Source organism: Actinomadura sp. NBRC 104412 (genome assembly GCF_030269515.1).
Lineage (GTDB): Bacteria > Actinomycetota > Actinomycetes > Streptosporangiales > Streptosporangiaceae > Spirillospora.
Window position 1 is genome coordinate 114,958 of sequence record NZ_BSTM01000010.1, and the last position, 57,441, is coordinate 172,398.

General features: G+C 72.4%; 46 protein-coding genes (1 of these 46 only partly in view). 25 read left to right on the top strand and 21 right to left on the bottom strand.

Annotated elements, in window-relative coordinates; all coding sequences use genetic code 11:
* Positions 1-11: 11 nt before the first annotated feature.
* From QSK21_RS15195 to QSK21_RS15215, 5 genes are read right to left on the bottom strand one after another with little or no spacing between them, the layout of a single operon-like run.
* Positions 12-671, bottom strand: coding sequence for a class I SAM-dependent methyltransferase (locus QSK21_RS15195; protein ID WP_285696404.1), 660 nt, complete (start codon positions 669-671; stop codon positions 12-14).
* 17 nt (positions 672-688) lie between these two features.
* Positions 689-2,770, bottom strand: a complete 2,082-nt coding sequence (locus QSK21_RS15200; protein WP_285696405.1) for a xanthine dehydrogenase family protein molybdopterin-binding subunit — start codon at positions 2,768-2,770, stop codon at positions 689-691.
* Positions 2,767-3,228, bottom strand: a complete 462-nt coding sequence (locus QSK21_RS15205) for a (2Fe-2S)-binding protein (RefSeq protein WP_285696406.1) — start codon at positions 3,226-3,228, stop codon at positions 2,767-2,769. Before QSK21_RS15205 ends, QSK21_RS15200 begins: the two co-directional genes overlap by 4 nt.
* Entirely contained in the window at positions 3,225-4,004 is a 780-nt protein-coding gene (locus QSK21_RS15210) for a GntR family transcriptional regulator (protein WP_285696407.1), read from the bottom strand. The genes QSK21_RS15205 and QSK21_RS15210 overlap by 4 nt, the downstream gene beginning before the upstream one ends.
* Complete coding sequence (locus tag QSK21_RS15215; RefSeq protein WP_285696554.1) at positions 4,001-4,576, bottom strand: VOC family protein; 576 nt, start codon at positions 4,574-4,576, stop codon at positions 4,001-4,003. The genes QSK21_RS15210 and QSK21_RS15215 overlap by 4 nt, the downstream gene beginning before the upstream one ends.
* A gap of 165 nt (positions 4,577-4,741) precedes the next feature.
* On the opposite strand from QSK21_RS15215, the gene QSK21_RS15220 reads away from it, so the two are divergent.
* Complete coding sequence (locus QSK21_RS15220) at positions 4,742-6,913, top strand: alpha-ketoacid dehydrogenase subunit alpha/beta (RefSeq protein ID WP_285696408.1); 2,172 nt, start codon at positions 4,742-4,744, stop codon at positions 6,911-6,913.
* 1 nt (position 6,914) lies between these two features.
* Positions 6,915-7,697, top strand: a complete 783-nt coding sequence (locus QSK21_RS15225) for a 2-oxo acid dehydrogenase subunit E2 (protein WP_285696410.1) — start codon at positions 6,915-6,917, stop codon at positions 7,695-7,697.
* Positions 7,698-7,756: 59 nt separating this feature from the next.
* Here QSK21_RS15225 and QSK21_RS15230 read toward each other — a convergent pair whose 3' ends face one another.
* From QSK21_RS15230 to QSK21_RS15240, 3 genes are read right to left on the bottom strand one after another with little or no spacing between them, the layout of a single operon-like run.
* Positions 7,757-9,190: an SLC13 family permease gene (locus QSK21_RS15230; protein WP_285696413.1), complete on the bottom strand. Its 1,434-nt coding sequence runs from the start codon at positions 9,188-9,190 to the stop codon at positions 7,757-7,759.
* A 42-nt stretch (positions 9,191-9,232) separates the two neighbouring features.
* The gene (locus QSK21_RS15235; RefSeq protein ID WP_285696414.1) at positions 9,233-12,142 is read right to left on the bottom strand and encodes an FAD-binding and (Fe-S)-binding domain-containing protein; all 2,910 of its coding nucleotides are present in this window, start codon (positions 12,140-12,142) and stop codon (positions 9,233-9,235) included.
* Entirely contained in the window at positions 12,139-13,299 is a 1,161-nt protein-coding gene (locus QSK21_RS15240) for a pyridoxal-phosphate-dependent aminotransferase family protein (protein WP_285696416.1), read from the bottom strand. The genes QSK21_RS15235 and QSK21_RS15240 overlap by 4 nt, the downstream gene beginning before the upstream one ends.
* A 138-nt stretch (positions 13,300-13,437) precedes the next feature.
* On the opposite strand from QSK21_RS15240, the gene QSK21_RS15245 reads away from it, so the two are divergent.
* Positions 13,438-14,181, top strand: a complete 744-nt coding sequence (locus QSK21_RS15245; protein ID WP_285696419.1) for an IclR family transcriptional regulator — start codon at positions 13,438-13,440, stop codon at positions 14,179-14,181.
* Between the two features lie 117 nt (positions 14,182-14,298).
* Positions 14,299-15,273 (top strand): substrate-binding periplasmic protein, encoded by a 975-nt coding sequence (locus QSK21_RS15250; protein WP_285696420.1) that lies wholly within the window; start codon positions 14,299-14,301, stop codon positions 15,271-15,273.
* 33 nt (positions 15,274-15,306) lie between these two features.
* On the opposite strand, the gene QSK21_RS15255 is transcribed toward QSK21_RS15250, so the two are convergent.
* Genes QSK21_RS15255 through QSK21_RS15275 form a run of 5 tightly spaced genes read right to left on the bottom strand, consistent with a single transcriptional unit; the run spans position 15,307 to position 22,263 of the window.
* The gene (locus QSK21_RS15255; protein ID WP_285696421.1) at positions 15,307-16,170 is read right to left on the bottom strand and encodes a glutamate ABC transporter substrate-binding protein; all 864 of its coding nucleotides are present in this window, start codon (positions 16,168-16,170) and stop codon (positions 15,307-15,309) included.
* A gap of 1 nt (position 16,171) precedes the next feature.
* Entirely contained in the window at positions 16,172-17,707 is a 1,536-nt protein-coding gene (locus QSK21_RS15260; RefSeq protein WP_285696422.1) for a GlnX family signal transduction membrane protein, read from the bottom strand.
* A 2-nt stretch (positions 17,708-17,709) separates the two neighbouring features.
* Positions 17,710-19,062 carry a vWA domain-containing protein gene (locus QSK21_RS15265; protein ID WP_285696424.1) on the bottom strand — a complete coding sequence of 451 codons (1,353 nt, stop codon included), beginning with the start codon at positions 19,060-19,062 and terminating at the stop codon, positions 17,710-17,712.
* Positions 19,063-19,069: 7 nt separating this feature from the next.
* Complete coding sequence (locus tag QSK21_RS15270) at positions 19,070-21,193, bottom strand: serine/threonine protein kinase (protein ID WP_285696426.1); 2,124 nt, start codon at positions 21,191-21,193, stop codon at positions 19,070-19,072.
* A complete protein-coding gene (locus tag QSK21_RS15275) occupies positions 21,190-22,263 on the bottom strand; it encodes a nucleotidyl cyclase domain-containing protein (RefSeq protein WP_285696428.1) in 1,074 nt (357 codons plus the stop codon). Before QSK21_RS15275 ends, QSK21_RS15270 begins: the two co-directional genes overlap by 4 nt.
* 180 nt (positions 22,264-22,443) lie before the next feature.
* Between QSK21_RS15275 and polA the strand changes: the two genes are divergently transcribed.
* Entirely contained in the window at positions 22,444-25,116 is a 2,673-nt protein-coding gene (gene polA / locus QSK21_RS15280; RefSeq protein WP_285696429.1) for a DNA polymerase I, read from the top strand.
* A gap of 7 nt (positions 25,117-25,123) precedes the next feature.
* Here polA and QSK21_RS15285 read toward each other — a convergent pair whose 3' ends face one another.
* Together QSK21_RS15285 and QSK21_RS15290 are read right to left on the bottom strand one after the other, a co-directional pair.
* Entirely contained in the window at positions 25,124-25,756 is a 633-nt protein-coding gene (locus QSK21_RS15285; RefSeq protein ID WP_285696431.1) for a nucleoside/nucleotide kinase family protein, read from the bottom strand.
* A gap of 79 nt (positions 25,757-25,835) precedes the next feature.
* Complete coding sequence (locus QSK21_RS15290) at positions 25,836-27,398, bottom strand: alkaline phosphatase family protein (protein ID WP_285696432.1); 1,563 nt, start codon at positions 27,396-27,398, stop codon at positions 25,836-25,838.
* Positions 27,399-27,794: 396 nt separating this feature from the next.
* Between QSK21_RS15290 and fdhA the strand changes: the two genes are divergently transcribed.
* The 4 genes from fdhA to QSK21_RS15310 all read left to right on the top strand — a co-directional run bounded on the left by fdhA (position 27,795) and on the right by QSK21_RS15310 (position 32,552).
* A complete protein-coding gene (gene fdhA, locus QSK21_RS15295) occupies positions 27,795-29,006 on the top strand; it encodes a formaldehyde dehydrogenase, glutathione-independent (RefSeq protein WP_285696433.1) in 1,212 nt (403 codons plus the stop codon).
* 82 nt (positions 29,007-29,088) lie between these two features.
* Complete coding sequence (locus QSK21_RS15300) at positions 29,089-29,508, top strand: hypothetical protein (RefSeq protein ID WP_285696434.1); 420 nt, start codon at positions 29,089-29,091, stop codon at positions 29,506-29,508.
* A gap of 89 nt (positions 29,509-29,597) precedes the next feature.
* Positions 29,598-31,229 (top strand): ABC transporter permease, encoded by a 1,632-nt coding sequence (locus QSK21_RS15305; protein ID WP_285696435.1) that lies wholly within the window; start codon positions 29,598-29,600, stop codon positions 31,227-31,229.
* Positions 31,230-31,334: 105 nt separating this feature from the next.
* A complete protein-coding gene (locus QSK21_RS15310; RefSeq protein ID WP_285696436.1) occupies positions 31,335-32,552 on the top strand; it encodes a zinc-dependent alcohol dehydrogenase in 1,218 nt (405 codons plus the stop codon).
* A 32-nt stretch (positions 32,553-32,584) separates the two neighbouring features.
* Here the strand turns inward: QSK21_RS15310 and QSK21_RS15315 are convergent, their stop codons facing one another.
* Complete coding sequence (locus tag QSK21_RS15315) at positions 32,585-33,331, bottom strand: SDR family NAD(P)-dependent oxidoreductase (RefSeq protein ID WP_285696437.1); 747 nt, start codon at positions 33,329-33,331, stop codon at positions 32,585-32,587.
* A gap of 700 nt (positions 33,332-34,031) precedes the next feature.
* On the opposite strand from QSK21_RS15315, the gene QSK21_RS15320 reads away from it, so the two are divergent.
* The 3 genes from QSK21_RS15320 (at position 34,032) to QSK21_RS15330 (ending at position 37,834) form a co-directional block, all read left to right on the top strand.
* Positions 34,032-35,258 (top strand): DegT/DnrJ/EryC1/StrS family aminotransferase, encoded by a 1,227-nt coding sequence (locus QSK21_RS15320; RefSeq protein WP_285696439.1) that lies wholly within the window; start codon positions 34,032-34,034, stop codon positions 35,256-35,258.
* A 142-nt stretch (positions 35,259-35,400) separates the two neighbouring features.
* On the top strand, positions 35,401-36,405 hold the full coding sequence (locus QSK21_RS15325; RefSeq protein ID WP_285696441.1) for an NAD-dependent epimerase/dehydratase family protein: 1,005 nt from the start codon (positions 35,401-35,403) through the stop codon (positions 36,403-36,405).
* Positions 36,406-36,559: 154 nt separating this feature from the next.
* Positions 36,560-37,834, top strand: coding sequence for an MFS transporter (locus QSK21_RS15330; RefSeq protein ID WP_285696443.1), 1,275 nt, complete (start codon positions 36,560-36,562; stop codon positions 37,832-37,834).
* Between the two features lie 25 nt (positions 37,835-37,859).
* Here QSK21_RS15330 and QSK21_RS15335 read toward each other — a convergent pair whose 3' ends face one another.
* Positions 37,860-38,864 (bottom strand): amidohydrolase family protein, encoded by a 1,005-nt coding sequence (locus QSK21_RS15335; protein WP_285696444.1) that lies wholly within the window; start codon positions 38,862-38,864, stop codon positions 37,860-37,862.
* Between the two features lie 13 nt (positions 38,865-38,877).
* Positions 38,878-39,984 carry a zinc-dependent alcohol dehydrogenase gene (locus QSK21_RS15340; protein ID WP_285696445.1) on the bottom strand — a complete coding sequence of 369 codons (1,107 nt, stop codon included), beginning with the start codon at positions 39,982-39,984 and terminating at the stop codon, positions 38,878-38,880.
* A 381-nt stretch (positions 39,985-40,365) separates the two neighbouring features.
* On the opposite strand from QSK21_RS15340, the gene QSK21_RS15345 reads away from it, so the two are divergent.
* The 11 genes from QSK21_RS15345 (at position 40,366) to QSK21_RS15395 (ending at position 53,483) form a co-directional block, all read left to right on the top strand.
* Entirely contained in the window at positions 40,366-41,949 is a 1,584-nt protein-coding gene (locus QSK21_RS15345) for an ABC transporter substrate-binding protein (RefSeq protein ID WP_285696446.1), read from the top strand.
* 40 nt (positions 41,950-41,989) lie between these two features.
* Positions 41,990-43,012, top strand: a complete 1,023-nt coding sequence (locus tag QSK21_RS15350) for an ABC transporter permease (protein ID WP_285696447.1) — start codon at positions 41,990-41,992, stop codon at positions 43,010-43,012.
* A complete protein-coding gene (locus tag QSK21_RS15355) occupies positions 42,999-43,868 on the top strand; it encodes an ABC transporter permease (protein ID WP_285696450.1) in 870 nt (289 codons plus the stop codon). Before QSK21_RS15350 ends, QSK21_RS15355 begins: the two co-directional genes overlap by 14 nt.
* A 16-nt stretch (positions 43,869-43,884) precedes the next feature.
* A complete protein-coding gene (locus QSK21_RS15360; protein ID WP_285696451.1) occupies positions 43,885-45,039 on the top strand; it encodes an ABC transporter ATP-binding protein in 1,155 nt (384 codons plus the stop codon).
* A complete protein-coding gene (locus QSK21_RS15365; protein WP_285696453.1) occupies positions 45,036-46,163 on the top strand; it encodes an ABC transporter ATP-binding protein in 1,128 nt (375 codons plus the stop codon). Before QSK21_RS15360 ends, QSK21_RS15365 begins: the two co-directional genes overlap by 4 nt.
* A 91-nt stretch (positions 46,164-46,254) precedes the next feature.
* Positions 46,255-47,364 (top strand): NDMA-dependent alcohol dehydrogenase, encoded by a 1,110-nt coding sequence (locus QSK21_RS15370; RefSeq protein ID WP_285696455.1) that lies wholly within the window; start codon positions 46,255-46,257, stop codon positions 47,362-47,364.
* Positions 47,365-47,665: 301 nt separating this feature from the next.
* Positions 47,666-49,141 (top strand): aldehyde dehydrogenase family protein, encoded by a 1,476-nt coding sequence (locus QSK21_RS15375; protein ID WP_285696457.1) that lies wholly within the window; start codon positions 47,666-47,668, stop codon positions 49,139-49,141.
* Positions 49,125-50,144: an LLM class F420-dependent oxidoreductase gene (locus tag QSK21_RS15380; RefSeq protein ID WP_285696458.1), complete on the top strand. Its 1,020-nt coding sequence runs from the start codon at positions 49,125-49,127 to the stop codon at positions 50,142-50,144. The genes QSK21_RS15375 and QSK21_RS15380 overlap by 17 nt, the downstream gene beginning before the upstream one ends.
* Before the next feature lie 31 nt (positions 50,145-50,175).
* Entirely contained in the window at positions 50,176-51,297 is a 1,122-nt protein-coding gene (locus tag QSK21_RS15385; RefSeq protein ID WP_285696461.1) for an NDMA-dependent alcohol dehydrogenase, read from the top strand.
* A 34-nt stretch (positions 51,298-51,331) separates the two neighbouring features.
* Entirely contained in the window at positions 51,332-52,624 is a 1,293-nt protein-coding gene (locus QSK21_RS15390) for a phenylacetate--CoA ligase family protein (RefSeq protein WP_285696462.1), read from the top strand.
* A 25-nt stretch (positions 52,625-52,649) separates the two neighbouring features.
* A complete protein-coding gene (locus QSK21_RS15395) occupies positions 52,650-53,483 on the top strand; it encodes an SDR family NAD(P)-dependent oxidoreductase (RefSeq protein ID WP_285696464.1) in 834 nt (277 codons plus the stop codon).
* Between the two features lie 199 nt (positions 53,484-53,682).
* On the opposite strand, the gene QSK21_RS15400 is transcribed toward QSK21_RS15395, so the two are convergent.
* Positions 53,683-54,606: an IclR family transcriptional regulator gene (locus QSK21_RS15400; RefSeq protein ID WP_285696465.1), complete on the bottom strand. Its 924-nt coding sequence runs from the start codon at positions 54,604-54,606 to the stop codon at positions 53,683-53,685.
* A 315-nt stretch (positions 54,607-54,921) separates the two neighbouring features.
* On the opposite strand from QSK21_RS15400, the gene QSK21_RS15405 reads away from it, so the two are divergent.
* Together QSK21_RS15405 and QSK21_RS15410 are read left to right on the top strand one after the other, a co-directional pair.
* A complete protein-coding gene (locus QSK21_RS15405; protein ID WP_285696466.1) occupies positions 54,922-55,467 on the top strand; it encodes a UGSC family (seleno)protein in 546 nt (181 codons plus the stop codon).
* The gene (locus QSK21_RS15410; RefSeq protein WP_285696468.1) at positions 55,464-56,546 is read left to right on the top strand and encodes a hypothetical protein; all 1,083 of its coding nucleotides are present in this window, start codon (positions 55,464-55,466) and stop codon (positions 56,544-56,546) included. The genes QSK21_RS15405 and QSK21_RS15410 overlap by 4 nt, the downstream gene beginning before the upstream one ends.
* On the opposite strand, the gene QSK21_RS15415 is transcribed toward QSK21_RS15410, so the two are convergent.
* Together QSK21_RS15415 and QSK21_RS15420 are read right to left on the bottom strand one after the other, a co-directional pair.
* A complete protein-coding gene (locus QSK21_RS15415) occupies positions 56,543-57,214 on the bottom strand; it encodes a DUF305 domain-containing protein (protein WP_285696470.1) in 672 nt (223 codons plus the stop codon). The two genes, QSK21_RS15410 and QSK21_RS15415, sit on opposite strands and share 4 nt — an antisense overlap.
* A protein-coding gene (locus QSK21_RS15420) for a copper amine oxidase (protein WP_285696471.1) crosses the window boundary here: on the bottom strand, positions 57,211-57,441 show its 3' end. It continues 1,008 nt past the right edge of the window; 231 of the gene's 1,239 nt are visible here — the last part of the coding sequence; the start codon falls outside the window, past its right edge; its stop codon occupies positions 57,211-57,213. Before QSK21_RS15420 ends, QSK21_RS15415 begins: the two co-directional genes overlap by 4 nt.

Genomic DNA, 57,441 nt, shown 5'->3' on the forward strand with positions numbered 1-57,441 from the left:
CGCGCGGGCGGTTACGGCCGTGCCCGCACGGCGAGCAGGCGCCAGGCCGTCATCGGGGTTCTGCCCTTGTCGTCGCGCGGCCACCCGCTGATCTCGCCGAGGCCGTCGGGCACCACCCCGAGAATGCTCGCGGGCTCCAGCGCCTCGATGTCCCAGCCTTCGGCGAACAGGTCGCGCAGCCGGGCCTCGGTGAGCCGGCCGCGGTCCGGAGTGCGCGCGCCGGGAACGTCGGCGAAGCAGAGCACCGCGACCCGGCCGCCCGGCCGGCACACCCGCCGCAGCACGCCCAGGTATCGCGGCTGTGCCTCCGGCGGCAGGCAGTGCAGCAGCCCGCTGTCCAGGACGGTGTCGAACCGGCCGTCGTAGCCGTCGAGCCGGGTGGCGTCCCCGACCTGGAAGTCGGCCTCCAGCCCGCGTGCGGCGGCCTTCCGCCTCGCGAGCTCGATCGCGCCCGGCGCCACGTCCACCCCTGTGGCCGGATGCCCGCGCGCGGCCAGGGCGAGGGCCGCCTCGCCGGTGCCGCAGCCGATGTCCAGGACGGCGCCCGCGCACCAGCCCGAGGAGATCAGCTCCGCGAGCGCCGGTTGCGGTTCGCCGATGTCCCACGGGATGTTCGGGCTCCTGTAGACCGCCTCGAAATCCATCTCTGGGGGCTGCGGACTGTCGGACATGGGTTCTCCATCGGCGGTCAGCCGTTGATGGCGTCGATGACGGCTTCGGGGGTGAGGGGGAGATCGCGGACCCGGACGCCGTCGAGGGCGTCGGCGACGGCGTTGGCGAGTGCGGCCGCCGTGGGACCTTGGGCGGCCTCCCCGGCGCCCACCGAGGGCGTGCCGGGGTGCTCGACGATGTCGACGGTGACGTGCGGGGTCTCGGAGAAGCGGAGGATGGGATAGGACTCCCAGTCGCCGCTGGTGATCCGGCGGCGGTCGAAACGGACCCGTTCCTTGAGCGTCCAGCTCGTGGCCTGGACGGCGCCGCCTTCGATCTGGTTGCGGACGCCGTCGGGGTTGACCACCCGGCCCACGTCCACCGCGATGGTCAGGCGCCGCGCGCGGATCCGCCGCCCGGCCTCGACGTCGGCGACCACCGCGCAGTAGGCACCGGCGTTCTTGTACTGGGCGAAGCCGATGCCGCGGCCGCCGTCCTCGAAGGGCGGGGGAGTGCCCCAGCCGGCGGCTTCGGCGGCGCGTTCGAGGACGGCGCGGGCGCGGTCGTCGGTGAGGTGGGCGAGGCGGAACTCCAGCGGGTCGGCGCCGGCGGCCCCGGCCAGCTCGTCCATGAAGGACTCGATCGCGAAGACGTTCATGAACGCGCCCAGCGAGCGCAGCGCCGACGAACGGATCGGGGTCTCCAGCAGCCGGTGCCCGGTGACGCGGCGGTGCGGGAACGCGTAGATCGGGACGGCGTTACGGAGGGAACCGCCACCGCGTTCGAGCGGGGGATCGGCCGCGGCGGGCAGGTCGAGCGGGTCCTCCAGGTACGCGCCGGCGAGGAGGCCGGGGGCGCCGGCGAAGCCGGGACGGCCGGCGTGGCCCTGGCTCCACAGCTCGTACTCCCAGGAGGTCACGCGGCCCGTCGCCTCGTCGAGGGTCGCCGACACGTCCGCCGACATCGCCGAGCCGAACGGCGCCCAGGTCAGCTCGTCCTGCCGGGTCCACTGGACGAGGACGGGCCGGCCGGGCACCGCCCGTGCCAGCAGGACGGCGTCGAAAGCCGCGTCGTCGGCGGCGTTGTGGCCATAGCAGCCGGCGCCGTCGACGTGGTCGACGTGGACGCGGGACTCCTCCAGTCCCAGGGAGTCGGCGATCGCGGTGCGCAGGGGATGGATGCCCTGGCTGTGCGTCCAGACCGAGATGGTGCCGTCGTCGTCCCAGCGGGCCGCGGCGCAGCTCGGCGCCATGGACGCGTGCGCGATGAAGGGCCTGCCGTACCGTGCCCGCAGCCTGCGGCCGGTGGCGGGCGGCTCGCCGACGGTGGGTGTCTCGATGGTCTGGTGGGGTCCCGAGCGCAGGTAGGCGTGCAGGTCGTTCTCGTCGGGGAGGGTGTCGCGCTCGTCCCATTCGGCGGTGTCGCGGAGGAGCGCGAGGGCTCGGGCGGCCCCGGCCTCGTCCGCGGCGACGACACCGAGGAACGAGCCGTCCCTGACCACGGTGACCTGGGGGTCCAGCCGCGACGCGCCGTACCGGAGGAGCCTGGCGCCCGGGGAGGGCGGGCGCAGCACGCGGCCGAAGAGCTGGCCGGGGAGGCGCAGGTCGTGCAGGTAGGCCGGTCGCCCCGCCACCTTGGCCGGCAGGTCGAGCCTGGGCAGGCTCCTGCCGATCTGCCCGGTGGGTTCGGCGGGTGCGCCCGCGGTCGCGTCCGGGTCCACGGGGACGCCGAGATCGACGCTCCCGGCCAGCTCGCCGTAGGAGGTGGTGAGGTCTCCGTAGGAGAGCCGCCCGTCCCGGACGGTGATCTTTCCGGGGTCGACCTCCCAGCGTCGGGCGGCCTCGGCCACGAACAACGCCCGCGCCTGGGCGCAGGCCGCCCGCAGCGCGGGGCCGGACGTGGCGATCGACAGGCTTCCGGCGGTGAAGCCCTCGTTCGGGCCGTACCGGGTGCTGGCGGGAAGCATCCGTATCCGCTCCGGAGGGACGCCCAGCGTGTCGGCGGCGATCTGCGAGAGGGCGGTGACGATGCCCTGGCCGATCTCGACCTTGCCGACACGAACCTCGATCGTCCCGTCCGGTTCGACGGTCACATGGCGGGAGACCGGGGCGCCCGTCATTTCCGCACCTCCGCCAGGATGGCCTGGACGACGCGCCGCTGCACGCCGCAGCGGCACAGGTTGCGGTCCAGGGCCTCGGTGATCTCCTCCTCCGACGGCTCGGGGGTGGCGTCCAGCAGCGCGGCGGCGTTCACCGCTATCCCGGAGATGCAGTACGCGCACTGCGCCGCCTGGCCGTCCAGGATCGCCTGCTGGACGCGGTGCAGGGCGCCGTTGCCGCCCAGCCCCTCCACCGTCACCACCGTCCTGCCCTGCGCCGACCACATCGGGGTGTCGCAGGACGGGACCACGGCGCCGTCCAGCAGCACGAAGCACGCGCCGCACTGGCCGAGGCCGCAGCCGAAGCGGGTGCCGCGCAGGCCGAGATCGTTGCGCAGGACGTGCAGCAGCGAGGTGCCCGGATCGGCCTCCACGGTGACGTGCTCGCCGTTGACGGTGAACGTGAACGACCGCGTCATCCGGCGGGCCTCCCCTCCGATCCGGCCGGGACCTCCGAGAAGACCTCCGGGTGGCGGGACAGTTCGATGCGGGTGCGGCGGATGTGCCCGCTCAGATACCGCTCGGCGTCGACCGCGTCGCGGCGCTGCACGGCGTCCAGCAGCAGCCGGTGCTCCGAGTGCACCACCCAGCGCCGCTCCGGGCCGGTGAGGTGCATGAACGCGCGGCGGTAGTGCTGGGTGGAGTTCCACAGCCGCACCACCATCGCCAGGAGCTGGTCGATCGGGCAGCCCCGGTAGGTCAGCAGGTGGAACTCGCGGTCGAGGGTGAGGAACTCGCCGACGTCGGTGTTCGCCTCGATCCGGAGCTGGAGGTCCCTGAGGCGGTCGAGGTCGTCCTCGGTGAGGTGCGGGAGGCTCTCGGCGAGCGCCAGAGCCTCCAGGCGCTCCCGCATCTGGTAGATCACGTCCACCTCGTGCATGTCGAGCCGGGGAACGCGGGCGCCCTTGTGCGCCTCGTGCTCGGTGAGCCCCTCGGCCTCCAGCATGCGCAGGGCCTCGCGCACCGGCAGCCTGCTCGCGCCGAACCTCGCCGCGACCTCCTCCTGCCGGATCCGCTCGCCGGGCGCGATCCGGCCGCTGAGGATCTCCTCCCGTAGGCATCCGGCAATCCGCCTGCTCGCCGCCTCCGGGGTCGCCTGCTTGCCTGCCGTCTGCTTCCCGGCCGTCTGTCTCTGTGCCGTCTGTTTCCGCGCCGCCTCCTGGTCCGGCGTCTCGCGGGTCGCGTCCAGGGTCATGACCCGCCCGCCCGATCCCGGCCGGGGGCGCCGCGCGTCCAGGCGGCCGGGCGGTCCCGCGCCGCCAGGCGGTCGAACGCCTTGCCGCCAGGGTAGGAGACGAGCTCGAACTGCATCCCCCACGGGGCGAGGAAGTACACCCAGCGCTGCCCCTCGCTCGGCCCCTTGCTGGCGGTCGGCTCGCCCAGGATCGTGACGTCCCGCTCACGCAGGTACGCGACGGCGGCGTCCAGGTCCTCCACGTACAGCGCGACGTGGTGCCCGCCGATGTCGCTGTTCCTGGGGACGGCGGTCCGCTGGTCCGGCGAGGCGTACTCGAACACCTCGAAGATCGCCTGGCCGCCGCAGCGGAAGAAGTGCAGCTCCCGCATCACCGCCCGGGGATGGACGCCCAGATGCTCGGTCATCCACCCGCCCTCGTCGTCGCGGAACGGCCCGAGCGTGTACAGGTACTCGCAGCCCAGGACGTCGACCAGGAACCGGGTCGCCTCCTCCAGGTCGGGCACGGTGAACCCGATGTGGTCGAGGCCGGTCAGGCCGGGCAGCCCCGGCGTCCCGGCGCCAGCGTCCATCACGCACCACTCCCGCCCTGCCACGGTAACCGTATTGGATCCAGGTATCGTATGCAGCCGCCCACCACCGGTCCAGACTCCCGATCGGTCTGGATTTTGGATCCAGCGCATGTCACGCTGAAAGCGCTACAAACGATTGCACCACAGCGAAACGCGGGAGCGGCCATGCCCCGGCATCAGCGGCTCGATCCTCACGCGCCCTGGGTGGAGGTCGGCGCGACCGACTCCGACTGGGACGTGGCCGATCCGTCACTGCTCACCTCGATGCTCGCGCAACTGGTCCTCATCAGGACGTTCGAGGAGTACGTCCTCGACCTCGCCAAGAACGGGCTCGTCCACGGCCCGGCGCACTCCAGCATCGGGCAGGAGGGCGGGGCGGTCGGCTCGATCCTGCCCCTCACCAGCCAGGACACCGTCAACGGCTCCCACCGGGGGCATCACCAGTTCCTTGCCAAGGCCCTCGCCCACGTCGAGCCCAAGGGCATCGACCCGGCGCGCGAGTTCTCCCCCGAGGTCCGCGCCGTCCTGCTGAGGACGCTCGCCGAGATCTGCGGGCTGGACCGCGGGTTCTCGCACGGGCGCGGCGGCTCCATGCATCTGCGGTGGCCGGAGGCGGGCGCGATCGGCACCAACGCCATCGTCGGCGGCGGAGTGCCGCTGGCCGCCGGTTCGGCCTGGGCGCACAAACGGGCCGGGACCGACAACGTGGCGGTCACCTACTTCGGGGACGGCGCCGCCAACATCGGGTCGACGCTGGAGACGTTCAACCTCGCCGCCGCCTGGCGGCTTCCGCTGTGCTTCTTCATCGAGAACAACCGGTACGCCGTCTCCACCAGCGTCCTGGAGGCCACGGGCGAGCCGCGGCTGTCCGGGCGCGGCCCGGGCTTCGGCATCCCTGCCTGGAAGGTGGACGGGATGGATCCCCTGGCCGTCCACCTGGCCATGGAGGAGGCCCTGGCGCACCTGCGCGGCGGCCACGGCCCGGCGGTGATCGAGGCGGACGTGTACCGCTACTTCCACCAGAACGGCCCCTTCCCCGGCAGCGCGTTCGGCTACCGCAGCAAGGAGGAGGAGCGCGAGTGGCGGGCGCGGGACCCGATCGAGCGGGTGCGCGGGCACCTGGCCCGGCGCGGCGTCCTGGCGCGCGAGGACAGCGAGGCGTTCATCGGACGGGCGCGGGCGCTGATGGCGGAGATCGGCGATGAGCTGGTCGAACAGATCCCGGGCGAACGTCCGGGACGCCGCCGGATCAAGGCCGCGGAGTGGCCCTCGCCGGACTTCGCGCATGTCGGCGTGCGCGGCGACCTGAGCGAGTTCGAGGGGGCGCGGTTCGCCGAGCGCGAGACGTTCACCGGGGCGCTGGCCGAGCAGAAGTTCATCGACGCCGTGTCGGGCGTGATGGCGCGGCGGATGGCCACCGACGACCGCATCATCGTGCTGGGCGAGGACGTGCACCGGCTCAACGGCGGCACCAACGGCGCCACCCGCGGCCTCGCCGCCGCCCACCCCGACCGCGTCCTGGGGACGCCCATCAGCGAGAACGCGTTCACCGGGCTCGCCGGAGGCATGGCGCTGGACGGCCGGTACCGGCCCGTCGTGGAGCTGATGTACGCCGACTTCATGTGGGTCGCGGCCGACCAGATCTTCAACCAGATCGGCAAGGCCCGGCACATGTTCGGCGGCGAGGACGGCGTGCCGCTCGTGCTGCGCAGCAAGGTCGCCATGGGCACCGGGTACGGCTCGCAGCACTCCATGGACCCCGCGGGGATCTTCGCCACCGCCCCCGGCTGGCGGATCGCCGCCCCCACCACGCCGTTCGACTACGTCGGGATGATGAACAGCGCGCTGCGCTGCGAGGACCCGGTGGTCGTCCTCGAACACGTGGACCTGTACACCTCCACGGGCCTCGGGCCGGTGGATGACCTGGACTACTGCATCCCCATCGGCCGCGCCGCCGTCAGACGGACGGGGTCACGGGTGACCGTCCTGACCTATCTGGCGATGACGCCCATCGTGCTGCAGGTCGCGGACGAGGTGGACGCCGAGGTGATCGACCTGCGCTGGCTGGACCGCGCCGGCGTGGACTGGGAGACGATCGGCGCCAGCGTCCGCAAGACCAACAACGTCCTGATCGCCGAGCAGGGGCCGGTGGGCGCCTCCTACGGCGGCTGGCTGGCCGACGAGCTCCAGCGCCGCCTCTTCGACTGGCTCGACCAGCCGGTGCAGCGGGTGACCGGGGGCGAGGCGTCCCCGAGCATCAGCAAGGTGCTGGAACGCGCGGCGATCGCCGGGGCCGAGGAGGTCAGGGCCAAGCTCGCCGAGATGACGGCGTACTGACATGGCCGCGCGCGTCTTCGCCAGCCCGAATGCCCGCCGCCTGGCGCGGGAGGCGGGCCTGCGCATCGACGACCTCACCGGGACGGGTCCGGGCGGCCGCATCATCGGCCGTGACGTGCGGGCCGCGCTCCGTGCCCCTGTGCCTACCTCTGTGCCCGCTGTGCCCGTCACCGCCCCTGCACGCACGGGCGGCCCGCAGATCTCCGTGCGGGCCACGGTGCGGGTCCGCCGGTTGCTGAAGTTGCGCGACCGGCTGAACGACGACGGCGAGCCGGAGCGGATCTCGCTGGACGATCTGCTGGTCAGGGCCGCCGCCCGCGCGCACCGCCTCACCCGTGCGATGAACCCGTCCGCCGAGCCGGACGTGAACATGGACATGGACGTGGCCGTCGCGATCCCCACCGCCCGCGGCCTGGTGACGCCCGTGCTGAAGGGCGCCGACGGGATGCCGCTGTCCGCCCTCGCCGCCGCGCTCCGCGACCTCTCGGCACGTGCGGACGAACTGCGCGCGGACGAGACGGGCGGCGGCTCCCTCACCGTGATCGATCTGGGCTCGTACGGGACGGAGGAGGTCGACGCGGCCGTGTCGCCCTCCCGTCCGGCGGTCCTGGCGGTCGGCGCCGTCCACGAGGAGCCGGTCGTGAGAAAGGGACGTGTGAAGCCGGCCCAGGTCATGAAGGTGACGCTCTCCGTCGATCCCCGTGTCATCGAGGTCACCGCCGCGGCCGACTGGATGCGGACGTTCGTCGGGCTCCTCCGCGATCCCGTCCGCGTCCTCCTCTGACCCCGTGGGGGCGGGAGGGCGCGCCGGCCCCGCATCGCGCGGGGCCGGCGCGCCCGGTCTCAGTCGAGCCAGCCGGGGGCGATGAGGAAGAGCCAGGCGGCGGTCGGGGCGAGGACGACGATCGCCGCGCCGTAGACCAGCAGCCTGCGGTAGAAGACCTCGCGCGCCATGCCGCGCACGTTGGCGACCAGCAGCGCGCCGGTGGTGGAGAACGGGCTGATGTCCACGATCGACGAGGAGATCGCCAGCGCCACGATCACGCCGACCACGCCGATCTCCCCGGTCTGCAGGAACGGCACGGCCAGCGGGATCAGCGCGCCCAGGATCCCGACCGTGGAGGCGAACGCCGACACCACGCCGCCGACGTAGCAGATCAGCAGCCCGGCCAGCAGCGGGGCGTCGATGCCCGCCACCGCGTCGCCGACGTAGTCGATGGTGCCCATCTCCTCCATCACCCCGACATAGGTGACCACCCCGCCGATCAGCAGCACGGTCGGCCAGGCGATCTTCTCCACCGCGCCCTTGTGCGCCTTCGGCGAGGTGATCGCCAGGACGACGGCGATGGTGATGGCGACCAGGCCCACGTCCAGCTCGAACGCCAGGGTGGCGACGCAGAGGACGAGGATCCCGGTGAGGGTGAGGATCTGGTGGGGCGTCAGCCGCAGGTCGCGCGCCGGGGCGGACTCCGGCCCGCCCGTCCCCGCGGGCTCCTTGCCGGTCTTGGTGGCGGTGGTCGCCGCCCTGCCGTCGGTGCTGGTGCCGGTGTCGGCGCCGGTGTCGGTCACGCCTTCCCTGGACGGGTCGACTCCGGACGCGGGCTTCCCGCCGCCGGGTACGGACACGGCCGTCCCGCCGTCCGCTCCGTCCGTGGGCTGGATGCGGCGCTGGTGCACGAGGGCGAAACCGCCGAAGATCACGAAGGCGATCGCGCCGCAGACCACGTTGAACACCAGGCTGCCGAGGAACAGCGCGAGATCGTTGCCCTCCAGCCCGGCCTCGTCCAGGACGCCGTTGACGATGCCGCCCAGCACGCTGATGGGGGAGAACGCCCCCGCGTTGGTGCCGTGCGCGACCAGGACGCCGATCAGCATGGCGTTGATGCCGTACTCGGCGGCGAACCCGAAGGCGATGGGCGCGAGGATCGCGGCGACCGCCGGGGCGGGCGCGCCGATGGCCGTGAAGAGGGCGGCGAGCAGGAACATCACGATGGGGATGGCGACGATCCTGCCGCGCACCGCCCGCACGGACGCGCGGACGACCCAGTCGATGGTCCCGTTGTTGGTGGCGATCGCGAACAGGTACGTGACGCCGACCAGGATCGCGAACAGGCCGCCGGGGAAGGCGCCGACGATGTCGTCCTCGGACATCTCCGCGACCAGCGTCCCGACGAGGAACGCGCCGGCCAGGGCCAGCGCGCCCAGATTGATGGGCAGGACGGTGGCGATGACGAACATCGCCACCAAGGCGAGGATCGATATCAGTTCGGGTGACACGGTGGGGCGTCTCCGTTCTCCCCCGAATGGCGGTAGGGCGGATCAGGGCGGGGCGAGCGCGCGGTGCACGAGCTCGACGGGATGGGCGGCGGCGCGGCCGCAGCCGTGCTCGATCTGCTGGCGGCAGGACACGCCGGTCGCGGCGATCAGGGTCTCCGGGGGCTCGGCGGCCACGGCGGGGAACAGCCGCAGCCCTCCGATCCGCATGGACAGGTCGTAGTGCTCGGACTCGAACCCGAACGAGCCGGCCATCCCGCAGCACCCGGCGTCCAGCTCGTGGACGTCGGCGCCGGGGATGCGTTCGAGCAGGGCACGGGTGGACGCGGTGCCGGTGACGGCCTTCTCGTGGCAGTGGCCGTGGAAGAGGATCCTCCGGCCGGCGGGTTCCGCGTCCGGATCGAGGCGCAGGGAGCCGTCGTCGACGGCCTCGACGAGCAGGTCCTGGACGAGCCGCGCCGCGCCCGACACGACGCCGACACGGTCGTCGCCGGGGAGCAGCGCGGCGTACTCGTCCCGCAGCGTGAGCAGGCAGGACGGTTCGACGCCCGCGATGGGGACGCCGGCGGCCGCCGCGGGCGTCAGCGCGTCCAGCATCGCGGCGGCCTGCTCGCGGGCGCGGTCCAGCAGGCCCTTGGACAGCGCGGGTCGTCCGCAGCAGGCGCGGCCCCCGGTCAGCCGCACCCGCCAGCCCGCGCGTTCGAGCAGCTCGACGGCGGCGCGTCCGGTGCCGGGGCCGGTGTAGGCGGTGAAGGAGTCGGCGAGCAGGATCACCTCCCCTCGCGGGAACGGGCCTTCGGGTACGGGCCGCCGCGCGAACCAGCGCGGCAGGGTGTCGCGGCGGAACGCGGGCAGCGGGCGGTGCCGGCTGATGTCGAGCCCCCGGTCCAGGACGGCGCGCGCGGCGCCCGCCCGTCCCGCCAGGTTGGACAGCGGGGCGAGCAGCGCGCCGAGCCTGTTGAGCCGCCGGATCGACCCGAACGCGCGGGCGCGCAGCGGCGTGCCGTGCGCGGCGTGGTAGTGGTACAGCGCCTCGCTCTTGAGCGAGGCCATGTCGACGCCCAGCGGGCATTCGGACTTGCACGCCTTGCACTCCAGGCACAGGTCCAGCACCTCGTGCAGCCGCTCGTCCCCGAGCGCGGCCTTCGGGTCCGGCTGGGACAGCGCCTTGACCAGCGCGTTGGCGCGCCCGCGCGTGGAGTGCTCCTCCTCGCGGGTGGCCATGTAGGAGGGGCACATCACCCCGGTCGCGTCCTTGCGGCAGGCGCCGATGTTCTGGCAGCGATCGGCGGCGTCCCGCATCCCGCCCGCGGGGAAGGCGAGCCGGGTGGCCAGCGGGACGGCGGCGGGCAGCGCGCGGTCGCGCAGGTTGCCGGTCATCGGCGGGGCGTCGACGACCTTGCCGGGATTCAGCCGCCCCTCGGGGTCGAACAGCCGCTTGACCGCCCGCATCGCCTCGTACCGGTCCGCGCCGAACAGCCGCCGGTTGAACTCCGAGCGGGCCAGGCCGTCGCCGTGCTCGCTGGAGTTGACCCCGCCGTACCGGGCGACCAGCTCGGAGATCTCCCCGGCGACCGCGCGCATCGTCTCGACCTGGCCGGGTTCCCGCACGTCCACGAACGGGCGGATGTGCAGGCAGCCGACCGAGCAGTGCCCGTAGAACCCGGCGTGCAGCCCGTGCCGGTCCAGCACGTCCGCGAACTCGCGGACGTAGGGTTCGAGCCGATCGGGCGGGACGGCGGTGTCCTCGACGAACGCCAGCGGCCTGCGGGTGCCCGTGCTGGACGCCATCAGCAGCCCGAGCCCGGCCCTGCGCACCTTCCGCACGGCCGCCTGCGTCCCGGGCGTCAGCGCGCGGAGCGTGTGGTAGCCGTGCCCGCCGCGCTCCCACGCCGCCGCCAGCCTCTCGACCCGCGCGGCGACCTCGCCGTCGTCGTCGCCGAAGAACTCCACGAACAGCAGGGCGCGCGGCTCGCCCTCCAGGATCCCCGACAGGCCCGCGTACTCGACCCGCTGCCGGGACAGCCGCAGGATCGTGTCGTCCATCAGCTCGACGGACGCGGCGTTCAGGGCCAGCGCGTCCCCGGTCGCGGCGATCGCCGCCGGGGTGGACGTGAAGTGCCCGACCGCGATCGCCCGCGCCTTGGGCCGCTCCACCAGCCGCACCTCGGCCTCGGTCACGACGGCGAGGGTGCCCTCCGACCCGACGATGAGCTTCGCCGGGTCGAGGCGGGTGCCGTCCCACGCCCGGTCGAGCCGGTACCCGCCCGAGTGCCGCCAGTACGGCGGGAACCCGTCCGGCTTGGCGGCCCGCTCCAGCAGGCCGGGCAGCTCCCGGTAGATCCGCCCTTCGAGGCCGCCGCGGGCGCGTCCACGGGCGCGCGCCTCGTCCAGCGCGACCGGTTCGAGCCGCGCCCGCGAGGCGTCGGACAGGACGACCTCCAGCCGCTCCACGTGGTCGATCGTCGACCCGTACAGCACCGAGTGGCTGCCTGCGGAATTGTTGCCGATCATCCCGCCGAGGGTGGCGCGGTCGCTGGTGGAGGTGTCCGGGCCGAACACCAGCCCGTGCGCCGCCGCGGCCCGGTTGAGCTGGTCCTGCACGACCCCCGGCTGGACGACGGCGCGCCGCGACCCCGGGTCGATCCGCACGATCCGGTCCAGGTGCCGGGAGCAGTCGAACACGACGGCCCGCCCGACCGTCTGCCCCGCCAGGCTCGTGCCGCCACCACGCGGCAGGACGGGGACGCCCAGCGCCCCCGCGGTCTCCACGATCGCGGCGATGTCCCCGGCGTGCCGGGGGAACGCGACCGCGAGCGGCTCGATCGCGTACATGCTGGCGTCGGCCGAGTACAGGTGGCGGGTGTAGTCGTCGATCCGTACCGAGCCCTCCAGGACGGGCGCGAGCGCGGCGCGGATCTCCTCGGGAGCCGGGGCGTCCGCGGGGGCCGTCATGCCCGCTCCAGGACGGACAGCGCGGCCGTCACGCCGCCGCGCTCGATCGGGACGCCCGCGGCGGCGAGGCCCATCTCGACCCCCGCCAGCGTCCCGGCCAGCGACAGGTCGTCGAACTGCCCGAGATGGCCGATCCGGAAGACCCGCCCGGCGAGCCTTCCGAGCCCGGTGCCGAGCGACATGTCGAAGCGTTCCAGGATGATCCGGCGGACCTTGTCGGCGTCGTGGGGCTCCGGCAGCAGCACGGCGGTCAGCGAGCTGGAGTACTCGCGGGGGTCGGCGCACAGCACTTCCAGGCCCCACGCGCGCACCGCCGCCCGCGTCGCCTCGGCGTGCCGGTCATGCCGGGCGAACACCGCGGGCAGCCCCTCCTCTTCGAGCATCGTCAGCGCCTCGCGCAGCCCGTACAGCAGGTTCGTGGGCGGCGTGTAGGGGTAGAAGCCGTTCCGGTTGGCGGCCAGGATCGGCTCCCAGTCCCAGTACGAGCGGGGGAGCCGCGCGGACCGTGACGCCTCCAGGGCCTTCTCGCTCACGGCGTTCAGCCCCAGCCCCGGCGGCAGCATCAGGCCCTTCTGCGAGCAGCCGACCGTGACGTCCGCGCCCCATTCGTCGTGCCGGTAGTCCATCGAGCCCAGCGACGAGATCGTGTCGACCAGCAGCAGCGCCGGATGACCGGCCCGGTCGAGGGCGGCGCGCACCTCCGGGACGCGGCTGCGCACCCCGGTCGAGGTCTCGTTGTGGACGACCATGACCGCCTTGATCGCGTGGGCGGGGTCGGCGGCGAGCCGCTCGCCGATGGCGTCCGGGTCGGCGCCGTGCCGCCAGTCCCCGGGCAGGAACTCCACCAGCAGCCCCAGCCGCTCGGCCATGTCCCGCCACAGCGTGGCGAAGTGCCCGGTCTCGCAGGCCAGCACGCGGTCGCCCGGGGAGAGGGTGTTGACCAGCGCGGCCTCCCACGCGCCGGTGCCCGAGGACGGATAGACGATCACCGGGCCGGCGGTGCCGAACACCGGTCTCAGCCGCTCCAGCAGGTCGAGGGCCAGGGCGGCGAACGCGGGCCCGCGATGGTCGACGGTGGGCGCCGCGATGGCCCGCAGCACCCGGTCGGGGACGTTGGTCGGTCCGGGGATCTGAAGGTGATGCCGCCCACCGGCCACGCTTCTCCGCCTCTCCGCTCACCGATGCCGTACCGTGACACGGCACACGTTCCGTACAGAGGTACAGGGAGAGTAAGTTCGTATTCAGATGCCGTCAATGCGTGCCGCCGTCCGGCGGAGTCCTGTCTGGGAGGGCGCGTGCAGAACGTGGTGAACACCCTCCGGATCCTGGAGGAGGTGGCGGTCCGGCAGCCGGCCGGCGTGGGGGAGCTGTCCCGCGTCCTGGACCTGCCCAAAAGCACCGTCCAGCGGGCGCTGCGCACGCTCGCCACCGCGGGCTGGATCCGCCCGGCGGGAGGCGAGGTCACCCGCTGGGTGCTGACCGCCAAGGCGCTGCACGTGGGACGGCACGCCACCGGCGAGCTGAGCCTGCGCGACGCGGCCGTGCCGGTGATGGAGGACCTGCGCCGGCGCACCGAGGAGACCATCCACCTGGCGGTGCCCGAGGGCGACAGCGCCGTGCTGATCGAACGGCTGGAGACGCCCAAGGTGCTGCGGATCATCCTGCCGCTGGGCAAGGCGCTCCCGGTGCACGCCTCCGCCAACGGCAAGGCGATCCTCGCCCACAGCCCGCCCGAGGTGATCGAGCGGCATCTGACGGGCGGGCTGGTCCAGCACACCGCCACCACCATCACCGACCCCGGCAGGATGCGCGCGGAACTGGCGCTGATCCGCGAGCGCGGGTACTCGACCAACAGCGGCGAGTGGCGCGACGACATCGCGGCGGTCGCGGCGCCGGTCCTGGGCCGGGACGGCAGGCCGGTGGCCGCGATCAGCGTCTCCGTCCCGTCCATGCGGATGACCGCGGACCTCTACCCCGAGTACGGGCGGCTGGTCATCGCGGCCGCGGCGACCCTCGCCGAGCGCCTGTCCACACGATGAGCCTTCAGATGAGCACTCATATGAGCACTCAGATGAGCGCTGGAGGCGCGCGACCGCGATTCATGCCGAATAGGTGATCCATCCCGGACGGGAACCGGCCCCTGGCAGCATTGGCGCATGATCGATCGACTTTGGGGCGTCCGGCCCGCGGCCGTGGCGGCGGTGGTGGCCGTGGCGGCGCTGGGCCTCTCCGGATGCCTGGTCCCCGAGCCCTTCCGGAACGACGGTGGCGGCGGCGACGCCGGCGCCGGACCCACGTCGGCGTCGCCCGCGCCCGCCGCTCCGCGCCTGCCGCCCGTGACGGGACCGATGGCGAGGATGCCGCCCGGCACCAAGGTGCCGCTCGTCCGTCCCGGACGGCTGACGATCTGCGAGGGCTTCGCGGGACCCCCGTACATCGCGCCGAAGGGCGGCTCGACCGTTCCCGGGCAGCAGGGCGGGGGCACCGCGGAGGGCTTCGACATCGACCTGCTGATCCTGGTGGCCGAGCGGCTCGGGGTCACCCCGCTGGTGACGCCCGTCCAGTCGCTCGACCTGGTGCAGGGAACGGCGATGAGGCGCGGCCGGTGCGACCTGGCCGCCAGCGCCTTCCCCGACAACGCCTACACCAGGAAGCTGTTCCTGCCCAGCGCCCCGTACCTGCGGCGCGGACCGGCCATCCTCACCGGCGCCGAGGCGCGGCACACCTCGCTGGCCTCCCTCGCCGGCAAGCGCGTCGGCGTCATCGAGGGCGACGTCGTGGGCGAGGAGGCGGTCAAGCGGCACAATGCCCAGGGAGGCACGCCCATCCTGGTGCAGAGGACCGAGCGGGCGATCATCCAGTACATGCTGATGAACGGCCGGTTGGACGCGGCCGTGGTCGACGGCGGCCTCGCCCTGTACCTGGTGAACAGGCGCGTGCGGGACGGCAGGCTGCGCATCGCCGCGGAACTCGGCCCGATGGAGAACGTGGTGTTCGGCATCCGCCCCGGTAACAGGGCGCTGGCCAGGCAGGTCAACGCGGCCCTCGCGGACGCGGCCCGCAACGGCCGGTACGCCAGGGCGTACGCGAACTGGTTCGGGACCGCCCCGAAATGGGTGCCCACCGGCTGAGACCGCCCGGCACGGCCGTTCGCGCCCGGCGGCTCAGGAGCAGCCGACGAACTCGGGGACGGTGGTGACGACCTCCAGGTCCACCGAACCGAACCACTGTTGGAGCAGGGTCTCGGCGGCGCCGCTCTGGTACATCTCGGTGAGGATCCGGTTGACCCTCTGGCAGCCCTTCACATCGCCCTTCCTCAGGCCCACCCCGTACCGCTCGCTGGTGAAGGGGGCGTTGACCATCTTGACATCCGTGCGGTCGGCGCCGACGAACCCCGCCAGGATGAGGTCGTCGGTGGACACCGCGTCGACCCGCCCCCTGACCAGCAGGTCGACGCACGCGCTGTAGGACGGGGACGGCACCAGCCGGGCGTCCACCCCGCGCTCCTCGGTGACCCGCCGCCACGAATGCGACCCGTCGACCGCGCAGAGCCGCCGGCCTTCCAGGTCCTGGACGGACGCGATCTCGTTCTCGGCGCCGCGGACGAGGATGTCCTGGCGCGCGACGTAGTACGGTCCGGCGAAGGTGACGAGCTGCTGCCGCTCGGGCGTGATCGAGTAGGTGGCGAACACCAGGTCGACGATGCCGTTCCGCAGCACCTCCTCCCGCTCGCTGGACGGCGTCGGATGGAACCTGACGCGGCCGGGCGGCACCCCGAGCCGTCCCGCGACGTACCGGGCGACGTCGACGTCGAAGCCCCTGAACGTGCCGTCGGGCAGGCGCAGGCCCAGTCCGGGCTGATCCGGCTTGACCCCGATCACCAGCGAGTCGGCGCCCAGGATCGAGGAGCCCGCCGTCATCCGGTCGGGCGGGTGGCCGGGCAGGGCCACCACGACCGCCACGGTGACCAGGACGGCCAGGGCGACGGCGTTCCACGCGGCGCGCGCCGCCCGCTGTCTCCCGCGCATGTCAGCCGTGCTCCTCTCCGCCCGTGGGCGGTGTGCCCAGGTACTCGCGCAGGCGCGGCCACACCCCGGCCACCAGCAGCGCGGCGATCACCAGGGCGGACACGGGCAGCGCCCACCTCCAGACCGCCAGCGCCGACTCGCCGCCGCGCACGGTCCGCTCGGTCACGAACCGGTGGCGCCCGGAGGTGGCGTCCAGTTCCTGATCGTGCTGCCGGAAGGCGGGATGCGGCAGATAGGGAAGGCCGGGATCCAGATGCGTCCTCGCCGCCTGGCCGGCGCGCTCGGCCGCGGCCAGCCGCCGGACGGCCCGGTCGTTGCTCTGGTACGCCCGGTAGTACGACAGCAGCCGGACGAGCACCCGATGCTCGGCGGGCGTCGCGACCCTCCGCGCGCGGGCTCCGTAGAAGCCGCCGAAGCCGATCGCTCGCGGGTCTCCGGCATAGCGCGCGAGCCGCTGCTCCAGTTGCGTGTAGTACTCCTCAAGGTCGCTCACACCGGCGATGTAGAGGATCGCCTGGGACTTCTCCAGGTACGTCTGGTCGTAGCGGTCGGCCTCGCCCGGGTCCAGCAGGGCCCGGTTACGGTCGGCGTCCAGACTCTTGGCCAGCGACTGCATACGGGACAGTGCGAGCACGGGATCGAAGCCGTCCTCCTTGGCCACGCGCAGCCGGTCCGCCTCGGTGGCCAGCGCGGACCCGCCCACCACCGCCAGCCCGGCCAGCGCCACGGTCGCCGCCGCCAGCAGCGGGCTGACCAGCCGCCGGAACCGCACCGCCAGGTAGATCTGCAACGTCACCAGCGCCAGGACCCCCGCGGTGCCCAGGGCGATCACCCTGCCCCGTTCCCACCGGATGGCCGAGCGCTCCTCCTTGTAGGTGGAGTCGACGATCGCCGCTCCGTCCAGCGTGAGGTTGCCGGCCTTCGGCAGCAGGTCCTGGGTCATCAGCGCGGTCGCCGCCCGGTACTCCGCCGCCGCGTTCGCCGGGAGCGCCCCGTAGGCGTGCTCGCCGCGGCTGCCCAGCTCCATGGCGGCCTGCACCCGCCGGTCGTACTGGTGCAGCCCGTCCAGCACCGACTGGACGGTGCGCAGCCGGACGGGGTCGTCCTCGGCCAGCCGCGCCGCCTGGAGCACGGCGCGCTGGGCGTCCTCGCGGCGCAGGTCGTAGGAGTAGCGGGGCGGGTTGCGCCGGCAGCCGCCGCCGTCCCCGCCGGGCTCGCACAGCCAGCCCTCCTCGTCGCCCGTCATCAGCACGTTGGCGACCTGCGCGTCCATGTCGCTGAGCGCCAGGGCGACGTCGCCGGTCGCGACGACCATCGGGCCCTCGTCGTGCCCGACGGCCCGCAGCGCCTCGCGCGCGTCCGCGACGCCGAGGCCGATGACCGAGCACAGGGCGGTGAGCGAGAGCAGCACCAGCGCGGTCAGCGCCCGCACGCGTCCCGGCGTGGTGCCGACGCGGAAGAGCCGGAGCGCGCGTGAGATCCGCATGCCGCCGTGCAGCCGCAGGACCCGGGGGAGCCACACCACCTTGGACGCCACGCTCAGCCCTCGGCCCCGCCCTCGCGCTCGGACGGTGCCTCCGGCGGCGGGCGCATGGACTCGCTCGAATGGGTGTCGAGGCCGACGATGTCGGCCCTGCCGACCTGTCCGGGCGGCTTGAGGATCCCGCTCTCCGGGTCGGCGAACCGGTCCAGCCTGATCGAGATCTCCTCGCTGCCGGTCTCCGCCGCCAGCCTCCGCGCCCGCGAGTGCTCCGCCGCCGCGGCCCTCGCGTCGCCCGCCTCGTGCGACCTGAGCAGCCGCTGCGAGGCGTCCGCCAGCTCCTCCAGCTTCTGGTAGTGCACGACCGACGGGTCGTGCAGGGACGACAGCGCCTCGTCGCCGGTCCAGGTGGCCAGCACCTGACCGGTGGCCCGCGGCCGGTCCGGCGGCTCTCCGGGCAGCACGGCGGAGATGCGGGCGGCCAGCATGGTCTGGTCCGGCTCGCCGGGCGGCACCGTCACGCACAGGTGGTACTCGCGGTCCTCCACGCCCCAGATGCCGGTCGGGAACTCGGCGGTCTTCGGCCCGGGGGTGCTCGGTCCCGTCTCGGCCCAGCCGCCGGCCAGATCGCGCAGCGCCGGGTACACCTGCTTGAAGAAGCGCAGCGTGGCGTTGTGCGGCGTCCACACCCGCAGCGTCACGTCGGCGACCGCCTTGCCCATCGCCTGCTCGATCATCCCGGCGAAGTCGGCGGCCAGGTCCCCGGGGTCGGCGACCATCCCGAACCGGCCGAGCAGCCGCGCCGACACCCGGCGCAGCTCCGCGGGCTCCCAGTCGGCGCCCACCCCGTGGCTGTCGCACACGAACCGGCCGGCGCAGCGGTCCAGCGCGGCGTCCAGGTCCTCGGGGGTCTCGTGTTCGTTCTTGCCGTCGGTCAGCAGCACGGCGTGCCTGATCGGGTGGTCGTCCGCGGCGAACAGCTCCGCGGCCAGGCTCAGCCAGCGGCCGATCCTGGTGCCGCCGCCCGCCGACAGCCGCGAGATCGCCAGATGCGCGTCCCGCCTGGTCGTCTCGGTGAAGCGGGCCAGCAGCCGGTCGCGGGGATACACCATCGCCGCGTCCGCGGCGCCCGCGATCACGGCGAAGTCGACGCCCGGCCGCAGCGCGTCCACCGCCGCCCGCGCCGCGCGCTTGGCCGCCACCAGCCGCGCGCCCAGCATCGACCCGGAGGTGTCGACGATGATGACCTCGGCGGCGGGGCGCGGGGCGCCGCGGATGGCCGAGGCGTCGCCCGTCGCCCGGACCTTCGCGATGGCGTGCACCTCCGTCTCGGCCACGGCGAGATACGGGTTCTGGTGGATCTCGATCGTGAGCTCGGGAGGGTCGCCGGACGGTCCGCTCATCGTCTGCATGCCGCCTTCACAGGAAAGTCATGGGCCGTACCGCGTTGGCCTTGTCCACCAGCGCGTGCTTGGCGTCGGTGTCGGTGGCGAACCAGGCCAGCTCGCGGTAGGTGCGCTCCAGCCTGCGCCGCAGGCTGCGCTGGGTCAGCCTGGTGCCGATCAGGTCCGTGTCGGGATGCTCGTCCTGGCCGGTCTGGATCCAGGCGAGCCCGCCTTCCAGCACCTCGGCCTCCAGCCGCCTGCGCAGCACGCCGTCGATGCGGGAGTGGCCGAGCCGCCGGGCCGCCGCCAGCAGCGCCTCCCTGGACAGGTCCGAGGACGGGCGCCCGCGCAGGCCCGCCGCCATGGCCGCAAGTTGCGCGGCGCCGTAGTGCCGGGACAGCGACGGCACCTCGTCCAGGGCGCGCACCGCGCCGTCCCGGTCGCCCATGGCCAGGCGGACGCGGGCCAGGCCGAAGGCCGCGCTGAGGTAGCCGTGGTCGGTGCGCCACACGCTCTCGTAGTGCCGGGCCGCCCCGGCGAAGTCACCGGCGTCCTCGCGGCAGAACGCCAGCGCCAGCTTGGGCGCGGCCTCGCCCGGCATCCGCGTGTAGAGGTGGTCGAACATCCGCCCCGCGGCCCGGTGCCTGCCCGCCGCCAGGGTGGCGGCCGCCCGGTACCAGTCGACACGCCAGTCCTTGTGCGGGCTCTCGCCGAGCACGGCGAGCAGCGCCTCGGCCTCCGCCCGGCGGCCCAGGTCCAGGTACGCCCCCGCCAGGACGAGCCGTTCCTCCAGCGAGGAGATCCGCGGGCCGCGCGGCCCCGTCAGCTTCTCGACGATCTCCCGCGGCTCGTGGCCGGCCAGGTCCGGCAGGCCCGGCGCGCCGTCCGACCCGGACACCACGGGCACGGGCAGCGCGGTCACCGCCGACCTCGGCGTGAGCGGCGCGGGCGCGGGCGCCGCCGCGCCGGTCGCGATGATGCCCGCGCCGACCACCGCCCGTTCCCGCCCGAACAGGGTGGACGGCACCGGCCAGGGCTCGGAGTTGCGGGGCGCCGACACGGCCTCGCGCAGCACGCCGAACAACTGCTCCTCCATCTCGGTGGCGTCGGCGAACCGATCCGCCGGGTCGTCGGCGGTGGCGCGGCGCAGCAGCCGGTAGTAGGAGTCGAACCGCTCCAGCAGCGGCGCCGACGCGCGCCCCGGCAGGCCGTACTCGGCGTCCTGCATGGGCCCCGGCGGCAGGCTGAGCATGGCCATCGTGCGGCCCACCGTGTACAGGTCCGAGCGGATCGACGGCTGCTCGCCACGGATCGCCACCTCGGGCGCCATGAACCTGGGCGTCCCGACACCGTGCGCGGTGCCGTCCATCGGTTGCGCGCCGCCCAGGTCGATCAGGGTGAGCCGCCGCTCGCACTGCATGACGTTCGACGGCTTGAGGTCGCAGTACAGCAGCCCCTGGGAGTGCAGGTAGGCCAGCGCACGCAGCATCTCGATCCCGTAGGCGATGACGTGCTCGACGGGGAGCACCGCGTCCTTGTCCGCCCTGCGCCTCTCGTTCAGCAGGGCCTGCAAGGTGCGGCCGCCGACGTACTCCATCACGATGTAGCGCTGCACGTCCGCCGGGTCGGTGCCGGGCTCCGGCGCGGGATGCTGGACGAAGTTGTGGATCTTCACGATGTTGGGGTAGTTCACCGCGGCGAGCGCGGCCCGCTCGGCCTCCGGGACGTCCGCGACGTCGGGGTCGGTCCCGCGCAGGCCCTTCAGCGCCACCCAGTGCCCCACGTTGTTGTCGTAGGCCAGGTAGACCCAGCCCATCCCGCCGCGCCCCAGGCAGCCCTCGACGCGGTACTGCCCGCCGACCAGCTCGCCCGGCCGCAGCCGCGCGCCCTCGCCCGAGGTCGGGGTGAGCTTGAGCCTCTTCGGGTCCTGGTACGGGACGGAGTCCACCCCGGCCATCTCCAGCGGGCCGTAACGCGCGAAACGCAGCGGCGCCGGGACCGGGGACTCCGGTCGCGGTTCCGGCGCGACCGGACGCGGCGTCCCGGTACCGTACCCGCCCGAGCCTCCACGGTCGGCGAGCGGTGGCGGCGCGAACCCGCAGTAGTCGCAGAAGCCGTTGGTGATGGTGCCCTGGCCGCAACGGGTGCATTCGTTCATCGGTCGCCTCCGTGCAAGCCGTTGATGTAGCGCTCCAGTGCCGCCTCGGCCTCCACCAGGTCGCATGGCTTCGCCTTGAGCAGGTCGCGGACCCGTTCCCGGAGCCGGTCCAGCTGCTTGTCCTCGGCACGGCCCAGGTCGTGGGCCATCGCCTCGTACGAGGTCAGCCTGCCCCGCAGCTCCTTGTGGTGACGCATCGGCGCCTTGACCGCGCGCAGAGCCTCCCGGGCCTCGCCGAGGGCGGTCTCGGCGGCGCCCTCGGCTTCGGCGAGACGCACGGTGACGTCCTTCCAGAGGCGGTTCAGGCGCGCCTCGTCCAGCGAGGCGAGGCGGTCGCGTAACACGGCGGCCGGATCGGGCACCTCGGGCACGGGGGAGCAGATCGCCCGGACGGTCTCCGCCCGCACCCGCCGCGCCTCGGCCAGGGTCTCCTCCACCTCGGCGAGGCGCTCCTCGACCGGGCCGATCCTCTCCCCGTAGTCGCGGCCCGCCCCGATCTGCGCCGGGCACATGCAGATCCACGCCTCGCAGTCGGTCGCCTTCACCACGACCTGGACCCGCCGGTAGTCGCCCGGCAGGTAGCCGCGCCGCTGCCGGATGACCGAGCGGTGGAACTCGGCGGAGCTGATGAACGCCAGGTCGCCGGTCGCCGTCCGCAGCTCCTCCCGCAGGGCGGGCGCGTCCAGCAGCCGGAACACCAGGTTGAGCTCGGTTCCGACGACGCCCTCGGTGTCGTGCCGCACGTACCCCGCGTGCAGCGCCACCCGGAGCCTGATGCGGCAGCGCGCGTCCGCCGACCGGTTGTAGCGGCCCAGCTCGGCGGCCAGCTCGAACGGCAGCGGCTCCACCAGCCGGGCCTGCGGGCCGTCCACCGGGACGAGGAAGAACCCCCCGTCCCCGCGATCCTCGTGGTAGGCGGCGGGGACGTCGGACGCGGCGAAGGCGCGCTCCAGCGCCGCGTACATCCCCTCCCGCATCCGTATCTGATCGGGGTCGCGGCGGTCGGGACGGGTGAATCCCTCGATGTCGACGCAGACGATCGCCCGGTACGTGGCGTGGGGGGAACTCATCGCATCTCCGACTCGCGCGAGCGGCGTGACGGCACGCGGGCGCGACCCCGCTCGCGCCGCCGCGCCCAGGCGAATCACCGGTCATGATAGGGGCGGCATGTCACACAGAGTAGGTCGAACGACACAACCAGGATCCCGGGGGCACCGCGGACTGTCGGTGGGACCTGCGAAGATGTGGCCATGACCGACAGGCCCCGGCTGCTCCTCCTCGACGGACACTCGCTGGCCTACCGGGCCTACCACGCGCTCCCCGTGGAGAACTTCAGCACCACCGGAGGCCAGCCCACCAACGCGATCTACGGCTTCGCCAACATGCTGGCGAACGTGCTGCGCGACGAGCGGCCGACGCACGCCGCGGTCGCCTTCGACGTGTCCAGGACGACGTTCCGCACCGAGGCGTTCCCCGAGTACAAGGCCACCAGGGCGCGGTCGCCGGAGGGCTTCGGCGACCAGATGACGATCCTCGACGAGCTGCTGGCCGCCATGGGCATCACCACGCTGCGGGTCCCGGGGTACGAGGCCGACGACATCATCGCCACCCTCGCCACACGGGCCGTGCCGGCGGGTCACGAGGTGCTGATCATGACCGGCGACCGGGACGCGCTGCAACTGGTCGGCCCCCGGGTCACGGTCCTGTACTTCTACCGGACGGCCTCGGAGCTGATCCGCTACACGCCCGAGCGGGTCGAGGAGAGGTACGGCCTCACCCCCGCGCAGTACCCCGACTTCGCGGCGCTGCGCGGCGACCCGTCCGACAACCTGCCGAGCATCCCCGGCATCGGGGAGAAGACCGCGGCCAGGTGGATCCGCGAGTACGGCTCGCTCACCGCGCTGCTCGACTCGGCCGACCAGGTGAAGGGCAAGGCCGGGGAGAGGCTGCGGGCCGCCGCCGACACCGTGCGGCTGAACCGGCGGCTGACCGAGCTGGTGCGCGACGTCGACCTTCCGGTGACCCTGGACGATCTGCGGCGCCGCCCCTACGACCTGCGGACGTTCAGCTCGCTGCTGGACGACCTGGAGTTCCGCAACGCCGGCATCCGGCAGCGGCTGTTCGCCGCCGACCCGGGCGGGGGAGCGGCCCCTTCCGCGCCCGAGCGCGCGGGAGTCAAGGGTGAGCCGCTGAAGGGCCGCGAGCTGGAGCCGGGCGAACTGCCCGAGTGGTTCCGGACGCGGGCCTCCCCGGCGGGCGCCGGTGCCGCCGCGATCCCCGTCGCGCTGGCCGCCGAAGGGACCTGGGCACGGGGTGAGGGCGACATCGCCCGCATCGCCCTGGCCACCGCCGACGGATTCGCCGCGTGCTTCGAGCCCGCGAGGATGACCGAGTCCGACGAGCGCGCGTTCACCGCGTGGCTCGCCGACCCGGGGCGTCCCAAGGCCCTGCACGACGTGAAGTCGCTGCTGCGCGTGTTCGGGGAACGCGGGTGGCGCCTCGACGGCGTCGCCACCGACACGGCGGTCGCGGCCTACCTGCTGCTGCCCGGCCTCGCCGCCTACGGCATCCCCGACCTGGCCTCCCGCTACCTCGGACGGCGCCCGCCCGACGAAGGGGCCGCAGGGTGCATGTTGCAGGCGCGGGCCGTCCTGGAGCTGGCCGACAGGTTCACCGCCGAGCTGGACGGCACCGGCATGGAGGACGTCCTGAACGACGTCGAGCTGCCGCTGGCCGATCTGCTGGCCCGGATGGAACGCGCCGGGGTGTGCGTGGACGCGCCGCTGCTGCGCGAGCTGGAACGGCACTTCGAGGGCGAGATGGAACGGGCCGCGGCGGAGGCCGCCGCGATCGCCGGGCACCCGTTCAACCCCGGCTCCACCAAGCAGCTCCAGGAAGTGCTGTTCGGAGAGCTGGGCCTGCCCAAGACCAAGAAGATCAAGTCCGGGTACTCCACCGACGTGGACGCGCTGACCTGGCTCGCCACCCAGACCGACAACGGGCTTCCGGAGATCCTGCTGCGCCATCGCGACCGGTCCAGGCTGCGGATGACCGTGGCCGGGCTGATCCGGGAGATCGGCGCGGACGGCCGGGTGCACACCACGTTCCAGCAGACCGTCGCGGCCACCGGGCGCCTCACCTCCACCGAGCCCAACCTCCAGGTGATCCCGATCCGCACCGAGGAGGGGCGGCGGATCCGGCGGGCGTTCGTGCCGGGGGAGGGCTACGCGTCGCTGCTGACCGCCGACTACGGCCAGCTCGAACTGCGCGTCATGGCCCACCTCTCCCAGGACCCGACGCTCATCGCCGCGTTCGCCTCCGGCGAGGACCTGCACACCACCATGGCCGCGCAGGTCTTCGGGGTCGCGCCGGGCGCCGTCACCGCCGACCAGCGCCGCAAGATCAAGGCGATGTCGTACGGGCTCGCCTACGGCCTGTCGGCGTTCGGGCTCGCCCGGCAGCTCGGCATCGCCGTAAGCGAGGCGCGCCCGCTGATGGACGCCTACTTCGAGCGTCTCGGCGGCGTCCGCGACTACCTCGACCACACCGTCCAGGAGGCCCGCCACACCGGCTACACGCGCACGATTCTCGGGCGCCGCCGCTACCTCCCGCACCTGACCAGCGAGAACCGGCAGCGCCGGGAGACCGCCGAGCGGATGGCGCTGAACGCCCCCGTCCAGGGCTCGGCCGCCGACATCGTCAAGATCGCGATGCTCCGGGTGGACGCGGCGCTCGCCGAGGCGGGGCTCCGCAGCCGGCTGCTGCTCCAGGTCCACGACGAGCTGGTGCTGGAGGTGGCGCCCGGCGAGGGCGACACGGTGCGCGAGCTGGTCCATGACCGGATGGCCACCGCCTACCCGATCTCGGTCGGCCTGGAGGTCGCCACCGGCATCGGCCCGGACTGGAACGCCGCGGCCCACTGAGGGCGGGTCAGTCCGCGGCGAGGATCAGGGCCGGGTGGCCGGGATCGTCCATCTTGATCGCCACATCGGCCCGGGCGGTGGGACGCGCCTCGTTCTCGTAACGGGTGTAGGCGGGCAGCGTCCAGCGTTCGTCGTCGGGCGTGCGGCGGGCCAGGGCGGCGGGGGACATGCTCAGATGGACGGTCAGGTCGAACGGGAGGCCGCGGCCGAGGAGCAGCGACCCGTCCAGCAGCAGCACGCCGCCCGCGGGGAGGGTCACGTAGCGGGCCCGGGTCGCCCGGTCGCGGACGCTGTCCCACAGGCTGGGCAGCACCTTCCCCGTGCCGCCGGGCTCCAGCGGTCCCAGGACCTCGCGGACGAGGCCGTTCTCGTCGAGCCATTCGTCGTAGAACACGTCGGGGTCGTACCGTCCGAACTCGTACCGGAGCGAGGCCGGGCGCAGGAAGTCGCGCGCCGACACCCGCAGGACGGCCCGTCCCCGGGCGCGCACCCGCTCGACCAGGGAGTCGGCGAGGCGTCCGGGACCGGCGGGCGGGGCCCCGTCCACCGCGACCCGCAGCCACCGGCCGGGCGAGGCCGCCGCGATGCGCTCGCACAGCTCCTCCACGACGAGGCCGGGCGAGATCGGGCGTGCGCGCATCCCCTCATCCTGCAACACGCGCCGGTCCGGCTGCGCCCACGCCCGCCTGTGAGCCGCCGGCCGGGGCCTGCCCGTCCCGCTACTGGGCGTCCTGCCGCCCGAAGGCGGTCAGGAACCGGTCGCGGAAGTCGCTCATCCGCCAGACGGGGGAGTCCGGGGCGGGCTTGAGGCCGTCCTGCCAGCCCCAGCCGGAGATCCTGTCCAGCACGGCCCGGTCCTTGGCCACGATCGTGATCGGCACGTCGTGGCTCGCGCCCGCGCCGGTGATCAGCGGGGCGGGCTGGTGGTCGCCGAGGAACACCAGCACCAGGTTCTCGTCGCCGTGCCTCTCCACGTAGCCGATCAGGGTGTTCAGCGAGTACTCGATGGAACGCCGGTATTCGCCGCGCATCTTGTCGCGCGACGGCCAGGCCGCGTTGTAGCCCTTGCCCATGCCGTTGAACGCCGAGCCGTCCCCGACCGCGTTCCAGTCGATGAGGCTCGGGATCGACGCCCACGGCGCGTGGCTGGACACCAGTGGGATCGTCGCCATGACGGGCGCGCGGCCACGCCGGTCGCGTTCGAGGCGTTCGAACGCCGCCAGGGTGTACTGGTCGGGCATGGTGGCGTAGCTGAACCGCGGGCCGCGGTATCCGAGGTCGGACGCGCCGTACACGCGGTCGAAGCCGTAGAAGCGTCCCTCGGGCCAGGCGCGGGTGATGCCCGGCATGACGGCGACCGTGCGCCAGTCCGCGCGGTGGAAGGCGGCGTTCAGGGTGAAGCGGTCGCCGGCGACCAGGTCGCTGTAGCGCCGCGGGTTGTCGATCCAGAGCCCCGACAGCAGCGTCGCGTGCGCGAGCCAGCTTCCGCCGCCCGCCGTGGAGGAGGTGAGGAACGCGCTGCGCGAACCGTACCCGGCCGCGCGCAGCCTGCGGGTCCCCTCATCGAGCACCGTGCCGACCCGGGGGGCGTACTCGGGGTCCTCGACGGCGTCGCGCCCGTAGCTCTCGATGAACGCGACGACCACGTCCTTGCCGCGCAGCCCGGTCAGCAACCGGTCGCCCGGGACGCCGCGGAACCGGTCGACGCGTGCCTCCTTGGCGAACGCCGCCCGGTCGCGCAGACCCTCGTACACCCGGTGTCCCTGGTCGTAGGCGAGCCCGGCGGCGCCGCCCGTCGCGACCGGCACGCCCGGGACGATCTGCGCCCCGAGCAGCGCGCAGACGGCCCAGAGCGCGCCCAGCACGCCCATGGTGCCGGTCGCGGTGCCGCCGTGCCGGAGCACGGCCCCCGCCAGGCGCCGTACCGACAGCGTCATGACGGCGATCATCCCGGCGGCGAGCAGCGCGACCAGCACCACGACGCCGACCTGGCCCGCCGTGCCGTACGAGCTCTTCACGAAGTCCAGGCCCGCGCCGAGCAGGCTCCAGTCGTGCACCGGGTCGAAGGGCCGCGCCAGCACCCCGCCGAACCCCAGGTCGAAGATCTTCAGGACGGCCAGCAGGCCGAGCGCCGTCCCCGCCACCACGCCCGCCACGCGCCGTGGCCGCCACCGCGAGATCAGGAGAAGGCCGACGGCCAGGACGGCGTCCGCCGGGATCCGCAGGAACGCCGCGGGGGTGAAGTGGTCGAGGTCGTCGGGGACGACCAGCACGAACAGCACGGGCAGCGAGGCCAGGACGGTGAGGGCGCGCCTGACGACGGTGCGGCGCCGGGAGCGGGCGGGGCGCCCCGCGTCCTCCGTCGTGCCGTCCGCCGTCGTGCCATCGGTGCCGGGACCCTTGAGGGCGGTGGCCGGGGTGTCCTCGCGGGACTCGCGCTCAAGGAGATTCTCGGTGGTCAGGGCTTCCTCCGCGGCGATACATGGCTCGGTCGGGGTCTACCACCTCGTACGTTCGTCCCGCCACCGGCGGTTCACCCGCGGCCACGTCCCGCGGTACGAGGCGGGGTCCCGTTCACCGCCGATCGTTTACTCGATGATCACGTGCCGCCGGTATTGGCCCGCGCGCGACCGGGCATGCGCGGACCGAGATCCTAACGATGGGCGGAAAGGTCGGCCATGGCGAACAACCGAGGCGTCGTCTTCATGGGACCGGGCAACGTGGAGGTCCAGGACTTGCCCTATCCGAAGCTGGAGCTGCCCGAGCAGAACGGCCGCAAGCTGGAGCACGGGGTGATCCTGCGGACCGTCGCCACCAACATCTGCGGCTCCGACCAGCACATGGTGCGCGGCCGGACCACCGCCCCGCGCGGGCTCACCCTCGGTCACGAAATCACAGGCGAGGTGGTCGAGACGGGCCGGGACGTGGAGTTCATCAAGGAGGGCGACATCGTCAGCGTGCCGTTCAACATCGCGTGCGGACGCTGCCGCAACTGCAAGGAGCGCAACACCGGGGTCTGCCTGAACGTCAACCCGGCCAGGGCCGGCGCCGCCTACGGCTACGTCGACATGGGCGGCTGGCACGGCGGCCAGGCCGACTACGCCGTCGTGCCCTGGGCCGACTTCAACGCCCTGAAGATCCCGGCCGACCGGGACACGATCCTGGCGAAGATGCGCGACCTGACCATGCTGTCGGACATCTTCCCGACCGGCTACCACGGCGCCTACACCGCGGGCGTCACCACCGGGTCGACCGTGTACGTGGCGGGCGCCGGGCCGGTCGGCCTGGCCTGCGCCACCGCCTGCTTCCTGCTCGGCGCGGCCGTGGTGATCGTGGGCGACCTGAACGCCGACCGGCTGGCCCAGGCCCGCAGCTTCGGCTGCGAGACCATCGACCTGTCGGAGCATGCCGACGTGGCCGAGCAGATCGAGCGGATCCTCGGCGTTCCCGAGGTGGACGCCGCCGTCGACTGCGTGGGCTTCGAGGCGCGCGGGCACGGCCGCGAGCAGTCCGGGGTGGAGCAGCCCGCGACGGTCCTGAACTCGCTGATGGGGATCACCCGGGCGGCGGGCGCCGTGGGCATCCCCGGCCTGTACGTCACCGGCGACCCCGGCGCCGCCGACGAGCACGCCAGGGAGGGCGTGCTCGGGATCCAGATCGGGCTCGGCTGGGCCAAGTCCCTCGGGTTCACCACCGGTCAGTGCCCGGTCATGCGCTACAACCGGCAGCTGATGATGGCGATCCTGCACGACAGGGTGCAGATCGCGCGGAACGTCAACGCGACCGTCATCCCGCTGGAGCAGGCGCCCGAGGGCTATGTCGAGTTCGACCAGGGCGCGGCCCGGAAGTACGTGATCGACCCGCACGGGATGCTGGCCGCGGCGAGCTGACGACCTGCGGCGGAACCGGTTCGGCCGCTCACCACGGGTATGGGGGGTGGATCGATCGCATGCGAGGGGGAGGGGTGGTCCCATGCGTCTGTCCATCAGGCCGCGGCACGTGCCGGGCCGGGTCACCACCGGCGTGTTCATCCTGAATTCCGGGCTGGAGAAGTGGGGAGCCGCCGAGGAGGCCGCACAGGGGTACCACGGCATGGCCGTCGGCGCGTTCCCGTTCCTGGAGAAGGTGCCGCCGGCCCGGTTCCTGCGGCTGCTGTCGCTCACGGAGGTCGTGGTGGGGTCGGTGGTGCTGGCGCCGTTCGTCCCCTCGGCCGTCGCGGGCGCCGCGCTGACCGGCTTCTCCGGCGGCCTGGTCGGCCTCTACCTGCGGGCGCCCGGCCTGCGCAAGCCGGGCAGCATCTTCCCGACGCAGTCCGGCGTCCCCCTCTTCAAGGACTTCTGGATGCTCGGCATCGGCCTGAACCTCATCGCCGACGCCGTCGAGCACCGTTGATCATGGCCTGACTCCATGGCCCGCTGACGGGCCAAGGGCTACCGTGGTGTTGATCGCAGTTTCCATGGGACGCAACCACGAGGGAAACGATGAGCACCACCGAGCGGCCCGCCGTGGCGCACGAGGATCACAGGGTTCCGGGGGCGTTCGCGGGGACCGGCACGATGCTGCGGTTCCTGCTGCGCCGTGAGCGGTTCCTGCTGCCGTGGTGGCTGCTCGGCGCCACGTTCCTGTTCGCCTATCAGTCGGTGGGCAGCCAGAGCGTCTACGACACGCCGCAGGACCTGGCGAACCTGCGGGAGACGCTGGGCGCCAACGCGGCGGTCGTCGCGATGAGCGGGCCGCAGGAGCTGCTGGAGACGATCGGCGGCGAGGTGGTCTTCGAGGTCTTCGCGTTCCTGTCGGTCGTCGTCGCGCTGATGAACATGTTCCTGGTCGGGCGGCACACCCGTACCGAGGAGGAGACGGGACGGGCCGAGCTGATCCGCTCGGCGCGGGTGGGGCGGCGCGCCCCGGTGACCGCCGCGCTGTGCCTGGCGGCGATCGCCGACCTCGCGCTCGGGCTGCTGGTCGTCCTCGCCGGGATCGGCACCGGGCTGCCCGCGGGCGGATCGCTGGTCCTCGGCGCCGCCGTGGCCGTGGTCGGCCTGTTCTTCGCGGGGCTGGCGGCGGCGGCGATGCAGGTGTTCCAGGGCGCGCGGGCGGCCTACGGCTCCGTCGCCCTCGCCCTCGGAGCGGCGTTCGCGCTGCGCGCCATCGGCGACGTCGGCGGCGGGGCGGTGTCCTGGGCGTCCCCGATCGGGTGGGGGCAGCGCACGTTCCCCTACGTCGAGAACCGGTGGTGGCCCCTGCTGTTCCCGCTGGCCGGGGCGGCGCTGCTGGCGGCCGCCGGGTTCGCGCTGCTCGACCGGCGGGACTTCGGCGCCGGGCTGGTGGCGCAGCGGGAGGGGCGGCCGGCCGCGCCCAGGTCGCTGGGGTCCCCGCTCGGGCTGGCCTGGCGGCTGCAGCGCGGGACGCTCGCGGGATGGGCGGCCGGGCTTGCGCTGCTGGGCGTGGGCTTCGGGTCGATCGGCGACACCGTCACCGAGTTCGTCCAGGACAACCCGGAGGTCGCCGACTTCCTCGGCGGGCGGGCGAACCTGATCGACTCCTACTTCGCCTTCAGCTTTGTGGCGGTGGCCCTGCTCGCCGCGGCCTACGGCGTGGTGAGCGCGATGCGGCTGCGGGCCGAGGAGACCTCGGGACGCGCCGAGCCGATCCTGGCGACCAAGGTCAGCAGGCTGTGGTGGCTCTCGGGGCACCTGGTGGTGACGCTGGCGGGGACGCTGGCGCTGCTGGTGGTGTCCGGGCTCGGCATGGGCGTGGCCTACGCGCTGGCCGCCTCCGACCCCGGGCAGATCCCGCGGCTGATGGGGGCCTCGCTCGTCCACGTCCCGGCGGTCTGGCTGCTCGTCGGCCTCACCGTGCTGGGCCTGGGCTGGCTGCCCAGGGCCGCCGCCGCCGTGGCCTGGGTGGTGTTCGCGTACTGCGTGTTCATCGCGATGTTCTCCGACGCGATCGACCTTCCCGGCTGGACCAAGGCCGTCTCGCCCTTCGCCCACACTCCCGAGCTGCCCTTGGAGAGCCTCACCGCCACGCCTCTTGCCGTCACGGCGGCCGTGCTGGCGGCGTTGCTGGCGGGCGGCTATCTGGGCCTGCGGCGCCGCGATCTCGGCTACTGATCCGGGCCCGCCGATTCGTACATAAGTGTCAGACCCCTTCTTACGGGCACGAACGCGAACGAAGCACTGTGATCGCGATCGACCAACGCTTGGGGGAATGGGGTCATGAAGGCTGTGGTGTGGCGCGGTGTCGGGGACATCGCGATGGAGGACGTGCCCGACCCGCGGATCGAGGACGACGCGGACGCCATCGTGCGGATCACGGCGAGCGCGATCTGCGGGACGGACCTGCACGTCGTCCGGGGCACGGTGCCGGGGATGCGGCCCGGCACGATCCTCGGCCACGAGGCGGTCGGCGTGATCGAGCAGCTCGGCCCGCAGGTCCGCAACTTCGCGGTGGGCGACCGGGTGGTGGTCTGTTCCACGATCGCGTGCGGCCGCTGCGTCTACTGCCGGGCCGGCTACTACGCGCAGTGCGACGTGGCCAACCCCAACGGCCCGGCCGCCGGGACGTCCTTCTACGGCGGCCCCGAGCAGACCGGGCCCTTCGACGGGCTACAGGCGGAGTACGCGCGCATCCCGTACGCGCATACCAACCTGGTGCCGATCCCTCCGGGGGTCACCGACGAGCAGGCCCTGATGGTCAGCGACATCTTCCCGACCGCCTGGTTCGGCGCGCGGCTGGCCGAGGTCGCGCCCGGCGACGTGGTGATGGTGATGGGCGCGGGGCCGGTCGGGCAACTGGCCGCGCTGTCGGCCCGGATCCAGGGCGCCGGGCGCGTCCTGATCGCGGACGGCAACGCCGACCGGCTGGAGGACGCGCGGCTGCAGAACGCCGAGACCATCGACGTCAACATCGAGGACCCGGTCGCCGCCGCCCGGGAGCTGACCGGCGGCATCGGCCCCGACCGGGTGATCGAGGCCGTGGGGGTGGACGCCGAGACCGCGGAGGCCGGTCCGGCGGCGCACACCGGTGACGACCCGGCCACCAGGAGGTTCGCCGAGGAGGTGAGGCAGGTGGCGCCCCAGACCAACCCCCATGACGGGCAGTGGAAGCCGGGCGACGCTCCGAGCCAGGCGCTGCGCTGGGCGGTGGACGCGGTCGCCAAGGCCGGGACGATCGGGATCGTGGGCGTCTACCCGCCCTCCTTCGAGTCGTTCCCGATGGGCAAGGCGATGCAGCGCAACCTCACGATCAAGTCGGGCAACTGCAATCACCGCCGGTACGTCCCCGGGCTGCTCAGCAGGATCGCCGCGGGCCGCGCCGACCCCACCACCGTGGTCGCCCAGGAGGAGCCGATGTCCGACGTCATGCGGGCCTACGAGGCGTTCGACCGCCGCGAGCCCGGCTGGACGAAGGTCGTGCTGGAGGTGGCGGGCTGAGAGGCGGGCCGAGAGCTGGGCCGAGAGGTGGGCTAGGAGAGGGTCGTGCCGCCGTTGACGGTGAGGGTCTGGCCGGTGATGAACGCGGCGCGGTCGGAGGCCAGGAACGCCACCGCCTCGCCGATGTCGGAGGGGGATCCCAGGCGCCCCAGCGGGACGTCGCGGGCGTACTCCTCCCTCAGCGAGGCGGGGATGCCCTGGTGCCGGTCGGTGGGGATCCACCCCGGCGCGACGAAGTTGACGGTGATGCCGTGCGGGCCGAATTCGCGCGCCCAGCTGTGGGCGAGCCCGAGCTGGGCCGACTTCGCCGCGACGTAGGCGCTGGATTTCGGCGGGCCGAGATGGACCACGTCGGACCCGATGTGGACGATGCGCCCGTGGCCGCGCTCCTTCATTCCGGGCACGACCTTCCGGACGAGCAGGAGCGGGCTCTTGACAAAGAACTCCATCTGGGCGAGAACGTCCGCCCAGCGCAGTTCCTCGACGGGGATATCCGGCTGCGGCCCGGTGGCGTTGAGCACCAGGACGTCGATCGCGCCGAAGGTCTCGCGCACGCTGTCGCACAGGCGGCCGACGTCGTCCTCGTCGGTGACGTCGGCGCGGAAAAGCTCGGCGCGTCCGCCGGCGGCGGTGATCCGCTCGCGCAGGGACGCGGCGGCGGCGCTGTCACGCCGGTAATTGAGCGCGACGTTCAGTCCGTCGCGGGCGAGCGCGGCCGAGACCGCGGCGCCGAGGCCGCGTGAGGCGCCGGTCACCAAGGCCGTCCTTGGACGGGTCATGAGCCCAGATTAACAGGCGGTTTCCAAGGAAACGCAATGCCCCTTCGCCGGACCCGGTCACTGAGAATAAATAGCCATTGTTTTGCTTGGGTGACGCTTTTCGTGGCGGTGCTGTTGCCGATATTTCCAGTGGTTATTGCCGTACCGGATCGTGGTGTCCCGGGGTGAGATCGTGCTCACCCGGGCGGGGGTGCGAACCGCGCCCGCTGGTCAAGTCTTCGCAGGACATGGGCGGACGTCAGCGGTGATATCCCGCGATTGGACCGGCTGGTGATATTTCCTGATCTTATCTGACATGTTCTGGTACGGGGGCGTGGCCGGTAATATCGCGCCTTCACCGGGGAAGAACGTCGAACGCATTCGATCGACGACCTCCGGAACATCGTTTCTTTACGTTGGCCTGGATGAGTGGCGCCGACCGCGAGACCCGGGTTACTATTTTCTTCCCCGCGATCGATACCGGTCGACATGACAGTCCTCTTAACATCGAGGTGCGGGAGTGGTCGGGGCCGGGAATGAATGATCTCGGCCGCGGCCGTAACTACAGATTGGATTTGCCTTCACAGGTCCGGCGCCGGTCGCGTTGGGCGGGCGCGCCCTCGAGGGGCCTTCGAGGGTTCACGCGGCTGCGTATTCGACCCGCGACACCCATATCGCGCACTGGATTACAGCTGTCAGATCAAGGGAGAGGAGTGCCGGCATGACCTACGTGGTCCCCTACAGCGGGATCTCCAACAGGCCGGGCGACGAGGAGATCAAGGCCGTGACCCAGGCGCTGACCCAGGACACCCTGGCGATGGGTCCCTGCGGCAAGGAGTTCGAGGCACGGCTGGGCGACTTCCTGGGCGCCCGCCATGTCCAGGCCACCAGTTCCTGCACCACGGCGCTGTTCCTGGCCGCACAGGTGCTGGAGCTCCAGCCGGGCGACGAGGTGATCACCACGCCCCAGACGTTCTGGGTGACCACCTGGCCGCTCCAGGCCCGCGGCTGCGTGATCAAGTTCGCCGACATCGACCCCGACAGCCTGAACATCGACCCGGCCACGATCGAGCCGCTGGTCACCGAGCGCACCAAGTCGATCTGGGTCGTCCACTACGGCGGCCAGGCCGTCGACATGGACCCGGTGATGGAGATCGCCAGGCGGCACGGGCTGACCGTGGTCGAGGACTGCGCCCATGTCGCCGGCGGCACCTACAAGGGCAGGGCGCTGGGCACCATCGGCGACATCGGCTGCTTCAGCTTCCACTCGCTCAAGAACATGACCACTGGCGAGGGCGGGGCGTTCGTCACCCGTGACGACCGGTACGCCGAGATGGCCCGCGCGCTGGGCACCATCCATGTGTGGGGCCCGATGCGCGAGCGCGACGAGCCCGCCATCGGCCCGTACCGGCAGCCCGCGTACTACCGCGACGCGCACGTGCTGCGGTCCTACACCCACGACTACGTGGACGGGCGCTACCTGGTCGGCAACAACTTCCGGATGAGCGAGCTGAGCGCCGCGCTGGGCATCGTCCAGCTCGGCAAGCTGGACCGGCTCAACGGGCGCCGCCGCGAGATCGCCCACCGGCTGGACGAGGGGATCCGGGACGTCCCGGGCATCCGCGTCCAGAACGAGAAGCCCTACGCACGCCACGTCTACCACCTGTACACGCTGTTCTACGACCCCGAGACCGTCGGCGCGCCCAAGGACGACTTCATCAAGCACCTGCAGGAAGAGGAGGGCATCGAGATCGTCGTCCGGTACTTCCCGATCCACCTGCTGCCCGAGTTCCGGTCCCTGGGACACCGCTACGGCGAGTGCCCGGTCGCCGAGCGGACCTACTTCGAGCACCAGATCCAGCTCCCCATCTATGACCACCTGACCGACGCGCAGGTGGAACACATGATCGGCGCGGTGCACCGCGGGGTCGCCGCACTGCGCAGCTGAGACGGGCCGCCCGGGCCCGCGAGGGCCCGGTGCGCGCGGCCGTCCCGAAGAGCGGCCGCCGATCGAGGGTCCCGTCTTCTCCCAATCCTGTCTTCGTACCCCCGTGCGCCCTGAAACGGGCGCACAGACCAGGAGTCTCATCATGGACACAACATCGCCGGAGACCGCCGCCCGGAACGACACCGTCGCCGTCACCGGAGGGTCGGGCTTCGTCGGCGGCCATCTGGTCTCGGCGCTGGCCGGCCAGGGCAGGAGGGTGGTCGTCGTCGATCTGGACGAGCCCTCGCCCGAGCTGGCCGCCCTGCCCGGCGTCTCGTACCGGCGGGCCGACCTGCGCGACTACGGGGAGACGCTGCTCGCGCTGCGCGGCGTCGACACCGTCTTCCACCTGGCGGGCAACGCCAGCGGGACGCGCTCGGTCCAGTACCCCAGGTTCGACTTTCAGATCAACGGACTTGGAACGTGCCATGTCGGCAACGCCTGCGTCGAGATGGGCGTGCGGCGGCTGGTCTACATGTCCTCCGCCATCGTGTACGGAACGCCGCAGCGCTTCCCCATCGACGAGGAGCACCCGACCCGCCCGTTCCTGCCGTACGGGGCCTCGAAGTTCTCCGGCGAGCTGACCCTGCGCAGCCTGCACGAGGCGGTCGACCTGTCCGTGGTGATGGGCCGCTGCTTCGTCATCTACGGGCCCGGCGAGGACCCGCGCACCGCCGGCGGCGAGGTCTCCCAGTTCATGCGCTGGCAGCTCAACGACCTGCCGATCCCGGTCGTCGGCGACATCGACCGCAAGACCCGCGACTTCGTGCACGTCTCCGACGTCTGCGCCGCGCTGATCGCGATGGCCGAGAACGGGACGCCGGGCGAGGCGTACAACATCGGCAGCGGGACGGAGACGTCCATGCGCCAGCTCGCGGACGCCGTGGCCACCGCCACCGGCCGCCCGGCCCGGCTGAAGGCCGACACCTCCCAGATGGAGGACAGCTTCCGCCTGGTGGCCGACATCTCCAAGCTCCGCGGCATCGGATACCGGCCCGCCGTCACGCTGGCGCAGGGCCTGGAGTCCCTCGCCGGCGCGCTCGGCCCCTTCCCCGAGCTCCCGACCGCGACGGTCGCCTTCCGCCGCGAGGCCGTCGAGCAGACCTGAGCGCCGCGCGCTCGAAACCCCGCCCGGCGGGCCCGGACCAGGACCCGCTGAGCGGGCTCCGACGCCGCCCGGCAGGATCCGGATCCTGCCGGGCGGACCCGGCCCTCGGGGCGGCTCCGGATCCATTCCAGGACTCGATCACCAGGGGTACACCATGCTCGAACGCAGGGCCGACGGCGGCGCGCGCACCGCGGACGACGGCGCGACCGGCGACCAACCCCCCGGGACGGGCGCCGTCCCGGTCCCGTCCGGCAAGAGGTCGGTGCGGGCCTCCGTCGGCGCCGTCTTCTTCGCCAACGGCGCCGCGTTCTCCACCTGGGCGGCCCGCGTCCCCGCCGTGCGGGACGGCCTCGGCCTGTCGCCCGGTGACCTGTCGGTGGCGCTGACCGGCCTGGCCGTGGGCGCCATCGTGGGCCTGCCGCTGGCGGGCGCGCTGGTCGCGCGGTTCGGGAGCAGGCGGGTGCTGGCCGGTGCCGTGCTGTATCTCGGGGCGCTGCCGCTGGTGGCGATGGCGCCCCAGCTCGTCTACCTCACCGCGATGCTGGCCCTGTTCGCGATCGGCAACAGTGCCCTCGACGTCGCCATGAACACCCAGGGCGCCCTGGCCGAGCGGGCGTTCCAGCGTCCCCTCATGGGCGGCTTCCACGCCATGTTCAGCCTGGGCGGTGTCATCGGCGCGGGGATCGGCGGCCTGGCCGCGCACGCGGGGGTGGACGTCCACCTGCACTTCCTGGCGGCCACGGTCGTGCTGCTGGCGGTGTGCCTGGTCGCCGCGAGGCTCCTGCCGCACGACCCGCCCTCGGGCCGGCCCGCGGACCGGCAGATCGCGCTGCCCGTGCGCGGGCTGTGGGCGCCCGGCGCCATCGCCTTCTGCGCGCTGATGGCCGAGGGGCTGATGAACGACTGGGGGTCGGTGTACCTGCACGACGTCGCCCACGTCACGCACTTCACGGCGGCGGCGGGCGTCGCGGTCTTCTCCGCGGGGATGGTGACGGGCCGGCTGGCGGCCGACCGGATCCGCGCGCAGATGCGTCCCGACCGGTTCCTGCGCGGCTGCGCCCTGGTCGCCGCGTCCGGCGCCGCCCTCGCCGTCACCCTGCCCTGGGAGTGGACGGGCCTGGCCGGCTACATCCTGATCGGGCTGGGGCTGGCGGCCATCATCCCGGTGACCTTCAGCCACACCGCCGGGCGCTTCCCGGACAAGCCGGGCGCCTCGATCGCCGCGGTCTCGACGGTCGGCTACGTCGGGTTCCTGGTCGGCCCGCCGGTGATCGGCCTGGCCGCCGAGTCGGCCGGGCTGCGCGCGGTCATGGCCGTCTTCCTGGCGCTCATGGTGTCGCTGATGTGCCTGACCCCCGCGGTGCGTCCCGCCGTGCCGGGGGACGCACCGGAAAGGGAACGGGTCAGGACGCGCGGGGACGGGCGTTGAGCCCGTCCAGCGGGCGCGCCGGCTCTCAGGCCGGAGGCTCGACGCCCAGGAAGCGGAAGGCGTTGTGCCAGGTGATGTCCTCCAGTACGGCGTCGGGCAGGTCCATGGTGCGCAGCGAGCGGCCGGCGGGCTCCTCGCGCGGCATCGCGGGGAAGTCCGAGCCGACCAGGATCCGGTCGTGCCCGAGCAGGTCGATGATGTACCGCAGCGCCCGCCTGTCGAACACCATCGAGTCGTAGTAGAACCGGCGCGCGTACTCCAGCGGTGACGGGCCGTCGTCCGGCATGACGGCGCGCTCCTTGACGGGCGGCTCCTCGTTCCACGTGCCGCCCCAGAAGTACTGGGCGCGCGGCACCATCAACGGGAAGCCGCCCGCCGCGTGGCTGAACGAGATCCGCAGGTCCGGGCATCGGGCCGCCGTGCCGCCGGTGATCAGCGACGCGGCGGCCAGCGCGCCCTCCAGGCCCACCACGTAGGTGCCCATCGCGGCCCTGGGCAGCCGGTCGGTCGGGGTCGGCAGCGCGTGCACGAAGATCGGCAGGTCGAGCCGCTCGGCCTCCTCGAAGAACGGCAGGAACCGCTCGTCGCCGATGGACGCGCCGTTCACGTTGGAGGCGATCTCGACGCCGTGCAGCCCCGCCTCGCGGATGGCGGTCAGCTCCTTGGCCGCCGTCTCCGGGTCCTGCATCGGCACCAGCCCGAACCCGATCAGCTTGGACGGGTCGGCCGAGCACAGGGCGGCGGTGGCCTCGTTGATGTGCCGGGCCAGCGACAGCGCGTCGGGCAGCGGCAGGTCGTAGCGCAGCAGCGGCGGCATGGGCGTCAGCACCTCGACGTCCACCCCGGACGCGGCCATCTCCTCGATCCTGCGCTCGGCCTCGAAGAACACGTCCCGGGCCGTGAATCTCACGGCGCCGAACAGCAGCGTGCGCGCGGTGTCCCCGTCGATGGGCTCCATCTTCGGGAAGCACTCGGGGGCGTCCGCCGGGTAGTCGCGGGGCAGCAGGTGGGCGTGCGCGTCGACGAGCATTCGGGGCCTCCGGTCAGCCGTTGGGGTGGATGGAGACGTGGATCGCCTCCTCGCCGGGCACCTCGCCGGCCAGCGTCTCGATGGCCCGCGCGCAGTCGTCCAGCCCGAAGGTGTGGGTGTGCATCCGCTCCAGCGGGAACCGGCCGGACTCGATGATCGCGATCGCCTCCTCGTTGGCGCGGGCGTCCACCCCGAACGCGCCGACCACGTTGAGCGCCCGGTTGATGATCAGGTCGGTGCGCAGCGGGATCTCCTTGCCGCCCTTCAGCCCGGCCAGCACCACCCGGCCGCCGTGCCGGGCGGCCAGCAGCGCGTCGGTCACCGGCTGCGCGGCCATCGGGGTCAGCTCCAGGACGACGTCCGCCATCGCGCCGTCGGTGATCTCGCGGACCCGCTCGACGGTGTCCTCCCCGCCGTCACCGTCCACCGTGATCGTGTGGTCGGCGCCGAACTCGCGGGCCAGCGCCAGCTTGTGCGCGTCCGCCTCCAGCCCGGTGACGATGATCGTCCCGGCGCCGGCGGCGCGCGCCGCGACGACGCAGGCCAGGCCGCGCTGCCCGGCGCCCAGCACCAGCACGGTGTCGCCGAGGCCGACGCCGCCGAGGTGCGCCGCCCAGCGCACCCCCGCGCCGAGCGGGTTGTACATGGCCGCGACCTCGGCCGGCAGATTCTTGTCGATCTTGTGGACGACCGTGCCGGGCGATAGGTACAGGTACTCGGCGAACCCGCCCCACAGCGCCGGCTCCAGGTCGATGGGACTCACGCCGTGCCCGGCCCTGCGGTTGGGACAGGACTGGTAGCGGCCGGTGAGGCAGTGCTGGCAGTAGTGGCACGGCACGATGACCTCCAGCGCCACCCGGTCGCCCGGCTGCACGCCCCACCGCGCCGCGGCCTCGTCGCCGATCTCCTCGATGATGCCCAGCGGCTCGTGCCCGGGGATCGTCGGCTTGGTGCGGTCACGGCCCAGATGGCCCCGGTAGGTCTCGACGTCGCTGCCGCAGATGCCGTTGGCCTCGACGCGCAGCAGCCCGTCGTCCGCTCCGATCGTGGGACGGGGGAACTCGCGTATCTCGATCTTTCCCGGGCCCACCTGGACGGCGGCGCGGACGGTCTCTCCCATGGCAGGCGGCCTTTCTTCGGGGGTGGATCTCGGGCGGCGGCTCGGGGCGCGCGGCGCGGGTGCGAACCGGCCGGCCGTCCCCACCCTGTCCCGCTCCCGCGGCCGGACGCGACGGGGGTTTCGCGTCACGGAAACCGAGGTCGCCGCCCGGGTGGCGGCCGGGCGCTTGTCTTCCGTCCCACGAAAGGGCGCTATGCCAGCCAGGGGCCGTGTGGTGACCTCGCCCTAAGCGCATCAGTGAGCCAGGCCACATTGGGGGGTGGGCGGGCTCCATCTCCGAGGTCCCCGGCCCTCCGCCCGGGCCCTCCGCGGAACCGACAACGGTCATTGCGTCTCGGTCACTGAAGCAGGAGGACGCAGGTGAGAAGAAAGATCCAGCTGATGGCTGGACTCCTGGCGGTGGCGCTCGCCGCCACCGCGTGCAGCCAGCAGGGAGCCTCCACCGAGGGCTCCCCGTCCGCCGGACCCCCGCAGCGGGGCGGCCAGATCACGGTCCTCAAGGACGCCTCCTTCGACGGCAGCTGGCCGTCGGGACTCGACCCCGCCACCAACACCACGGGCGGGGCCAACATCGCCCAGATGGCGGCGATCTACGGCGGGCTGTTCGTCATCTCCGCCAACCCGGACGGCACCGGCGCGAAGGTGGTGCCCCACCAGGCCGAGAGCTACCAGGTCCTGGACCAGGGCAGGACCCTCAAGATCAAGATCCGGCAGGGCATCAAGTTCACCGACGGCACCCCGTTCGACGCCGAGGCGGTGCGGTTCAACATCGACCGCAACATGAAGTCCACCTGCACCTGCCGGCCGATCTGGCAGCTCGCCAAGAACGGCATCAGCACCGAGGGCAGCGACACCGTGGTGCTGCGCTTCACCCAGCCCACCGCGTCGGCGATCAACAACATCCCCATCTCCAACGTCAACTGGATCGTCTCGCCGGCCGCGCTGAAGCGGATGGGCGAGGCCAAGTTCCGGGTCACCCCGGTCGGCGCGGGACCGTTCAAGGTCGTGTCCAACCGGCTCAGCTCGGAGCTGGTGCTGGAGCGCAACCCCGACTACTTCAAGAAGGGCCTGCCCTACCTCGACCGGCTGACCTTCAAGTCGATCGGCGGGGACCAGGCCGCCTACCAGGCGCTGCTGGCCGGCCAGGCGGATGCGTTCGAGGGGATGACCACCACCCCGCTGCTGGACCAGGCGACCAAGAACGACAGGCTCACCGTGACGGTGCAGCCGCCGACCTCCCCGTACGTCATCCAGCTCAACACCCAGATCGCGCCGTTCAACAACGAGAAGGCGCGGCAGGCGATCTACTACGCGACGGACTTCCAGGCGATCGCGCGGGGCGTGTTCAAGGGCAGGTTCCCGGTGAGCCAGACCTTCACCGCGCCCGGCGGGCTCTTCCACCACAAGGAGGGCGTGCCCGGCTACCGCACCTACAACCTGAACGAGGCCAAGCGGCTCGTGCAGGAGGTCGGCGGCATCACCGTCACGCTGGGCACGCTGGGCGACTACGTCGCGCGGCAGGTGAACATCGCACTACAGACCCAATGGCGGCAGGCCGGCATCAACGTCAAGATCGAGGACTACCAGCTGAATCGGCTGGTCGAGGCGTTCAACAGCGGTAAGTGGCAGGCGATGCTCCAGACCGCCGGGGCGTGGGATCCCGCCGCGGGCGTCGGCGTCGCGTTCCGGTTCGCCTCCACCTCGCCGTTCACCGGCGTGAAAGACCCGAAGCTGGACCAGATGCTGAACCAGGCCGCGGCCGAGGTCGACCCGGCCAAGCGGGACAAGCTGTACGCCGACGCCGGCAAGTACATCAGCGACAAGGCGTACGCGCCGTTCGGCCTCGCCTTCGCCCCGGCCAACCTGGCGGTCAAGGGCGTGTACGGCCCGGGTCTCACCACCAAGATCCCGCCGCTGGTCGTCAACTCCGGCATCCTCTGGGACGAGGTCTGGAGGGCCAAGTGACCGTGCCGAAGACGCACCGGGCGACCGGGCGGGAGGCGCAGTGACGGCGGTCGTCGCCAAGCGGCGGACGGGCGACCGGGGCATCTGGGCCCAGATGCTCCGGTCGCCCGCCGTGCGGCTGGTGGTCAAGAGGCTCCTGCTCGCGATCCCCATCATGCTGGGGGTCACCATCCTGACCTTCTGGGTGATCAACCTGATCCCCGGCAACCCGGCCCAGGCGCTGCTGGGCCCGGAGGCCACCCCGGACCAGATCCGGGCGATGGAGATCCAGATGGGGCTCGACCGCCCGGCCCACGAGCGGTATCTGGAGTGGCTCGGCGGCGCGGTCCAGGGCGACCTGGGCACGTCCCTGATCAACCGGCAGCCGGTGGCCACGCAGATCGTCGACCGGCTGGCGGTGACCGGTGAGCTGGTCACGCTGACGCTGGTCGGCGCGCTGGCGTGCGCGGTGCCGCTGGCGCTGGTCGCGGCGCGCAGGCCCGGCGGCCCGTTCGACCGGCTGGTCACCGTCGTCAACGTGACCGGCCTGTCGATGGCCAACTACGTGCTCGCCCTGCTGCTGGTGCTGGTGTTCTCCGTCACGCTCGGGGTGCTTCCGGCCATCGGGTTCGTGCCGCTGACGGAGAGCGTCGGGCGCAACCTCAGCTCGATGGTCCTGCCGTCCGTCGCGCTCGGCTTCCCGCTCATGTGCGTGTACACCCGCTTCCTGCGCGCCGACCTGGTGGACCAGATGCAGGGCCAGGACTACGTCGTCACCGCACGGGCCAAGGGCGTCAACCCCTGGCAGGTCCTGGTGCGGCACGCCCTGCGCAACTCCTCCTACGGCCTGATCGCGCTGGTCGGGCTGAACATGGGCACGCTGATCGGCGTCACCGTGATCATCGAGCAGATCTTCGCGCTGCCCGGGACCGGGCAGTTGCTGCTCTCGGCCATCAACTCCCGCGACGTCGTGCTCATCCAGGGCGTGGTCGTGTTCTTCGCCGTGGTGACGGTGCTCGGGAACCTCGCGGCCGACCTGCTCCAGACCGTTCTCGACCCGAGGATCCGCTATGGCGATCGCTGAGACCGCGCCGGCCGTCACCGCACCGGCCGCGGAGGCGCCGCGGCGCGCGTGGGTGCGGCGGCTGGGCGTCCTCATCCCCGCCGGGCTGGTCGCGCTGGTGGCCCTGGCCTGCTTCCTGGGGCCGCTGGTGCTGCCGATCCCGAAGCCGACCGGCGGCAACATCGTGGACGCCTACCTGCCGTCCTTCTCCGCCGGGCACCTGCTCGGCACCGACCCCAACGGCAACGACATCCTGGCGCGCATCCTGTACGGCGGGCGCAACTCGCTGACCGTGGCGATCGCGGTGAACGTGATCGGCATGGCGATCGGCGGCTCGTTCGGCGCGCTGTCGGCGTACTTCGGCGGCACCACCGACATGCTGATCATGCGCGTGTTCGACGTGCTCATCGCGTTCCCCTCGCTGGTGCTGATCCTGGCGGTGGCGCAGAGCCTGGGCCCGAGCCGGATCAACACGATCCTGGCGCTGGGGTTCTTCAGCATCCCGGCGATGGCCCGTATCGCGCGGGCCGCCACGCTGAGCCTGTGCGAGCAGCCGTTCATGGCGGCGGCGAAGCTGTGCGGCACGCCCACCTGGCGGATGCTGCTGCGGCACATCGCGCCGAACGTGGCGCCGCAGCTCCTCACGTTCAGCATCCTCGGCATGGGTCTGATCATCGTGATCGAGGGGGCGCTGAGCTTCCTCGGCCTGGGCATCGCCCCGCCCGCGCCGAGCTGGGGAAACATGATCTCCGAAGGGCAGGCGAGCCTGTCGGCGACGCCGATGCTGGTGATCTGGCCCAGCCTGATGCTCTTCATCACCGTGCTGGCCTTCAACCTGCTGGGCGACGCCCTGCGCTCGCGATGGAGTTCCCGATGAACCGATGGAGTCGCCCATGAGCTCCGCCCCAGACGCCGCCCCCGGCACCAGCCGGCGACTGCTCGAGGTGCGGGACCTGCGGGTCACCTTCACCCAGGGCGCCCGCCTGGTGCACGCCGTCAACGGGCTGTCGTACACGCTGGACGAGGGCGAGATCCTCGCGATCATCGGTGAGTCGGGGTCGGGCAAGACCGTCGCGTCCCGGACGCTGATGGGGCTGCTGCCGCCCTCCGCGCGGATCTCCGGATCGGTGCGGTTCGACGGCGACGAGCTGATCGGGCTGCCGGAGCAGGCCATCAGGCGCTACCGCGGCTCGGAGATCGCGATGGTGTTCCAGGACCCCGCGCGCTCACTGAACCCGACCATGAAGATCGGCACGCAGATCACCGAGGCGATCCGCCGGCACTCCGACCTGGATCGGGACGCGGCGAAGAAGCGCGCGATCGAGCTGCTCAAGCTGGTGCACCTCCCGGCGGCCGAGCGCCGCTTCCACGAGTACCCGCACCAGATGTCCGGCGGGATGCGGCAGCGGGTGGTGATCGCGATCGCGCTGGCCGGGGAGCCCCGGCTGCTGATCGCCGACGAGGCCACCACCGCGCTGGACGTGACCACCCAGGCGCAGATCATGGAGCTGCTGCTGGACCTGCGCGAGCGGCTCGGCATGGCGATCGTCCTGATCAGCCACGACCTGGGCCTGGCGGCCAGCTACGCGCAGCGCGTGGTGGTGATGTACGCGGGCCGCGCGGTCGAGTACGCCTCCGCCGACCTGCTGTTCGCCGACGTGCGGATGCCGTACACGCGGGCGCTGCTCGGCGCCATCCCGCTGCTGGACCGCCCGCCGCACGGGGAGCTGCCGGTGATCTCCGGGCAGCCGCCGGACCCGGCCGCGCTGCCGGACGGCTGCCCGTTCCGGCCGCGCTGCGATCTGGCGACCGACAGGTGCGCCGAGGCGCCGCCGTTCCAGGAGCACGAGCCCGACCACTGGTGGGCGTGCTGGAACACCGCGGCGGCCGTCCCGGCGTCGGCGACCCCGAGCGCTGGCGGCGGAGCCGTTCGGGGGGTCTGGGGGACCGCCCCCAGAAATGACACGAGCGCCGGCGGCGGAGCCGTTCGGGGGGTCTGGGGGACCGCCCCCAGAGATGACACCAGCGAGGACGGAGCAGGCCGATGACCGCCCCCGTGAACGTCTCCAAGAACGCTTCCAAGGACGTCTCGAAGGAGAGGGACGAAGCCAAGGCCCCCGCGGGCCTTGAGGGTCTGGAGCCGCGCGCCCCCGGTGAGCCGCTTCTGGAGGTGCGCGACGTCGTCCAGGAGTTCGCCGTACGCGGCCCCGGCGGCGTCAAGGGAGCCGTGGTGCACGCGGTGTCGAACGTGTCGTTCGACATCGCCGGCGGGGAGACCCTGGGCATCGTCGGCGAGACGGGCTCGGGCAAGTCCACGCTGGCCCGGTCGATCATTCAGGAGCCGCGCCCGAAATCGGGCGAGGTGCACCTGCTCGGCACGGACCTGATGCGGCTGCGCCGCAAGGCCCTCACCCGGGCGCGGCGCCACGTCCAGATGGTCTACCAGGACCCGTTCGGCTCCCTGAACCCCAAGTGGCGCGTCACCGAGCTGGTCGAGGAGCCGCTGGTCGGGTACGGCGTCAAACCGGCGGAGAAGCGCCGCCGGCGGGTCGCCGAGCTGCTCGACCTGGTCGGCCTCGACCCGTCGGTGTACGGCAGGCGGCGCCCGCACGAGCTGTCGGGCGGCCAGTGCCAGCGCGTCGCCATCGCCCGCGCCATCGCGCTGAACCCGGCGCTGGTCGTCTGCGACGAGCCGGTGGCCTCGCTGGACGTGCTGATCCAGGCGCAGGTGCTCAACCTGTTCGAACGGCTGCGCTCGGAGCTGGGCCTGTCGTACCTGTTCATCTCGCACGACATGGCGCTGGTCAAGCAGGTCAGCGACCGGGTGGCGGTGATGCACCTCGGACAGATCGCCGAAATCGGCCCGTCCGAGGTCCTGTACCGCAAGCCCCTGCACCCCTACACCTCGGCGCTGCTCAACTCCATCCCCGGGCTCGACCCGGCCACCGGGAAGGTGCGCCGCCCGGCGCCGCCGCCCGGCGAGCCGCCGTCGCCGATCGACCCGCCCAGCGGCTGCCGGTTCCGCACCCGCTGCCCGTTCGCCCAGGACCGGTGCGCCACCGAGACGCCGCCGCTGCGCGAGGTCGGGCCCCGGCGGCAGGTCGCCTGCCATTTCCCGCTCGACGGGGAGGCCGGCGACGCCACGCCGCCCCCCGCGGCTTCCGCGTCATGAAAGAGATATCGATCCCATGGTCGCCCGCTCTGCATAGTCATAGTGAGAACGGCGAGCCGGCCGGCGACCGGAACAATGGAACGAGGCTCCAATGGGAATGATCACCCGAGCCGCGATCTGCCGGGAGCCCGGCAGGCCGTGGGAGATCGCCGACGTCGAGCTGGACGAACCGAAGGCCAACGAGATCCGCATCAAATTCATGGCGGCCGGACTCTGCCATTCCGACGACCATATCCAGAAGGGCGACGCACCCATGCGGATGCCCGTCGTGGGTGGTCACGAGGGTGCCGGCATCGTGGACGCGGTCGGTGAAGGGGTGACCAGGGTCGCGGTCGGTGATCATGTGACCTGCTCCTTCATTCCGGCCTGCGGTTCGTGCCGTTACTGCTCGACCGGACGGCAGAATCTGTGCGACGCCGGATTGAACGCGGGCACCGGAATGTTCCCCGACGGCACGTTCCGCTTCCATCTCGACGGCGAGGATCTGGGCGGGCTGTGCGTTCTTGGAACGTTCTCCCAGTACGCGGTCGTCTCCGAGTTCTCCGCCATCAGGATCCCCGATGACATTCCGTTCGACGTGGCCGCTCTGGTGGCCTGCGGGGTGCCGACCGGCTGGGGCTCGGCGGTGTACGCCGCGGGCGTCCGGCCGGGCGACACGGTGGTGATCTACGGCGCCGGGGGAGTGGGCAGCAACGCGGTGCAGGGCGCCCGGTTCGCCGGGGCCAAGAACGTGATCGTGGTGGACCCCGTCCCGTTCAAGCGGGAGATGGCCGAGGTGTTCGGCGCCACCCACACCTTCGCCGACGCCGCCAAGGCGCACGACTTCGTCGTCGAGACCACCTGGGGCGAGCTGGCCGACCACGCGATCATCACGGTCGGGGTGCTGCACGACGAGGTGATCCACAACGCGCTGAACGTGGTCGGCAAGAGCGGCCAGGTGACCATCACCGCGGTCGGCGGCGGCACGCTGGACGTCCACCCCGGCATGCTGATCGGCTACCAGCGGCGGGTGCAGGGCGCCATCTACGGCGGTTGCCGCCCGCTGCACGACGTGCCCCGCCTGCTGGGCCTGTACCGCTCGGGCGACCTCAAGCTCGACGAGCTGATCACCCGCCGCTACCGGCTGGACGAGGTCAACCAGGGTTACCAGGACATGCTGGACGGCAAGAACGTCCGCGGCGTGATCATCCATGAACACTGACGGCGGAGCCGTTCTGGGGGTCTGGGGGATCGCCCCCAGGGGTGGCAGGGGCACTGACGGCGGAGCCGTTCTGGGGGTCTGGGGGACCGCCCCCAGGGGCGGCACGGGCACTAGCGGCGGAGCCGTTCTGGGGGTCTGGGGGACCGCCCCCAGGGGCGGCACGGGCACTAGCGGCGGAGCCGTTCTGGGGGTCTGGGGGATCGCCCCCAGGGGTGGCACGGGCACTGACGGCGGAGCCGTCCGGAACGTCTGGGGGATCGCCCCAGGAACGACACGAGCATTGAGGGCCTAGGGAGCAGGCATGACGACCGTGCTGTCCGATGCGGCGAAGGACGCGCTGCGGGTGGACAACGCCCATCTGATCGGCGGCGAGTGGGTTCCCGCCAGGAGCGGTGAGACCATCGAGGTGATCAACCCGGCGACCGGGGAGACGCTGGCGCATGTGCCGCGGGGCACCGCGGAGGACGTGGACGACGCCGTGCGCGCGGCCACGGCCGCGTTCCCCGCGTGGCGCGACACCAGCGCCACCGCGCGGGCCGAGCTCATCATGAAGTGGGTGCGGCTCATCCAGGAGCATGAGACCGAGCTGGACCGGTTGGAGTCGCAGGACGTCGGCAGGCCGCACTGGGGCCCGATCGCGCCGATCAGGATCCTGACGTTCATCGCCGGGCAGGCCGACAAGGTGCTCGGCACCTCGATGCCGACGCACTCCCCGGACGTGATCGGGCTGACGCTGCGCGAGCCGTACGGCGTGGTCGGCAGCGTCATCCCGTGGAACGCGCCCGCGGCGATGTTCTCCAACGACGTCGGCGCGGCCATCGCGGCCGGCAACACCATCGTGATCAAGCCCGCGGAGGACGCGCCGCTGGCCCCGCTGGCGCTGGCCAAACTGGCGATGGAGGCCGGCATCCCGGCCGGGGTCGTCAACGTCGTCACCGGGTACGGGCCCGAGGCCGGCGCCGCCATCCCCGCGCACCCCGGCGTCCACCGGATGAGCTTCACCGGCTCGCCGCAGACCGGCCAGGCGGTGATGGAGGCGTGCGCCAAGAACCTCACCCCGCTGCATCTGGAGCTGGGCGGCAAGTCCCCGCAGGTCGTCTTCGACGACGCCGACCTGGACGCCGCGATCCCCGCGATCGTCGCCGGCATCACGCTGAACACCGGCCAGGTGTGCGCCGCCGGGTCCCGCGTCGTGGTGGACCGGAGCGTCCACCAGGAGGTCGTGCGCCGGCTGGCCGAGCGGATGAAGCAGGTCAAGGTGGGGCCGTGGCACAAACCGGTGCAGATGGGCCCGCTGATCAACGCCAAGCAGCACGACCGCGTGATGGGCTACGTGCGGCTGGGCCAGGAGGAGGGCGCCGAGCTGGTGCTGGGCGGCGGCGTGCCGTCCGGCGAGGAGTTCGAGCGCGGCTACTTCGTGGAGGCCACGCTGTTCGACCAGGTGCGGCCGGACATGCGGATCGCCCAGGAGGAGATCTTCGGCCCGGTCCTCGCGGTGATCCCGTTCGACGGCGAGGCCGAGGCGCTGGAGGTGGCCAACGGCACCGAGTACGGGCTCGTCGCCTCCGTGTGGACGCGGGACGTCGGGCGCGCGGTGCGGATGTCGCGCGGCATCCAGGCGGGCCAGGTGGCGGTGAATGCGGCGCTCGGTCCCGGTGTGATCGGCGCGCCGTTCGGCGGCTACAAGCGCAGCGGCTTCGGCCGGACCATGAGCGCGGACGCGGTCAAGGAGTACACGCACGTGAAGGCGGTGTCGCTTCGTGGCACCGCGCTCTGACGACCGAGACGCGGGCGAGGCCCGCGAGGCCGGGGCCACCACGGGGGTCCGGCTCCGCGTCCTGATGGAGCCCCGGCACGGGGCCCGGTACGACGAGATCCTCGCGCTCGCCCTGGCCGTCGAGGAGGCCGGGTTCGACGCGTTCTTCCGCTCCGACCACCTGTTCGGCGTGGACCCCGAGGACCGGACGTTCCGCCCGACCGACTGCTGGACGACGATCGGCGGGCTCGCCAGGGACACCCGGCGGGTGCGGCTCGGCGCGCTGATGGGCGCGGCCACGTTCCGCCACCCGGGCCTGCTCGCCAACATCGTCGCGTCCGCGGACGAGATGAGCGGCGGCCGGGTCGAGCTGGGCCTGGGCACCGGCTGGTACGAGCGCGAGCACGAGGCGTTCGGCATCCCGTTCCCCCCGACGGCCGGTGAGCGGTTCGACCGGTTCGAGGAACAACTGGCCATCATCAAGGGGCTGTGGACCGTCCCGGAGGACGACACGACGGGCTTCTCCTTCGACGGCGTCCACTGGCAGGTGAAGAACAACCACGCGCCGCCCCGTCCCACGCAGTCGCCGCACCCCCCGATCCTGATCGGAGGGTCCGGGCCCAAGCGCACCCCCGCGCTGGCCGCCCGCTACGCCGACGAGTTCAACACGGCGCTGGGCGACGACGACGCGGTACGGGAGCGGCACGAACGCTTCTCCCGGGCCTGCGAGGCGATCGGCCGCGACCCCGCCGAGGCGCGCCGGTCCTCGGTGGTGCCGGTCGCCTGCGGGACCACCAAGGACGAGGTGGACCGGCGGGCGGAGATCATCGGCTCGGACTTCATGCGGAGGCACGCGGCGATCGGCTCCCCCGAGCTGGTCACCGAGCGCATCGCGGCCCTGGCCGCTCTCGGCGCGGACACCGTCTACCTGCACATCTATGACATCCACGATTTGGACCACATCGCGCTGATCGGCGCCGAGGTACTGCCGCACACGGCGTCCATGAAGGTCGGAGCGCCATGAGCACTGCGTTACTACGAGCAGGGAGGACGCGATGAGCACGCTCACCACCCACGCCGCCATCGCCCGCGAGCCGCACCTCGGCTGGGAGCTGGCCGACCTCCGTCTCGACCCGCCCAAGGAACACGAGGTGCGGGTCAGGTTCCACGCGGCGGGATTGTGCCACTCCGACCACCACATCACCAAGGGCGACGCCCGGGTGCGGCTGCCCGTCGTCGGCGGGCACGAGGGCGCCGGAGTCGTGGAGTCCGTCGGCCCGCACGTGCGGCGGGTCAAACCGGGCGACCGCATCGTCTGCTCCTACATCCCCGCGTGCGGCGCGTGCCGGCCCTGCTCGACCGGGCATCAGAACATGTGCGTCAAGGGCCTGAACGCGGGCACCGGCATGTTCCTCGACGGCACGTTCCGGTTCCACCTGGACGGCGAGGACCTGGGCGGGTTCTGCACCCTGGGCACGTTCTCGCAGTACGCGGTGGTGTCGGAATGGGCGTGCATCCCGCTGCCCGACGACATCCCGTTCGAGATCGGCGCGCTCGTCGGGTGCGGCGTGCCGACCGGCTGGGGCTCCGCGGTGTACGCGGCCGGCGTCCGCGCCGGCGACACCGTGGTGATCTTCGGTGCGGGCGGCGTGGGCAGCAACGCCGTGCAGGGCGCGCGGTACGCGGGCGCCAAGAACGTGGTGGTCGTGGACCCCGTCGAGTTCAAGCGGGACATGGCCAAGACGTTCGGGGCCACGCACGCCTTCGCCACGGCGGGCGAGGCGCACGACTTCGTCGTCGAGACCACCTGGGGGCAGCTGGCCGACCACGTCATCTGCACCCCCGGCGTGGTCACCCAGGAGATCGTCGAGGCGGCCGTGCTGATGACCGGCAAGGGCGGCAAGGTCACCATCACCGCCGTCGGCAAGGCCACCGAGAAGGCCGTCCACATGCGCGCCGGCCTGCTCATCAGCTACCAGCGGCAGGTGCGCGGCGCCCTGTTCGGCGACTGCAACCCGCTGTACGACGTCCCGAAACTGCTCGGCCTCTACCGGGCCGGCGACCTCAAACTGGACGAGCTCATCACCCGCAAGTACCGGCTCGACCAGGTCAACGACGCCTACCGGGACCTGGAGGAAGGCAAGAACATCCGCGGCGTCATCGTCCACGAGCACTGAACGTCGGCGCTCCCACCGTCCGGAAGGAACTCTCGTGAGCAAGCCTGGCTTCGTCGCCGATGAGGACAGGGACGCCGTGACGGCGATGCTCCGCGCGCAGTTGGAGGGCCTGCCCGCGCGCTCCCCGTTCTACGCCGACCTGTTCGCCGCGCACGGAGTGGACGCCGGCGCGCTGGAGTCCCTGGACGACCTGCGCAAACTACCGTTCACCGGCAAGCAGGAACTGCGCGAGTCGCAGGCGGCGGCGCCCCCGCTCGGCCGGCACGCCGGCGTGGACCTCACCGAGGTGATCCGGGTGCACGCCTCCACCGGCACCACCGGAACGCCGAGCTGGGTCGGGGTCACCCGGCGCGACTCGGAGGCGTGGACCGAAATGGTGGCGCGGGCGTTCCGCACCATGGGCGCCACACGCGAAGACGTGGTGCTGCACGGCGCGGGCCTGACGCTGTTCGTCGGCGGGCTGCCGATCCGGGACGCCATCGAACGGATCGGCAGCACGATGGTCCCGATCGGGACGGGCGCCTCGGAGAAGGCCGTGCTGGCGCTGGAGACCCTCGGGATCACGGCGCTGCACGCCACCCCCTCCTACGTCCGCTACCTCGCCGAGTACATCAGGGAGCGCAAGGGCCGCGACCCCCGCGAGTTCGGCATACGGAAGATCTTCGTGGGCGGCGAGCCCGGCGGCGGCGAACCCGCGTTCCGCGCCCACGTGGAACGCGAGTGGGGCGGCAAGGTCACCGAGGGCCTGGGCAACGCCGACATGGCCCCCGTGCTGTTCGGCGAGGCCCCCGGCACCGACGGCATGCGCTTCACCGGCGGCCGCCACGTGGTGGTGGAACTCATCGACCCGGACACCGGTGAACCCGTCGACCCCGAACCCGGCGCCACCGGCGAACTCGTCTACACCTCCGTGGACCGCGAATGCTGCCCGCTGGTCCGGTTCCGCACCAGGGACCGGATCGTGGTCACCGGCCTCGCGCACGACGGAGCCCCGCTGATCCGCTGCGTGGGACGCACCGACGACATGCTCATCGTCCTGGGCGTCAACGTGTTCCCCACGGCGGTCCGCGACCTCGTCCAAACCCTCCACCCCCGCACCAGCGGAGTCGTGCAGATCATCCGGCCCGACCGCAGCGGCCACCGCGTCGACCCGCCGCTGCGCGTCGAAGCGGAATGGGGCGCCGAACCCGGCGACCACGACACGCTGCGCCGCGACATCGAGGACCTGATCAGAACGCGGCTGACGGTGCCCGCGGCGGTGACGCTCGTCCCACCCGGCACCATCGCCCGCTCGGAGATGAAGTCCCAGCTGACCCGCGTCGAATGACCGGGCCGACCAGAAAGGCACACCGATGACGGACGACCCGCTGATCGATCCGTTCGCCGACGCGGGGCCGCGCTGGATGGAAGGCCGCACCGCCCTGGTCGCGGGAGGCGGCCAGAACACCGCCTACCCCGGCGTCGGCTACGCCATCTGCATGCTCCTCGCCGCCCACGGCGCCCGGGTCGCCGTGCTCGACCGCGACAAGGACGCCGCCGCCCGCACCGTCGACCGCATCACCGCGGACGGCGGCGAGGCCATACCCGTGATCGCCGACGTCACCTCCGACCGGGCCTGCGCCGACGCCGTCGCCGAGACCGTCTCCCACTTCGGACGGCTCGACACCCTCGTCCACACCGTCGCCGTCGGCGACCGCGCCGGAGTCTTCGAAGTGACCCCCGAGCGGTTCGACGAACTCATGGACGCCAACTTCAAATCGGCGTGGAGCATCACCCGGCATGCGGTGCCCGTACTGCCCCGCGGAAGCTCCATCGTCACCATCTCATCGGTCGGCGCCCGCTACCGGGGCCCAGGAATGGTCTACTGCGTCGCCAAAGCCGCGCTGGAGAACTTCACCGAAGGCGCCGCGACCACACTCGGCCCCCAAGGCATCCGCGTCAACTGCGTCCAAGTCGGCGCTATCTACGGCGCGTTCGCCGCCCGCGGCGGAATGCCACAGGAAATGCGCAAACCGCGCTTGGAAGCGACCTCACTGAAGACCGAGGGCACCTCCTGGGACATCGCCTACGCCGCACTGTTCCTGCTGAGCGACCGCGCCAAGTGGATCTCCGGCCACATCCTCACCGTGGAAGGCGGCCCCCCACACCGCTACCCGGTAGGAAAACCCATCACCTCTGTGCCGTGACATATGTGGGGGGCTGTGACATGTGTGGGGGGGCGACCCCCCACACCCCCCGGTGCGGGGCGGGATGCCGCGTCCCTGCGCTCGTAGAACTCGCTCCGGGCCACGGCCTCCCACCCCGGTAGGGGCTCCGCCCCTACGACCCCGGCAGGGGGCTCCGCCCCTGCACCCCCCTGGGGCTTCGCCCCTTGCCCCCTTTTGGTCAGGGGGTTTGCTTGGCTGTGCGGGGTTGGCGGGGGCGGGTTGGGACGGTGCGGCGGGCTTCTGTGGGGATGGTGCGCCGGGTTTCGGGTGGGACGGGGCGTCCCAGGCCGCGGGTGTGGCGGGGGGTGGCGACGGTGCGGCCCTGGGTTCCGCCGGCGGAGGGGGCTCCCAGGGTTCTCGAGATGCCTCGGGCGGTCGCGGCCAGGGCGGGGACCAGCGCGTGCGGTGGCATGTCGGTGGGGGTGGTGAGGCCCACGGCGGCGATCACGCGGTCGCGGGGGCCGCGGATCGGGACGGCGATGGCGCGGGCGTCGTAGGTGAGCTGGTTCTCGATGATGGCCACGCCGGATCTGCGGATCTCGGCGAGCCGGTGCCGTAGTGCGTCCGGATCGGTCGGGGTGTACTCGGTGAAGCGGCGCAGCTTGGAGGACAGGACCTCCTCCTGGAACTCCTGTGGTGCGAACGCCAGCAGGACGAGTCCGGTGCCGGTGGCGTGCATCGGCCAGCGCCCGCCCAGGCGGCTGGGTACGGGGACGCCCTCGCGGGCGCGCAGTGACTCGATGTAGATGACATCGTGGCCGTCGGCGACCGCTAGATGGATGTTGGCCCGGACGGCGTGCTGGAGGTCTTCGAGGAAGGGCAGCGCGACCTCGCGCAGGCGCAGGCCCTGCGACGTGGTGCCCAGTTCGAGGATGCGGAGCCCGATGCTGTATTTGCCGTCGGCGTCACGGTCCAGCGCACCCCAGACGCGGAGCTCGTTGACGAGCCGGTGGGTGGTGCTGAGCGTGAGGCCGGTGCGTCTGCTGATCTCGCTGAGAGAAAGCGCGGCATTGTCGATATCGAAGACCCCCAGGATCGAGAGCACCCGCTGCGCAGCAGTGAGGCGATTCGGTCCCGCGGGGCCGGTTGCCTGGACGGTCATACCCACTCACCCACTTGTCCCGCCCATGTGACCCAGGTTACACATGTGTGAACGAGGCTACATAAATCGCTGGGCTTGGGGAAGTCATGAAAAAGGTTCGGAAAAGTCTTCCATCCATCGGAAATGGTATTTTCGGTGCCCTTCCGTCTGTGGTTGGGGGGTGAATTGCCTGTTTCCTTCCGCGTCGCGAAAGGGGCGGTCCGCGTGGGGGCGGTGCCGACCTACAGTGCTGTGACAGGGCCGGAGCCCGCCCGCTCCCCAGCGCGGCCTCGCCCCGGCCGTCGGAACTGCCGGACACGAATGAGGCGGTGAGGGATGTTCGACCACATCCTCGACCCCACCGGACAGTCGCAGCGGACCGCCGTGCAGGAGCGGGCGGTCGCGCGCCGGCTGCCGAGCCTGGCGGGCGCCCGGGTGGGACTGCTGGACAACACCAAGAAGAACGCGGCGCCGCTGCTGGCCGAGCTGGGCCGGCTGCTGGAACGCGAACACGGCGCCACGGTGACGATCCAGCGCACCAAGCACGCGTTCGCCTTCCCGGTGGACGATCCGCTGCTGAAGGAGATCGCGGCCGTCAGCGACGTGGTGGTCACCGGGGTGGGCGACTGCGGCTCGTGCAGCGCCTCCGCGGCGGCGGACGGCATCGCGTTCGAGCGGGCGGGCCTGCCCACCGCGGTCATCTGCAGCGACGCCTTCGAGGTGACCGCGCGGGCGATGGCGGACGTGCACGGTGACGCGGAGTTCGAGTTCCTGCTGACGCCACACCCGGTGGCCGTGCTGAACCCCGAGCAGGTGAAGGCGCGCGCCAAGGAGCTGCTGCCGGTGGTGGTGGCGCGGGTCACCGAGCAGGCGTCCCGATGACCGAGCAGGCCCTGGACGGGGCGGACGCCGCGGAGCTCACCGAGCTCGCGTGCAAGTCGATCGAGTACGTCTACGAGCGGGGCTGGACCGACGGCCTGCCCGTGGTACCGCCGACGCGCGCGCGGGCCGACGAGTTCCTGGCCACCACGTCCCGTCCCGCCGATGAGGTGATCGGCCGGCTCGACCATCTCAAGCGGGAGGTGACCGTCGAGCTGGCCGCCATCAACGCGATCATGGCGGGCTGCCTTCCGGAGCACTTCCCGGTGGTGCTGGCCGCCTGGGACGCGCTGATGCTGGAACGCGCGGTGGTGGGGGGCGGCTGGCAGAGCACCAGCGGCCCCGCGCCGCTGATCGTCGTGAACGGCCCGGTGCGGCACCGGCTGGGGTTCAACAGCACCGGCGGCGTGTTCGGCCCCGGGTTCCGCGCCAACGCCACCGTGGCCCGCGCCATCGGCCTGATCGTCCGCAACGCGCTCGGCGTCGTCCCGCACGTCCTGGAGCAGGCCACGCAGGGCATCCCCGGACGGTGGGCGCAGTGCATCGCCGAGAACGAGGAGGAGAGCCCCTGGGAGCCGCTGTCGGTGGACGGCGGCGTCACGGCGGGCTGCGACGCGGTGTCCACGACGCTGCTGCGCACCAGCGAGTACATCGACAACCGGCACACCGACGACCCGGAGAAGGTGCTCGCCGACTTCGCCGACACCCTGTCGCGCACCGGAAGCTGGATCTTCCGCAACGCCAGCGCCGGGGTGGTGTTCTGCCCCGAGCACGCGCAACTACTGGCCAAGGCGGGCATGTCCAAGGAGGACGTGCGGACCTGGCTGGTGGAGCGCTGCGGGCGGCCGAAGGCCGACTTCCACCGCGTCGGCAAAAGCCTGAACGCGCAGGGCCGCAGGGGCGACTACGAGGACGCCGAACTGGAGGGCTTCGACCCGATGTTCTCCGAGGACTCGCCCAAGCACCTGCCGATCGTCGTGGCGGGCGCCCGCAACGCCGGCATCTCGATGGTGGTCCGGTTGTTCTCCGGCACCGGCTGGTCGGGCATCTCCGCCCGGGTGGAGAAGCCCCGGAACGGTTAGGCCGGGTCCTCCAGCAGGCGGGTCATCGCCTCGATCTCGGCGCTCTGCTCGTTGATGATGTGCTTGGCCAGGTTGCGGATGTAGACGTTGCGACCGACGCGCAGCACGGCGCGCGCCATGGTGATGGCGCCACGGTGGTGTTCGATCATCCCGCGCAGGTAGAGGCGGGTCGCGTGCCTCCCGTCCGTGGCCGACTCCAGCGCGGACAGGCGGGCCTTGCCGAGCATCCCGTGGCCGTCTCCGTGGAGCTTGGCGGCGCGCGGGTCGTCCTGCCTGACCACGGGTTTCCTCCAGGCGGCCAGCCACCGGTTCATCTCGTCGATCTCGCGCTGCTGGTCGGTACGGATGAAGCCGGCGACGGCGGCGGCCCGCTCGGGGACGTCCCGCTTGCCCAGCAGCGTCCGGCTCATCCATACCGCCTGGCCATGGTGGACGATCATCATGGCCGCGAACGTCACGTCCTGCGAGTTGGGCGGCGCGACGGAGGCCGTGGCGGTGGGCGGCGCGGGCGCGCTTCTCGGTTGCGCGAACGCGGCGGTGCGCCCGCCGGGGTCGCCTTCCGCGGGCGGCTCGGCGGCGCAGCCGGACAGGGCGAGCGCCGCGGCCACGGCGAGGCCCGTCCCGCGCCGGAAGGAGGCGCGGGACGGGCGGTGGGGGAGACGGGTCACGCCGTGCCGTTCCCGTCGACGCCGTCGCCGTTGACGGGAAGGCGGTCGTCGGGGATCAGCGGGTTCTGCGCGCTGAAGTCGCGCGGGACCAGCTCGAACCCCTGCCAGTGGACGGGCATCGGGCTCTGGTCCTCGTCCCTGGGGACGTGGTGGAAGCCGATCCGCACCCACGCCACCGGGTCGGTCATCGTCTCGCCGTCGGTGTAGTCGAGGATGGACGTGCCGGG

Bases quoted from the DNA above. Each gene is read 5' to 3' on its own strand.
- QSK21_RS15195 (WP_285696404.1), bottom strand. From the start codon at position 671: ATGTCCGACAGTCCGCAGCCCCCAGAGATGGATTTCGAGGCGGTCTAC.
- QSK21_RS15200 (WP_285696405.1), bottom strand. From the start codon at position 2,770: ATGACGGGCGCCCCGGTCTCCCGCCATGTGACCGTCGAACCGGACGGG.
- QSK21_RS15205 (WP_285696406.1), bottom strand. From the start codon at position 3,228: ATGACGCGGTCGTTCACGTTCACCGTCAACGGCGAGCACGTCACCGTG.
- QSK21_RS15210 (WP_285696407.1), bottom strand. From the start codon at position 4,004: ATGACCCTGGACGCGACCCGCGAGACGCCGGACCAGGAGGCGGCGCGG.
- QSK21_RS15215 (WP_285696554.1), bottom strand. From the start codon at position 4,576: ATGGACGCTGGCGCCGGGACGCCGGGGCTGCCCGGCCTGACCGGCCTC.
- QSK21_RS15220 (WP_285696408.1), top strand. From the start codon at position 4,742: ATGCCCCGGCATCAGCGGCTCGATCCTCACGCGCCCTGGGTGGAGGTC.
- QSK21_RS15225 (WP_285696410.1), top strand. From the start codon at position 6,915: ATGGCCGCGCGCGTCTTCGCCAGCCCGAATGCCCGCCGCCTGGCGCGG.
- QSK21_RS15235 (WP_285696414.1), bottom strand. From the start codon at position 12,142: ATGACGGCCCCCGCGGACGCCCCGGCTCCCGAGGAGATCCGCGCCGCG.
- QSK21_RS15250 (WP_285696420.1), top strand. From the start codon at position 14,299: ATGATCGATCGACTTTGGGGCGTCCGGCCCGCGGCCGTGGCGGCGGTG.
- QSK21_RS15255 (WP_285696421.1), bottom strand. From the start codon at position 16,170: ATGCGCGGGAGACAGCGGGCGGCGCGCGCCGCGTGGAACGCCGTCGCC.
- QSK21_RS15265 (WP_285696424.1), bottom strand. From the start codon at position 19,062: ATGCAGACGATGAGCGGACCGTCCGGCGACCCTCCCGAGCTCACGATC.
- QSK21_RS15270 (WP_285696426.1), bottom strand. From the start codon at position 21,193: ATGAACGAATGCACCCGTTGCGGCCAGGGCACCATCACCAACGGCTTC.
- QSK21_RS15275 (WP_285696428.1), bottom strand. From the start codon at position 22,263: ATGAGTTCCCCCCACGCCACGTACCGGGCGATCGTCTGCGTCGACATC.
- polA (WP_285696429.1), top strand. From the start codon at position 22,444: ATGACCGACAGGCCCCGGCTGCTCCTCCTCGACGGACACTCGCTGGCC.
- QSK21_RS15285 (WP_285696431.1), bottom strand. From the start codon at position 25,756: ATGCGCGCACGCCCGATCTCGCCCGGCCTCGTCGTGGAGGAGCTGTGC.
- fdhA (WP_285696433.1), top strand. From the start codon at position 27,795: ATGGCGAACAACCGAGGCGTCGTCTTCATGGGACCGGGCAACGTGGAG.
- QSK21_RS15300 (WP_285696434.1), top strand. From the start codon at position 29,089: ATGCGTCTGTCCATCAGGCCGCGGCACGTGCCGGGCCGGGTCACCACC.
- QSK21_RS15305 (WP_285696435.1), top strand. From the start codon at position 29,598: ATGAGCACCACCGAGCGGCCCGCCGTGGCGCACGAGGATCACAGGGTT.
- QSK21_RS15310 (WP_285696436.1), top strand. From the start codon at position 31,335: ATGAAGGCTGTGGTGTGGCGCGGTGTCGGGGACATCGCGATGGAGGAC.
- QSK21_RS15315 (WP_285696437.1), bottom strand. From the start codon at position 33,331: ATGACCCGTCCAAGGACGGCCTTGGTGACCGGCGCCTCACGCGGCCTC.
- QSK21_RS15320 (WP_285696439.1), top strand. From the start codon at position 34,032: ATGACCTACGTGGTCCCCTACAGCGGGATCTCCAACAGGCCGGGCGAC.
- QSK21_RS15325 (WP_285696441.1), top strand. From the start codon at position 35,401: ATGGACACAACATCGCCGGAGACCGCCGCCCGGAACGACACCGTCGCC.
- QSK21_RS15330 (WP_285696443.1), top strand. From the start codon at position 36,560: ATGCTCGAACGCAGGGCCGACGGCGGCGCGCGCACCGCGGACGACGGC.
- QSK21_RS15335 (WP_285696444.1), bottom strand. From the start codon at position 38,864: ATGCTCGTCGACGCGCACGCCCACCTGCTGCCCCGCGACTACCCGGCG.
- QSK21_RS15340 (WP_285696445.1), bottom strand. From the start codon at position 39,984: ATGGGAGAGACCGTCCGCGCCGCCGTCCAGGTGGGCCCGGGAAAGATC.
- QSK21_RS15345 (WP_285696446.1), top strand. From the start codon at position 40,366: ATGGCTGGACTCCTGGCGGTGGCGCTCGCCGCCACCGCGTGCAGCCAG.
- QSK21_RS15355 (WP_285696450.1), top strand. From the start codon at position 42,999: ATGGCGATCGCTGAGACCGCGCCGGCCGTCACCGCACCGGCCGCGGAG.
- QSK21_RS15360 (WP_285696451.1), top strand. From the start codon at position 43,885: ATGAGCTCCGCCCCAGACGCCGCCCCCGGCACCAGCCGGCGACTGCTC.
- QSK21_RS15365 (WP_285696453.1), top strand. From the start codon at position 45,036: ATGACCGCCCCCGTGAACGTCTCCAAGAACGCTTCCAAGGACGTCTCG.
- QSK21_RS15370 (WP_285696455.1), top strand. From the start codon at position 46,255: ATGGGAATGATCACCCGAGCCGCGATCTGCCGGGAGCCCGGCAGGCCG.
- QSK21_RS15375 (WP_285696457.1), top strand. From the start codon at position 47,666: ATGACGACCGTGCTGTCCGATGCGGCGAAGGACGCGCTGCGGGTGGAC.
- QSK21_RS15385 (WP_285696461.1), top strand. From the start codon at position 50,176: ATGAGCACGCTCACCACCCACGCCGCCATCGCCCGCGAGCCGCACCTC.
- QSK21_RS15395 (WP_285696464.1), top strand. From the start codon at position 52,650: ATGACGGACGACCCGCTGATCGATCCGTTCGCCGACGCGGGGCCGCGC.
- QSK21_RS15400 (WP_285696465.1), bottom strand. From the start codon at position 54,606: ATGACCGTCCAGGCAACCGGCCCCGCGGGACCGAATCGCCTCACTGCT.
- QSK21_RS15405 (WP_285696466.1), top strand. From the start codon at position 54,922: ATGTTCGACCACATCCTCGACCCCACCGGACAGTCGCAGCGGACCGCC.
- QSK21_RS15410 (WP_285696468.1), top strand. From the start codon at position 55,464: ATGACCGAGCAGGCCCTGGACGGGGCGGACGCCGCGGAGCTCACCGAG.